A 57,671-nucleotide genomic window follows, 5' to 3' on the forward strand; every position below is an offset into this window, starting at 1 on the left:
CCTGATGGGCGAAGTCTCCGCCGCGTCGACCGAGCAGCAAACGGGTATCGAGCAGGTCAACCAAGCAGTGGCGCAGATGGACGAAGTGACGCAGCAGAACGCGGCACTGGTCGAGCAGGCATCGGCGGCGGCGCAGTCGATGGCCGCGCAGTCGAGTGCATTGAAGTCGCTCGTCGCCACGTTCAAGGTCGATCGCAACGTCGAGGTTGCCGCGAAGGTGCTGGCATCGATACCTGTGTCGTCATCGCCGGTGGCGATCAGTAGTGCGTCGCGCCCGAAAGCATCTGCTGCCGGGACTACGGCAACGCGCGCACGGAAAACGCCGGTGGGTTCACGGTCGAAAGGCGTGAACAAGGCCCCGGCGCGAACCGCGCCGCGCACATCGATGGCGGCGGCCGCACCGGTGGCGGCAACGGCGTCCGTTGCCGTGGCGGAGGAAGTGTTGCGCACGCCTGCGCCAATGCAGACGGGCACGCGTTCCGTGGCAGTGCCGAAGCCGGCTTCGGCGGATGAGTGGGAAACCTTCTAAGCCGGATTTTGCATCGTTCATTAGTGTCTTAATTTCTGTTTTCAGATATAGCGTGCGTGGCACGCCTCGGAAACCTGCCGCCGCATGATGTGCGATATCAGGTTGCTGGCGGCACCAGGCGCATTTCAAGGCGGTGGGGGAGAAAAGCATGGATACGACGCAACAGGACATCGAACAACGGGTCCGATTGGCCGGTAACAATATGTTCGAGCTGCTGCTGTTCCGGCTTGGCGAATCGCCGGGCACGGATCAGCGCGAGCTGTACGGCATCAATGTGTTCAAGATCCGTGAGATCATGGCCATGCCGAAGCTGACCGCCCTGGTGGGGGCCGGTCCCGAAATGCTCGGTGTTGCCGATATCCGTGGCCAAATCATTCCGGTGATCGATCTGGCGCGTATCACCGGATGCGAACCGCGTAATGGCTTGAAGATCTTGCTGGTGACCGAGTTTGCGCGGACCACGCAGGGCTTTGCGGTGGAAGAGGTAGACGATATCGTGCGCCTGGAATGGAGCAACGTGTTGTCGGCTGAATCACATTCGCGCAGCAAGACGGTGACCAGCTTCGCCCGCTTGCCCGGCGATCAGAATTTGCTGGCGCAGGTGTTGGACGTCGAGCAGATTCTGCGTGACGTGATGCCGGAAGAACGTCCGCCAATCGACCAGCAGGAGACCGGTGCGTTGAAGCTGCGCAAGGGCGCGAAGGTGCTGGCGGCCGATGATTCCGCCGTGGCACGTGGTCTGTTGGAACAGAGCCTGACCGCAATGGGCGTGCCGTTCATCATGACCAAGACCGGGCAGGAAGCCTGGAACGTGCTGGATGCGATGAACCAGAAGGCGCGCTCCGAAGGCCGGAATATCAGCGACGAAATCGCCCTGGTCTTGACTGATCTCGAAATGCCCGAGATGGATGGTTTCACGTTGACGCGCCGTATCAAGGCGGAGGAAGGGCTACAGCGCATTCCCGTGGTCATCCACTCGTCCTTGTCTGGATCGGCTAATGAAGAGCACGTACGCAAGGTAGGCGCGAACGGCTATGTCGCGAAATTCGTTGCGGCGGAATTGGCCGAGGCGATGCGCAGTGCGATCAAGCAATGCGCCTGATCGATTATTGACTGGTGCGTGACGGGTTCGCGGCGGTTGGGCGAACCGTTGTTTGCACCGCGATTTGCGGGTTCGAGGGGGCCGGTTTGGGCCCCGCCGAACGGTTTTGCCATCCCCTTCGCGTGCTAGAATGGAGCGCTCATTCTGACCGAAGGGTGCCACGTGAACATCGTGATTCTGGCCGCGGGTTCGGGTAAGCGGATGCGTTCTGCCTTGCCGAAGGTCCTGCATCCACTGGCGGGGCGACCGCTGTTGACCCATGTGATCGACACGGCACGCACGTTGCGGCCCACGCGTATCGTGGTGGTGGTGGGGCACGGCGCCCCTGTGGTACGAGACGCCGTGACCGCTTCCGATATCGTCTTTGCCGAGCAGACCCAGCAACTGGGTACCGGGCACGCTGTAAAGCAAGCCCTCGATGCGCTCGATCCTTCCGTTCCGACACTTGTTTTATACGGTGATGTGCCGTTGACGACCGGCGCTACGCTCCAACGTTTGATTGATGCCGCCGGACCGCAAGGCTATGGGCTGTTGACCGTCACGTTGGACAACCCCACGGGGTATGGTCGTATCGTGCGCAACGCATCCGGTGCCGTGACGAAGATCGTTGAAGAGAAGGATGCCGATGCGGCAACCAAGGCCATCCAGGAAGTCAACACGGGCATTGTCGTGCTGCCTACTGCAAAGCTGGGCGGCTGGCTCGAGGCGCTGCGCAACGACAATGCGCAAGGCGAGTATTACCTGACCGATCTTGTCGAATCCGCCATTGCCGATGGCTTGGCTGTGCACGCCGTGTCCTCGTCCGACGAGACCGAGACGCTTGGCGTCAACAGCCGTGCGCAGCTTGCCGTGTTGGAACGGGCGTTTCAAGCGCGGATTGCGGCTACGCTGTTGGACGACGGTGTGACGCTGGCTGATCCGGCACGAGTGGACGTGCGTGGTGTCTTGAAAACCGGCCGCGATGTATCGATCGATGTGAACTGTGTGTTCGAAGGCAGCGTGGTGTTGGGTGATGACGTGCGTATCGGGCCGAACTGCGTGCTGCGTGATGTCGAGATTGCCGCGGGCACCCGCATCGATGCGTTCTGCCACCTGGAAGGTGCAAAGATCGGCGCGGGAGCGGTTATCGGACCGTATGCGCGTCTGCGTCCCGGCGCGGCACTGTCCGACGATGTGCATATCGGCAACTTTGTCGAAGTGAAAAACGCGACCATTGCCAAGGGGTCGAAAGCCAACCATCTGACGTATATCGGCGATGCGGATATCGGCAGTGGCGTGAATGTGGGCGCGGGGACGATCACGTGCAACTACGATGGTGCCAACAAACATCGAACCATCATCGAGGACGACGTCTTTGTGGGATCGAATGCAAGCCTGGTCGCACCGGTACGGATTGGCAAAGGTGCCACGCTGGCCGCTGGAACGACGGTGTGGAAGGATGTGCCCGCCGCGTCGCTGACGCTGAACGAGAAGACGCAGCTTGCGAAGGCCGGTTATCAGCGGCCGGTAAAACAGAAGAAGGCGTAACGCCGCCCCCCTTCCGGCATGCGGGCCATCGGCTTGCCGCGGAAGCGGATTGACGTGTGATATCGAGGACAAACCATGTGTGGGATTGTAGGCGCGGTAGCGCAGCGGAATATCGTCGATGTACTGGTGGAAGGTCTGCGGCGGCTTGAATACCGCGGTTATGATTCCTGCGGCGTCGCCATCATCAAAAATGCCGAACTGGCACGTGCGCGCAGCACGGCCCGGGTTGCGGAACTTGATGCACAAGTGCGCGAGCAACATCTGCAAGCGGAAACGGGTATCTCGCATACGCGATGGGCGACGCATGGTGCGCCTGTCACGCACAACGCGCATCCAATTTTCTCGCATGACACGGTGGGCGTGGTACACAACGGGATCATCGAGAACTTCGAGCCGCTGCGTCAGGATTTGATCGCGAAAGGGTACACCTTCGTATCGCAGACGGACACGGAAGTGATCGCGCATCTGGTGCATCTGCATTATGCGGGCGATCTGTTCGTGGCTGTGCGGAAGGTGGTGAAGCTGCTGCGCGGTGCTTATGCGATTGGTGTGATTCATAAAGACGAGCCGCATCGTGTCGTGGGTGCGCGTGCCGGATCGCCGTTGGTGGTGGGTATTGGCGCGTCAGGGAAGCATGAGAACTTCATCGCGTCCGATGCGCTGGCGCTGGCGGGTAGTACCGATCGCTTCATCTTCCTGGAAGAAGGCGATGTGGTCGACGTGCAATTGAACGGCGTGACGATTGTCGATGCGCACGATCAAACGGTCGAACGGGAAGTGCGTACGGTGGCAGCGTATGGTAGTGCCGTCGAGCTCGGGCCGTATCGCCACTTCATGCAGAAGGAAATCTTCGAGCAACCGCGCGCGATCAATGACACGATTCCGGCCATTGATGGCTTTGATGCCAAGCTGTTTGGCGAGGCCGCTCCGGCGATTCTGTCAAAGATCGATCGGGTGCTGATTCTGGCGTGTGGTACCAGCTATTACGCCGGTTTGACGGCGAAGTATTGGTTGGAGTCGGTTGCGAAGATTCCCGCGGATGTGGAAGTGGCCAGCGAATATCGCTATCGTGAGTCCGTGCCAAATCCGAATGCGCTGGTGATGACGATCTCGCAGTCGGGGGAGACGGCCGATACGCTTGCCGCGCTGAAATACGCGCAGGAGCTGGGGCATCAGAATACGCTGGCTATTTGCAACGTTGCGTCCAGCGCCATGGTGCGGCTGACGAAGATGAAGTTCCTGACGCACGCGGGCACCGAGATCGGCGTGGCGTCGACCAAGGCATTTACGACGCAGTTGGTGGGGTTGTTTATTCTCGCTGCCACGCTTGGCAAGTTGCGGGGTCATGTGGACGCTAAGGCTGAGGCGAAGTATCTGGCGCAATTGCGTCACTTGCCTGCGGCGTTGAACAGCGTGCTCGCGCTGGAACCGCAGATCATTTCCTGGGCGGAAGAGTTTTCACGTAAGGAAAATGCACTGTTCCTGGGGCGTGGTTTGCATTACCCGATTGCGCTGGAAGGGGCTTTGAAGCTGAAGGAGATTTCTTATATTCATGCTGAAGCCTATCCCGCAGGAGAGCTGAAGCATGGACCGCTGGCGCTGGTGACCGAAGCGATGCCAGTGGTGACCGTGGCGCCGAATGACTCGCTTCTGGAAAAGCTGAAGTCGAATATGCAGGAAGTGCGCGCCCGAGGCGGGCAGCTTTATGTGTTCGCCGATGCGGATACGCACATTGAAAGCGATGAGGGCGTGCATGTGATCCGGATGCCGGAACACTACGGGCTGTTGTCGCCGATTCTGCATACCGTGCCGCTGCAATTGCTGGCTTATCATACGGCGTGTGCTAGAGGGACTGATGTGGATAAGCCGCGGAATCTGGCGAAGTCGGTTACGGTGGAGTGAAAGGGAGGGTACCCCAACTTCACGTGTTGTTAGCCGTAAATGAAAGCGTTCCGTGGACGTGATTAATAGCGTTCCGTGGGAGGGGGCAAAATCGCCTGAATCCCTTGCTGCGTAAGGCCCGGAACGCGATGCCTGTGTCGTGGTATTTCCTCAAATATTTCGGTGATTTGACTGCCGCGAAACAGCGCAAAAAAGTGACTTTTGCGGTGCACACATGCAGTAATAGCGTTCCTCGCATTTCGCGTCCTCGCAAAAAGGCTGTACCGTAAGGTGCGGCCTTTTTGCTTGGTAGAGCCAATGCAACGCAGGGCGCCCACCGTCTGGCCGCGTCCTCGGCGCTGTTCGGCAAGAAGCGGCGATTCAACACGATGAGTGCCCGATGGTAGTAAGGGGCGGTAGATTGCTGTTGGCCTGTCACCATCAAGGAGCTGCTTTGCTCGACCCTTCTATTTCTCTCGCATTCTCTATGCAGTCCAATCGGGGCGTGTACCCGTCGACAACAGGCATTTAACAGAGGGGTATAGTCGGGACCTGAAAACGATGCTGTGGATTTTATTGGCGAAAGAATAGACCAACCTGGAACGCTCATTCTCACAGGTCGACTTTGGCTGAAAAATCTGAGGATGGGCTGCCGCATAGCCTACCAATGCATCGACGAACAGTCGGACCTTCGGCTGAACGTGTCAAGTCTTCTGCCAGACCACGTTTATCGGCATGACTATCGTTGGTTCTGATTGAAGGACAGGCACGAGGTTTTTGCCACAAATTGCGCTTTCCGCAAGCCAGAATGGGAGTTGCGCGAGCCCGCACTCCATCAAACATGCACTTAAGAGTGCGTCGCCCTTCGTCAACTCGTGCTTTGGCTTAATGTCGAAGGGTTCAGTGTGACCCGCTGCAAAGCACATCTGCCAAACGGGGCGTGTTCCTCGATACCAACCGACAAGAAAATCGTGGTCCTTCAAGTCGCTGCGGTGTTTGGGCTCATCGCGGCGTCGAAGGTATTCTGGTGAGCCGCAAATAATCAACTGCTGTTCGCCGAGGCTTCTAGCGATGAGGTCTGGATGGTCGCCGAGCGTGCCAATGCGTACCGATAAGTCGATGCCTTCGCTGACAAGGTCGACGGCGCGGTCTCGCATGCTAATTGCGAGACTCAACCTCTCGTATTTCCTGGATAGCTCGAGGAGAACATGCATGAGGTGCCGACGCCCAAATGTCGTCGGCGGGTCGACTCTCAACTGACCGATGGGCTGCTGGTGCCCGGTCGCCAGAGAAGCGGCCTGTTGCTCCCGGTCCTCAATGACCTTCCGGCACGTTTGCAGATACGCTTCACCCTCCGTGGTCAACGCGACCTTCTGAGTTGTCCGGTGCAGCAACTGTACGCCGAGTTTGCTCTCAAGGCGCGCGACACTCTTTCCAACTGCCGAGCCGGTCACGCCTAGACGCATACCGTGGCACCCGTCGAAGACTCCAGCAGACGAGAAAGACATAAAATTCATTGCTAAGTCGAGTCGACGAGGAGCATTTGCCGCGAGCCTCGGACTGTTATTGTGTCTTCAGAGTGGATTGTTGCTAAAATGATGACATGACGGGTATTTTTTACCTTTCATAAGTAAGTTTCTGGCCGCCGACCTTCAATGGTCCAGCGAAATCCATCAAGACGACAATGCATCTGCGGGTTTGCGATGTGGTCGGTAGCTTATCGGCCGTTGGCTGTAGCCTATACAATGCCTATAAAACTGGCGTTTCAAGATGCACAGATTCGAAAGGTATGCGCGCGTCCTATTTCTGCACGTCGGAACTATGGCGAACGGGTCGCTCTCTCAATTCAGAATCGCATCGCAGACTTGAAAGCTGCAGATTCTCCTCTGGACTGTGTTGACTTAGGTGTAGCCAGTTTCAAAGGGGATTCGCCTACTCAAATGATTTTGACACTCGAAGATGGTTTTCATATGCTGATTGAAGTGAACAATCGAGCATTGATTGGCAGCACGGCGACAGTCGATTGGTCGCAGGTGTCGCGAGTAAAAATTGTGTCTATCGAGCGAGTTCATGAGAGCTGAAACCGAATTTTCGCCGATGTGGGCAACGCCGCCTGGGCGAACGATAAGCGATTTAATGCGGCGTCGAGGCTTTTCAACCGAGAGTCTCGCTAGGTCAATCGCGTTGTCAGAAGAGGATATGCTTTCCCTGCTACAGGGAGATTGCCTACTGACCGAAGCTCTGGCAGCCGCCCTCGAAGCAAAGCTTGGTGGCTCTGCTGGTTTCTGGATGCGTCGTGAAGAGCAATTTAGAAGACAATTATCTGAACTGGCTGAAGAGGTTGACCCGGATAATGACGACTATAAGAAATGGTTATCAAGTCTTCCGCTGAAGCAGATGCAAGAGCTTGGTTGGATTGAGCCAACAGCGAACAGGTACGAGACAATTCGCAGTTGCTTATCATTTTTTGATGTGCCCAACCTTTCCGTTTGGAAAGAAGAATACGCCGATACAAAGTCTAGTGTCGCTTTTCGTACAACTGACACCTTCTCCGAGGATTCGGTGGCAACAGCAGCATGGCTTCGTCTCGGTGAGCTGGCAGCTAGAGAGATTCAATGTGCGGCGTGGGACCCCGAACGATTTCGAGCGGTACTTCCAGAAATTCGAAAGCTGACCACCGTCGCGAGCCCAGCTGAGTTTCTGCCCAAACTTCAGGAGCTTTGTGCGGGCACTGGAGTCGCTGTCGTCGTGGTTAAGGGGCCAAAAGGCTGTCGCGCTAGCGGCGCAACTTTTTTCAACGGCCCTGACAAGGCCGTCTTGATGCTATCGGTTCGTTACTTAAGCGATGACCAATTTTGGTTCTCGTTCTTTCACGAAGCTGGGCACCTCATCTTGCATTGGGATGCTGACCTATTAATTCTGGAGACTTCTGACGGGCCAATGTCAGTTCGAGAAAATGAGGCCAACCAATTTGCATCAGAGCAACTTGTGCCTCCTGTTCTTCAGGAACGCATGCCGGATGCCTCGAAGTCGTTGAAAGGCATCATGCGGCTAGCTCAACAGGCGGGCGTATCGTACGGCATAATCGTTGGGCAAATGCAATTTCGTAAATTGTTGAGCCATAAAACTCATAACACTCTGAAGATACGATACAAGTGGAACCAAGGTTAGCCGCGAAATGGCAGATATGCTGATTGAGATTTTTGCCAGTTGCACAGTGAATCTTCCATAACTTGCATGCCCACGCCTAACACGGCCTCTAGTTCGACGCATAACTGTTCGATTGTTTTCTTCGACAAAGTCTCGTCATCAACGGCTCCGCTAAAGAGCAAGCGAGCTCCTCTGACCGGCCCCGTCCCATCCTGCATGTATGCGATTGGAGGTGCAATGTCCAGGAGGCCAATTTTCCCCACCATTGTCAGGTAGTCGAATTTGGCCGTTCTACCAAATTGACTTACCGCATCCATACTCTTATACATTCGATTGAACAATGCTTTCGGGTCGTCTCCTACTTTGGCTTTCTCTGCGTCAATTCGTTCTTGGTGAGAGTGATTTTCTCCGACCCACTCGACATAGCTAGAAAAAACAAGACTCAATTCTTTTAGGGACTCGTACTTACGATGATTGCCGAACGGAAACTCACTTCGTCGTCGCAACATCTCTTCCAGATACTGCCCATGCCACATCGAGAAGTCGTTCGGATTTTGTGTGATTCTAGCCCATGTCCAAACAAAATTATCGTCGAGCGCTCCGTAGACCATTCGCAGCAAGGCGTAGCCTTTTCTAAGATGCTTTCCACAGTGAACGAATAGAAATACTAGCCAAAAAGCTTCATCTAAATTGCCTAGCTGCTTATAGTGAATAGCTGCCCGCAGCGGGTCGAACATAGTTGTATTTTTTGGATTTAGACGCTTGGGAGAAACGGGGCGTCTCGCGATTGCTTTGACGTATTCGATACGGGAGATGCTGTCGAGCATTTGTGCAACGAATGCATCGCGATGCGAATTCGATTGGATTCCAAGCAATCCTAAACCACGAAATCGATACCTTTGCAGCTTCCTTCCTAGTTCAGCCGCGAGTAAAGGTTTTGCGAGCAACGGATTCTTCGACATCTGAAATGTCCTGAGTTTTATATGGAATTATCGCTGATTGGTATCAGCTGCAGCCGGTTGTTGTGCGTCAAGCAGTGCGGTATCGAATAAAGAGGGAGTAGTTGTAGTCCCCTGAAGTGGGCGATTCTGCCGCTTTTGGATATGTATGTCGTACACGTCCGATGACATCAGGTCCTTAATCTCCTCTACCTTGCTACGTTGCTTAGACGTTGCACCAGGGCGTGAATTCCGGAAAATTGCCAAAAGCCTCGTGAGGTCTGCCCAATAGGGGGCCAATCCGCTAAGTGCAGGGCGTCGTCCATTACGTATGGCGTGTTCTGCTTTTAAAAGTGCATCCACAGAGCGCCAGGGGTCTTCAAGCGGCATTGGTGGCATAGAGACCATCTCTTGGAATCCTTCATTGAGATAGTCCTCAACAGATTGCGTGTTGTTTGTGTAAAGGTGAAGGCTACCTACGGCATGTTTGTACTGGCCTACCTCTACGCCTAGCGAGCGTGCGATAAGTTCCTGCAACATAGTGAAAGCAAAGATGTCATGAGGTAGTCCCATGAAAGCATCGTTAGACCTCATCATCACCATGGTGTGTAGCTGATGATTGCGGACTAAGAATTGGAGCGTGCAAGTACAAGGAAGGTCTTTTCGTCGGCTAATGAGGTTAGCCGATAAGTCCTCGCCGTGAAACAGTTGAATGACTGCTCGACGAGAATCGCGGTTGCTGCGTAACGTTCTTATAACGTTGTGGACTTGGTCTGTGCCGCCGCTGGCCCCGAACAAGCGTGGGCCATATGCACCGAATATTGTCTCACTATCATCCGAAAATTCACCGTATCGGCTTATGTAGTATCGGATGAAATCCAGGCTATTACTTCCCGCTAGATACCATAGACATTCACCGAGGCAACTAAACAGCGTGTTTTTGCGTTCACTTTGACTGACGCGAGCGCGCGGATTTTTTAATACGAGTAGCGCGCCGCTAATTTCTTTTGCGGGTCCCTTGGTGGGATTTATTTCATCGACTCCACGTCTTCGAAGTAGACGAAAATAAACTTTTCGAAGTAGGTCGTCGATTGTCTCTGCGGTAAAGTACATGGCAATAGCGGTGCACCAAGCGATTTACTTCAGTGGCGGAACGGCAAGTGTTAAGAAACACAGATTATCATGCCTATTCAAATAATCGTAGTTGAGATTTAGCTCGATTATGAGATTCTTGCAACTCGACCTTTAGCTGACGTCCGCGTGAGACTAGCGTTCGACGGTCAGCGTGCATAGCTCCTCGACTGAGCGCTATGTCACGCACCTCCACTGTCACATCGTAGTGGGGCAGCGAAGCCTTAGCTTGAAACCAACCACGCTTCAGTCCAAGAGCAGTAGCGAAGCCATGTAGTTCATCCAGGGAATCAGCAACTAAATGGCACCAGTGACGTCCGCGCCATGCTAAGCGAGCATTGTCTACATAGACTGCCAATGTTGCCACTCCCGGTTTTATGCTTTTTCATTTGAGCAAACGGATGATACTACAGTCATAATGAGTTTTTCCTTGTTTCCTGTTGTCGATACGTCTCGGTGATGAAATCGATAAATGCAACTGCCGATGCGACTGCTAGTCGTGCGTGCCGGGGCTGCAAACCGCGGTATTGACCATTCCGGCCATGTCCGGTTCCGTATAAACCACGAAGCTGAGCAAGGTTATTGGTCAGTTGAGTCAGGTTCCGGAGAATCAGTCGGACGTTGTCGGCACCTTTCGCTTCGTCACTGATTCCTTCTGGTACCAGGCGTAATTCCTTAGCCACTTTTTTCGTCAAATCTCCAAGGTCTTCAGATTTTGTGTATTCGACGTTGCTTCGGGTCAATATCGTTTTGCAGCAGGTTTCGATTAGCTCTTTCGCGGTACCGATTGCAAGTGCTGGGTCTCGTTCGACCCCATGCTCGAGTCGCTCAATTTCCTTTGCCATCCAACCAGCATCGAGAGCATCGGCGACCGAGCGAGCACGTGTGACGGCACCGGCGCTTGAGCGTGAGGCACGTCTATATGCAAATCGAGGCCTCCCGCCTATCAGCTCAGCCTCATATATTTCCCAGCCACCCTGGCGAAGCTGTTCGTTGTAGTGAGAGACAAGTTTTACTGCAGTGCTTCTTTCCGGGCGAACAAGTGGATGAACCGTTTCGGCGAGAAATCTCAAGAAGGTATCTGCGCTGCCGTCAATAAGTTGAAAACGAGAGTCTGTGAAAACCCAATCAGAGGGCCAATCGTCGTTATTCATACGATGCTGCCAGATGTCACCAGCCGCATCCTTGTAACGGTCGTCGTATGAAGGAATAGAAGTCAAGTCATAGAGTCTGCTGAGAAACTCGACGTCATCGAGTTTCCCGTGCCATGCGATGTCGTCTAAGCGCATCCAATCAAAGATGTTTCCCCGTATCCGTTTGGGAACAGTCGAATCATCTTTTCTCCAATCTGCTACCTTCACCTTTTCCGGAATAAGTTTCGCAGAAAACCAATCTTGAGTTTCAGATTCGAGGACAGTCTTCAAGCGCGCGGTAATTTGTTCCTCTATCTGGGCTCGTCTTTGTCCGAGACGTGCATATTCGGATGCAGGCACTTCAATTTGTATTTCCCAGATATCGGTTCGTAAGCGGCTGGTGATCCCATCTTGACGATGGTGGATGACGGGTTAGGTTGCCGTGGGCTGCCAGTTGTGCGGCAAGAGATCATCGATCTGCCGTGCCGGATGGGTTGGCAATCGATTTAGTACGTCTTTGAGATAGGCGTACGGATCATGGCCATTGAGCTTGGCCGACTGAACGAGACTCATGATTGCCGCCGCGCGTTTGCCTGCCCGCAATGAACCCGCGAACAGCCAATTCTTCCTGCCCAGCGCAATTTCCCGTTCATTCTGCCCATATCGGGCAGGAAGTCGAGATTCATTATCGTTGGCATCCGCTGTATGGGCGTCGCGTCAAGGTTAAAGACATCGAGCGTCGCGGCGGAGGTCAGGTCGTCCATGTGGAGGCGGACCCCGGTGTAATCAGGATGATCGCGGGATGGATGCTCGATGCCGCGATTTGTTCAGCGATGGTTCTCGGCGAACCGAGAGTTACCGTAGCGACACTGCATAATCTGCATCAATTGCTGGTCGATCTGCATTTGCGGGGAAACTCTCCGGACGGTTCCACCAACGTCCGGGAGAAACGCAATGGGCAATCTGCCAAACGTCGTTCCAGCAGGTCAACAGTTATCGCGGTCGATGCCGCCCCAGATGAACCTGATGTTCGACGCGGTCGAGCTTCAGGGGATGAACGCGGTGCAACGGGCAAACACGCTCAGGCATCTCGCATGCCTGTTGATGCAGGCGGCGGGCATCCCGACTGCGAAGGGGCGTAACGATGACGAATGATGATCGTTTGCCCGCAGATCTTCTTAAACGCAAGGCGGTAGTTTATGTCCGACAGTCCAGCCGAACGCAGGTCCAACTGAACCTCGAGAGCCGGCGCCGGCAGTATGACCTCGTGCAGGAAGCAAAGCGACATGGATTTCGCGACGTCGAAGTCATCGACGACGACCAGGGACGCTCGGCGAGCGGCACAGTTGCGAGACCGGGCTTTGATCGTCTGGTCGCGTTATTGTGTGCAGGCGATGTCGGCGCAGTGCTTTGCCTGGACGCCTCACGCCTTGCCCGCAATGGACGCGACTGGCATCATCTGCTCGAGCTCTGTGGTCTCGTTCAAGCGCGGGTAATCGACCTTGACGGTGTGTACGATCCTTGCCGGGCAAATGACCGGCTATTACTTGGCATGAAGGGCAGCATCAGCGAATTCGAACTCAACGTGCTTCGAACGCGCATGCACGACGCCAAACGAGAGAAGGCACACCGTGGTGAATTACGTATCAGCGTGCCGGTCGGCTATATCTGGCATCGTGATGTTGGTCTGGGTTTCGATCCAGACGCACGGTTGCAGGAAGTCATACGCCTGATTTTTACTCGTTTCCGGCAACTGGGCAGCGCGCGGCAGGTTCTGCTGTCGATGAACGCTGAACAGGTCCACTTCCCGCGCCCCTCTGACGGCCGGACGCTGACGCGGGTCGACTGGACTCCAATACGCTACCGTAACGTGATTTCGGTGCTCAAGAATCCGTTCTATGCTGGTGTCTACGCGTATGGCAAGAGCGGCAAGCAGATGACGATCGTCGAAGGCCGGGCACGCAAGAGCTACAAGCACCGCAAGCCGTTTGAGAACTGGGACGTCATGCTCCGGGAACACCACGAAGGCTACATCGACTGGGCGGAGTTTGAACGCAACCAGAAGAAGCTCGCGACAAATGCTTACGGCAAGGCGGGCGACGTAAAATCCGGTCGTGGTGGCCGCGCGCTGCTCGCTGGCCTGCTTGCCTGCGCACGCTGTGGACGTCGCCTGTCGGTGGCCTACGCTGGACGTATCCCGCAGGCCGTGTACCGGTGTGACCGCTTCGACACGTCAGCGCGATGTATGAGGTTCGGTGGTTCCCGTATCGATGCGACTGTCAGCAAGGAGCTTCTGCGCGTCGTGGAGCCATTGGCGATCGAAGCGGCACAACAGGCTGAGCAAATGCACATGGATACCCTGAACGAGCAGCAACAGATCGTGGAACTCGAACTGCAGCAGGCCCAGTACGAGGCCACGCTGGCTGAGCGGCGCTACGCCGCCTGTGATCCCGAGAACCGCCTGATTGCCGCGCAGCTGGAGAAGAACTGGGAAGCGGCATTACGTCGTGTACAGGCCTGCCAGACGCGCGTGGAGACGGTGACTGCACCAAAGGCGCAGGCTCCCCTGCCTGACTTTACGAAGCTCGCCGAAGATCTTCATGCTGCGTGGAATGCACCGAGCGTCGCCATGCGCACACGTCAACAGCTTGTTCGCGCGCTCATCGTCGATATCGTTGCCGACGTCGACGAGGCTACACGCGAAATCATTCTGACGATCCACTGGCAAGGCGGTCAACATTCCCGGCTACGGATTCGCAGGCCGCGAACTGGCGAGCATGGCTGCAGTACGTCAGACGAAGCGCTCGCGGTTATTCGCAGCATGGTAACCCGATGGTCCGACGAGGACATTGCTGCATCACTGAACCGCATGGGAATACGCACAGGACAGGGCAAGACCTGGACCGCACATCGTGTCAGCTCTGTACGGCATGTCCGCGATATCCACGCCTACAAGTCGGCAGATAAGGATGGCGACTGGCTGACGATGTCTGAGGCAGCGAAGGAGCTTGGTGTCACTCACTACATGATCCGGCGTTTGATCAACGATCGGATTCTGCCTGCCGAGCAGGTCGTGCCTGATGCCCCATGGCAGATTCGGACGATCGATCTGCACAGCGAAGCGGTTACCGCAGCACTGGCGCGCAAGTATCGCCCGTGTCGCAACGATGTCGAAGGCCAGATCCCAATGTTTATCCAGGTTTCAGAAGGAGGTGCACAATGAACGCCCCGTTGCCACCACGCTTACCAAGAGGGTCGCTGACGTAACCGACTGGCCTGGATCGTAGAGCGCCGCCGTCACCCGCCCGCGGATCTGGGAATACACAATGATTTCCCTCCGGCCCTCGTTGTCGGCAAGTTGTGCATTGAGATCAGCGAGCTTTTGGTCGTACCCGGATAGCTCGTTTTGTGCCTGCAGCGGGAAACTACGCTGAGCGCTTTGGGATTGTTGTAAGCCGGACAGCGTCGCCGCCATATCGCGTTCGACGCCGGCGAGTTTGGCTTTCACATCAAGGTTATCTTGGATTTTCTGCTGCAGTTGCGCAAGCGGAAAATACCCTTCTGCTGCGAGCTTCCGATAGCGGATGAGGTTTTGCTCATTTGCTTCAACGAGTTCGTGCAGTGCGCCCGCCTGTGCTTGTATCTGACGAAGTTCAGCCTTAAGATCGCTGACTTTATCGTCGAGCGCTTGCCGCTCTTCGACGAGAATCCGGCTGCGCCGGGTTTTCTCGCTGGACATCTCGTCACGTCGCTCGTTCAAGCTGGTAGAGATTGCCTCTTGAGTCTGGCCAATGGATGCGCTGCGCCTGTCGCTATCAATCACATACAGCGGCGTACCTTTTTCAACCAACTGCCCTTCGGTGACCAGACGTTTCACAACGGTGCCGTCTACGGCCGCATACACATGTGCGACCTTCTGCGTCAATTGCACTTGGCCACTTACGCGCACCCGGCGCGTATAGTCACCGAAAGCAAGAAACGCGCATATTGCCAATGCAAATCCCAAAAACGCTATTGTCAGTGCCCAGCGCGGCAGATCTTGTGAAAGCAGGACCGTCCCGGGCAAAGTACGTTGACGGAATTCAAGCGCCGTTTCCCGGAACAATGGTTTTGGCGACACATCCGAAAGCGGACTCGAAACTTCCGAATCGACATTTATAGCCAAAGCGCAAAGCTCCCGCCGGTAGCGTCGAGGCCGAGCCGTTCAAAATAGGCGCGCGAACGCACTACATTATCGCCAAACGTATCAAGCATGCGAAGCTCAACTGCACCGACTCTGCGTGACCACCGTTTAAATTCATGCAAGAGGCGCAATCCAATCAACCCTCTTCGTCGGGGCGTCACATACAGGTGCTCGCATAGCGCAACTTTCGCATTGCTCCAAGATAGCTCGTGGAGCACTCCGTGCAGAAAACCTTGAGGTTCTCCGCAGATTCGGGCAACAAAAACACAATGAGTGGGATCGACGGCCGCGGACGCGATAAATCGCTTCGTGGACGCTTCATCAAAACGAATCGAAGCATAGCGGCTGTCAACATGCAGCTGACGTGCAAGCGTGTTGATTGCGGAATAATCTCCTGGACCTGCTGCGTCTATCGTCAAGTGATTCAATTTCTCGAAATTATCGCGGATCACTGCTTGCATGACAATCTCATCGAGCATCGATGCATTGAGCACGATACCGGCTCTTTTAGCCAACGCTGCAATGTTTTGTAGAAATTTTTTTCCGCTGCCCTGTTCGATCAAGTTTGCACACTCTATCTCGATTAGACGGCCGAGCAACGCTTTCGACACGGCTTTCGACTTCGCTGTATGGCGGTCCATGAGTTTTCCGGTCGCGCAAGCGTCGAGCCACGCCTGTGGTCGTTGCGAGGAACAGAACAAAAACGCTAGCTCCTCGGCTTCGCGTCCGATCAACTGTGCGACAAGCGGGCGGGCGTGGACGCCAACCAGAGTCGTCTTGAACCGGTTCGTTCCATACACGCTGTGAAAAAGTCCGGCAGATTGGACATCCACATCGCACTCCCAACGCTTCAGCATATTCTCGACCCCTATTAGATGATCGAGGAATGTCCGTCCTGAGTGCGAAACCTGGCCTGCGCCAGTCTCAACAAGAAACGCCACTTGCTCTTCATGAGATCGTCTGCTCATACGCTGGCCTTTTGACTCTTGAAAACGATCGAAACGCGCAGTTCGGCGCACTCACGACTGGGCGCATGCGCTGCATGCGGAATGGAACCCGGAAAAGAAACGATACGCCCAGGTCGAGGATAAACGGCTTTCAGGATATCCTGTCCGTCAGGCGTATAAAACAGCGTCTCCCCCGACCAGTTCTTGTGCCAAGTCTGATGTGCGTAGTAAATCGTCGAAAAGTAGTTCTGGGTGTCGTCGTTATCCGTATGCACATAGCCCTCGACACCATATGTATGACTGTTCGCGTACACACGAAGCGGTTCGTGTCCCTTCAACGGGCCACTAGACAGCAGCTTCCACAATTCGTACACAGGGCCCGCCGCGACGTTGTTCGACAGCTCCACTTCGCAGTTCGTACGACTCTCGATACCGCCGCCTGCGAAACTCGCATGCCAGAAACAGAAACGGTCGCGACGGTGGTTCGAGCGCCATCCGTATTGCCAAATTGGGCGACGTACCAACTCGCCAAGGCTCTGGCGTAAAGCAGCCGGTACCAAGTCTTCAAAAACAACGATCTTTTTAGCAATGTGCTCCAACTGGCTTCCCCGTTATTTACTGATATATGGCTCAGAAGGTACCGTCGACTTGCAAACGTGCCCGTTACCGGACCGACACGTCGATAATCCGATCCGCGCTGGCGATTGTTTCAGGTCGATGTGCAACAACGATTCTGGTCAGCGAAAGTTTCTTGATTGCGTCGTTTACGCGTTTCTCGTTTTCCACGTCGAGATGACTAGTGGCTTCGTCGAGCAGCAATACTGATGGTTGTCGATAAAGCGCCCGCGCAAGCAGCACGCGCTGCTTCTGACCACCGGACAGGACCGACCCCATATCTCCAACCATCGAATTGAACCCCATCGGCATTCGGTTAATATCGTCTTCGATGGCCGCGATCCGGGCAGACTCACGAATGCGTGTGTGATCTGGCATTTCGTCGAAGAAACATATGTTTTCGGCCAGGGTACCTGCAAACAACAGGTCTTCCTGCATCACCGTTCCGATAAGTCGCCGGTGCGTCATTGTTCCGAGCGCTTCAATAGGCGAATTGTTTATGTGAACAGCGCCCGACCTCGGACGAAGTAAGCCGGCTATGATTTTCAGAATAGTTGTTTTTCCGCTTCCGCTTGCACCCACGATTGCGACATGCTCACCGGGATTGACGGTCATGCTGAATTTTTTGACGACATCCGCTTCCTCATCGGCATAACGGAACGAGACATCCGTTAGCACTATTCTTGCCGCCGAGAAATGCGCTGTCTCGACACCTGTTGTACGGACCTCTTCCTTCTCGTACATGATGTCGGCGAGACGGTTCAGTTGGACGTCCAGCATACGAAATTCGTACACTTTGTCGACGAGGCTCGTCACACGCTTGGAAAACTGTTCTCGATACGAAAGGTAGGCGAGCAACATTCCGATCGAGAAACTTTTTTCGATCACAGCATTGGCACCCATCACCACGACGATCAAATTCTCGGCACGGAAGATAAAGCTATTCGCGCCGTGGAAAAATACTAGCAGCCGCTGCGTACGCAACCATGCATTTTTTTGTCTAACGATCTGGTTCAACCAGCCAGCGATCCGTGAATGTTCCTTACCAAACAATTTGATGCTTTGAATGCCGCGAACGCTTTCGAGCAGATACGTCTGTTGCTTGGCATCGAAGACAAACTGACTTTCGTTGGCCGATCTCAGTGCGCCGTACAGCGAAATTCGTAACGCAATGTAGATTGCCAACGCGCCGACGCTGATCAGCGCAAGCTTGGAATCGTAGATTATCATCATCACGAGCGTGCCGATTGACATAGCGCCATCAAGCACAGCTTCTATCACGCTCGTGCTTAGCGTGTTTTGGATAACGTTGATCGTGTTGACTCGGGTAACAATGTCGCCGAGGTGCCGTTTTCCGAAGAAACTGCCCGGTAGATGAAACAATCGACTACCGACGTTAGCAAGCCACTGCACGGAGAGCGATGCACCCATGTGCGCGACAATCCAGGCGCGCAAGGCTTCGATTGCACTCTGCGACGTCCAGACAATTCCGAACCCGATGGCAAGCGTCAATACCAACTGTTCGTCACCAGTAACAAGAGCCTCGTCGGTTACCCATTGCACGAAGAACGGTGTCACGATCGTGCAAACCTCGATAGCGATGGCGAGCAGGAATATCTGCGAAAGTGATCGTTTAAGCCCGACAATGCGTCCCGTCAACTCGCGCACCCGAGGCTTTTCTTTCCGTTTCGCCCGTTTGAATTCCGGGTTTGGCGTCAGCTCGAGTGCGACGCCCGTGAAATGCCTGGATAGTTCCTGCCATTCAACCGTGCAGCGTCCGAAAGCCGGGTCAACGATTTCCACGGCCGAGGAACGGACCCTCTCCAGCACGACGAAGTGATTAAAACTCCAATGCAAAATGCAGGGTAGTTGCAGGTGGCGCACTTCATCCAGTTCAAGTGACAATGGGCGCGCCGTCAGTTTCAGATGGCTTGCGATCTCGACCAGGTTAGCGAGCGTCATGCCTTTAAGGGATACCGAAAAGCGTTGACGCAACTGGCGTAAATCGATTCCGTGACCATGGAATGACGCGACCATACAGATGCAAGCTAGTCCACATTCGGCTGCCTCGTTTTGAAGAACAACCGGCACCTTCTTGCGTAACCCCAACTGAAGGTTGCCAAATATCTCAAGGAGATTCATGGGTGCCCGCAGTAGAACGATTAGCCGATCAGCGCTTTGACGCCTAGCGCGGCGATGAATATGAGGGCCAAGGTCAGCGTGTACCTTGTCCACTTTGATCGTCCTAGTCGGCCACTCTCGGATAGATGCCGTACGCCCGACGTGATGAGATACGCTAGCACGCCGATGACAAGCGCGGAAATAATTGCGTGTTTGTTCATGTTCGAAATTTTGTGTCGGTTGAGCTTGTCTGTCTTAGGCGGCGTCGATGGCAAATCCTCTAGCTGCAAGGAGCGTCAGTAGGCTACTTGGTCCATTGAAGTGGTTGAATCCAACCGCAACGGAAAATGGAGCCGCGGCAGGAGATTGCGCTTCGGCCAAGATCCGGTCGACAAAGCGTTGGTTTCGCTGATTCAGCATTTTTTCGTTTACGATCTTATCGAGATGCGTAGAGTAAGAATCAAGCGCTGAAATCTCACTTGCGACTTGCTCGACATCTCCCTCCAGCCATGCTCTCGCAATGCCTGTCAATGCCCTATTTGTTTGCGCTGCAGTCGCGTTCTGCTCGAGATAGCTGCGAAGCATCGCGTCTTGAATTTCCTCTGGAAATGAGTCAAACATCACGAACTGCTGCTCGATGCTTTCAAAACTTTCTATTGGTACATCGTAGCCATGTGCTTCCGCAACTATCTTTGCTTCAACGCTGGTCAGCTTGCCGAGGTTCGCATTTCGCTTCTCGATATCCTGGAGCAAGATCGAGATGGCCCAGGGTTTTAGTCTTTTGATTTTCTCAACTGGGACTTTATCCGCGTTGACGCGTGCTATTAGAAGTGCAGCGGTCAGCACACTGAGATGCATGAATACGTCATCGTCCTTCGGGTAGCTGCAGTGCCGTATAGCGTTAGCCCGGTCAGTCGCGTCGTTAGGATTCGCTTCGATAAATACCTTGGTGGATGTGGCGATTTTCTCGATGATACGAGGCGGCAGCCGCTCGTGACGAGGAAGCACATGAATCGTCGGAATGAGATTGATCACAAGGCCTGTTTCGGAAACCGCTTCCCAGACAATCCCGTTATTGGAGAACAATTTCGCCGGCATTGCGCTGCCTTCCTGCGGTGCAGCGCCGGCACTTCTGGCAAGAGAGTTGATCATGAAGGAAATCACGATTCTCACGAAATCACGGCGGGAAGTTGACATGCGTAATTCACTAGTAGCCAAACGACAATTTATGCCCAACGCTAACGGTGCGCCGTTCGTTCAATACCGCGGGCCTTGACCAAAGCCACGACCCGCGGCGCGGTTGCTAACGCTTAGCCGCCACCGTCTCCTCCACCGTCTCCTCCGCCGTCGCCGTCTCCATCATCGCCGTCATCGCCGTCGTCCGAGTTGTCGCTGGAATTGCCGCTAACAGCATTGCCAACGGCTTCACCGACGGCCTCACCCGCAATGGCTCCTGCGGCGCTACCCACTGCTGCACCGACCGGACCACCTACTTCACCGCCGACAAGTCCGCCAACAGCAGCGCCAACCGCATTGCCTACATCGCCGGCAGACACGCCACCACTAGGAATTGCAAGTTCGTTGTCGTTCAGGAGTCTCACGATTGAAAATCCCCATTTCGTTGATTTCTATTAATCGAATGCCCACTATGAAAATTTTGTGACATACAGCCCCGAGAAATAACACGCACGTCTGCGTTTATTCACTGCATTCACATTACCGTAAATTTCAATTCTTACACTGTGGGCGGAGAGACAATATCAAAACTGATCGAATAAAACAATTCGATATTCCTTTCATGATTTCAATATAAAAATTACTATTGAAAGGATGTGTATATAAAGTGTAAAACCTGCTGCTGTGACAGCATGGTCACTTTAATACATTACGTACAAGGTTTTGTGATATTCTTATAAAATATGTATATATTTCAATAACATGGTGTGTTTTATTTGTGTAAAAGTATTTTTGATCCTTCGTTTAAAGTGCCTAGGCATATAAAATATATTTTTAATTTTGATGCCTCATGGCAGACTATCTATAATTATAAACACTGAAATATTAATAATATCCAACATAGATCTTACGTAGGCAAGGCGCCAGCACCGTTTGTTAAAGAAATGTAGAAACGGATATTTAGTGTGCACCATAAAACAGTGAGCACCATCGTGGACAAATTTCTGAGTGTGCGTGAGTCAACGGGCCGTTACCGGCGCCCGAATTTCCCCAAGGATCTCAAACGGCGCCTAGCCGAGCAGACATTCAAGCCCGGCGCATTGGTGGCGCTGATTGCCAGACAGAACGACATCAACGCCAAATTGCTGTTTAAATGGCGGCAGCATTACCTGGACGGCGACTACGGCGTTCCAAGCGCCGGCGTCGTGCACACACTGGCTCAGCCTCCATCCGCATTTTTCTTGCCTGCATCTATTGCCGACTCGCCCGCTTTTATCGAAGAGGCTGTGCCGGTTGCACCAGTGAGCGCGCCGTCACTAGAAAGCCGGACTGGGTATTGTGAAATTGACTTCTGACATACCCGCCTCAAGGTGCTCGGCGACGTCTCTGCCACGTTGCTGAGCACCGTGATCGGCGAGTTATTGCGCGCAGACGCTGCTCGCGCATGATCGGCTTACCTGCACGCACGCGCATCTAGATTGCTGCCGGCACCACCGATATGCGCAATGGCCTCCAAGGCTTGGCTGCAAAGGTGGAGGCGGTGTTGGAGGAAAATCCGTTATCCGGTAACGTCCTCGTCTTCCGTGGCAAGCGCGGCAATGTCGTCAAACTGCTGTGGTCCAGCGGAGTTGGTTTGTGCCTGCTCTGCAAACGGCTCGAACAGGGGCGTTTCGTGTGGCCGCAGGCGCAGGGCGGCAAGGTTCATCTGAGCCAAGCGCGGCTCTCGATGCCGCTTGAAAAAATCGACTGGAAATAGCCCAAGCGAACTTGGCAGCCCACGTCGGTGTTGTAAACGTCGGTGGATATGCGTGAACTGCAACGCATGCCGCTCGCCGACTCGCTCCCCGACGATATCGATGCTCTCAAAGCGTTGCTAGCCGCGCGTGAAGCCGAGCTCGCGGCGCGCGACGGCGTGGAAGCGCAGCTGCGTCAGACAATTGACACTCTCACGCAAAGCCTGCATTTGCGCGGGCTAGAGATCCAGCAACTCACCCTGCAGATCGCCAAACTCAAACGCATGCAGTTCGGGCGCAAGAACTTCTTGTTCATGGGCGCGCACAGCGGCGGCGAGCGCGCCGCGGCAATGTACAGTCTGATTGGCTCCTGCAAGCTAAACGGGATCGAGCCCGAAGGGTATCTGCGCCATGTTCTCACGCACATTGCTGATCACCCGAACAACCGGGTGGACGAATTGCTGCCGTGGAACATCGAGAGGCAAGCTCATTAAGGCTTGGGCGATAATAGCGAGCAGTTCCGTTACCACTACGTTGACCATGGCCAAGTCCCATTTGCTGTTCACGCTGCGCGTGACGATCCGCGACATCAACCCGCCGATCTGGCGTCGAATCCAAGTTGAAGGATCGACTTCGCTACGCAAGCTTCATCACATCTTGCAAGCAGCCTTCGGTTGGAGTAGCTCCCATCTGCATGAATACGAGATCGACTACAACCGCTATGCGCGTTTCGATGATGATGACGTTCTGGACTCAATGGATCCCGACGCGACGTTCGACGACCGAAAGACCAAACTCATCAAGGTAGCGATCCCGGGAGTAAAGTTCGTTTATGAGTACGACTTCGGCGACGGATGGAAGCACGATGTTGCGATTGAGGATTTGCAACATATTGAAGGAGACCCAGGAGGCTACGCGGTTGTGCTCGACGGCGCGCGAGCGTGTCCCCCCGAGGACGTCGGAGGTCCATGGGGGTACGCCAACATGCTAAAGACATTGCGCGACGCGCCCGACAGTGAGGAAGGCCAGAGCTACCGAACTTGGATCGGAGCTGGCTACGACCCCGAGTGCTTCGATCGCCATGCGGCGAATGCCGCGTTGCTGCGCATGGCCTGGAATCGCTGGGGCGGGAAATGACAAAACCGTAAATACGGTTCTTGCGCCACGCTTACGAAATATCGTTGCGTAACCCGTTCCGTTTTGCATATTTACACAGATGACTTAAAACAACTGAGGTCTGACTCCAAGATTTACCATCCACTGCTGCGAGTGTTCCCGTTCCGTTAGTCTTTATGTTATAAAAATCGACAAGATGTTTTTCTGACCCTCCCTCAGCAAACAGTCCTTATCTAAATTGGGAAAATCCGGCATGATAAGCGCTAAGTCAGCCCGGGGAGCCGTGCCTCTTTGACAAGAAACACAACGACCGATCCGGGCATTCGACATAGACGGTTAAATTCGCGACAATCGTGCTGTGTACGATATCCAATTACAAAAACTTTCTTGCATGTCCAATTCCGAGAGCCAGCAAGGTCCATCTCGAATGGGAGATTGGCTTTCTACCATTCACTTCTCCGTTTGGTTTGCGTTTGCAGCGATTTTTTATCTTAGCAATGAGTTTGACAGAATGTTCGGATTGTCGATCTTGGTGATCCCATTGGTGGCAACCCCTGGATTGATCGCCATAACGACATCTCTAATCGGACTTATCGCGAACGTCGGAGCGCGCTCGTGGAAGAAGCTGGTTTCTGTAGTCGGTGCGCCGGTACTTGCCCTATCCCTCCTTACAGCATTAATCCATTACCGGATAGATTTCGACTGGCTCCGATTTCAGGCCACGCAAGCACATTACAGTAGGCTGGCTCGCCAGTTGCCAGGGCCTTCGCCTCGGTACCACGAATGGTCCTGGGGGAGCGTCGGCGGTGCGGCTGTTGCAAACATTTTTTATACTCTTGTCTACGATGAAACCGATAGACCGCTTGACCGTCCTACCAGTTCGGGGCAAGAGCGTGCGACATTCTCATCCCGTTCGTACGGTAATCATTTTTTTCTGGTCACGGAACTGTACCAATGACATCTGCGGAAATGTCGCCCGCGATGGCATACCTCTTCGGAGGAGTTAGCAAATGCGAATCGCCGCAATTTCCGACATCCATGGAAACCTACCTGCCTTACAGGCCACGCTTGATCACATCCGGACACAAAATGTCGACCTAATTGTCAATCTTGGCGATATAGCCTCAGGCTCGCTTTACCCATCGAAAACGGTGGATTACTTATCTCCGCTTGGTTTCCCGACAATCAAAGGAAATCACGAACGGCAGTTGTTAGCCGGTGTCGTCGCGAATATGGGAGAGTCAGATGCGTACACGTACGGGCAATTGCGGAAAGACCAATTAGAGTGGATAGAAAGCCTTCCCACGTCATTACGGATAGCCGAAGACGTACTGCTGGTGCATGGAACCCCTTCCAGTGACCTAGAATATTTCCTTGAAACAGTGACAGCCGAGGGGGGCCGTCAGGCAACCCTGCAAGAAGTCGAAACAAGAGCCGGCACTGCTAATGGAGAGGGGTTGGTATTATGCGGGCACACGCATATTCAACGCTCAGTGCGACTGTCCGACGGACGCCTGATCGTCAATCCGGGGAGCGTTAGGTTACAGGCGTACAGCGACGTTCATCCTTTTCTGCACAAGATCGAAACAGGCTCTCCACATGCTCGTTATGCAATAGCAACGCGGTCGGAAACGCAATGGAACGTTAAGTTTTACTTGGTCGAATATGATTGGGCATCAGCCGCCGATGTATGCAAGGTGAACGGTCGCGCTAGCTGGGTGGTTCCAATAAGCGCTGGACTCATTGGCCAACGCTAACGTGTTAATAAAACCCGCGGCTCACCCTTCCAAAGCATCCGGCGAATACCGCCCTGGTGTCGTACCCGTGGCGCGCTTGAACATATCGATAAAAGCGCTAACGTTGTCGTAGCCTAATTCCAGCGCAATCGTTGTAATGCTGACGCCGTCGGCGATCAACTCCAATGCGCGAAGCAGGCGCGCTTGCTGTCGCCACTGCGCAAAAGAAAGCCCGGTTTCGGCGACAAAGTATCTGCTCAAGCTACGGGGCGACAGACCTGCCCAATGTGCCCATTCGGCATGGCTGCGTCCATCCGACAAATCGGCTGCCAATGCCGTGGTAATCCGGACAAGCCGAGCATCGTACGGGCTGGGCAAGGAGAGCGGTTCCGCTTCGGATGCAGCGATTTCGTCCAGGATGACGTCGGCAATACGAGCCTGCGCGGGTGCCAATGCCGTTCCCTGCCATTGTGCCGCCCGTCTTACCGCCTCACGCAGTAGTGGCGTCGTACGCAGCGCACGCGGCTCGCTTGGCAAACCCTGACAGCGTGGTTCGGCAATGAAGACGCTCCATCCAGAAAAAGGGCCGTATGACCGTACCGAGTGTTCAACGTGCGGTGGCAACCAGATCGCGTGGGTCGCTGGCACGACCCATTGTTGTCGATTGATCCCTACCGACGCGAGGCCCTCTAGCGCGCCCATCAATTGGCCACGCGCATGGCTGTGTGACGTCACTGTGCGCGATTCCGATTGGGTCAATTCCGCGGCTGCGAGGAAAGGACCCTCGGCCGAGAGGACCAGTTCTGGTCGAATCAAGGGTGTATTCATGGCCGAAATACCGTAGCGATTGGCTTTTATACCGGAGCCGGGCCAACCGAGCAAGCCTAGACTAGCCTTACCCCCTGTCTTCACGGCGAGCAGAACATAGCAAACAGCAAGGAGCGAATATGAAAGCAGCGGTAGTGGTAGAGGCGGGCGGGCGCCCGCAATATCTGGACTTCGAGGAGCCCATCCCGGCCCACAATCAGGTATTAATCAATGTCCAGGCATCCGCGCTAAGTCAGCTTGCGCGTGGCAAAGCTTTCGGCAGCCATTATTCATCGACGGGGCGTTTCCCCTTTATTGCTGGTGTCGATGGTGTCGGCGTCCGTGAGGACGGCACGTCCGTCTATTTCTTAGGCATACCGGCACCTTTCGGCGCAATGGCGCAGCGTACGGTTGTGCCGGAAACGATGTGTGTGCCGCTGCCCGTTGGTCTCGATGCAGCGTTCGCCGCGGCTTTGGCAATACCAGGCATGTCGTCGTGGGCCGCTTTGCTGGAGCGTGCGCGTTTCGTCAAGGGGGAGACGGTTTTGATCAATGGTGGGACAGGCGCATCGGGACGTTTGGCGGTGCAGATTGCGAAGCATTTGGGCGCACGGAAGGTGATCGCGACAGGCCGGGATGTCCGGACGCTCGACGCGCTCGGAAGACTCGGCGCGGACGCGGTGGTGTCTTTGGATCAGGCCCCCGAAAGCGTTGCCGATGCATTGACGCCGCATTTGGCCGAAGGTGTTGATGTCGTACTCGACTACCTCTGGGGACCAAGCGCACGGACCCTGTTGACGACAGCAGCAAAAGTGCTGCCGGAGGGTTATCCGCTGCGCTTCGTGCAGATTGGTACGATTGGCGGAGCAGAGCTGACCTTACCGGGCGCGGTGCTACGGGCATCCGCTATCACGTTGCTCGGTAGCGGCATTGGCAGCATACCTATGCCACGTCTGCTAGAGGCGGTGAAAGGGGTTTTGCAGGCCGCGATATCGGTACAGCTCGAGGTCGATATCGCACCGGTACCTTTGTCGGCAATGGCCGATTATTGGGACACCGACAGCCGTGCCCGCACGGTGTTTTTGACTGAACAATGACGTAATGACTGATGAAGTCGGAAATACCTCGGTCACACGAGCCATTTTCACCAGAGCCTTCACGCGCGGCCCCTAAAACGTGACGCCCGCCACCAATATCACATTCGCATACGGCGTACATTCACCTGTGCGGATAAACGCGCGTGCTTGTCCGCTGAGCGTTTTCAGTTCCGCATGGGACATCGTACGATGGTCGATTGGCAGGGCGGTCTGGAGATCGGCGAGCCAGGGGGCCGCGCGAGTCACCGTCTCCGAGGCGATCACATACGACTCCACCTGCATTTCCGTCAACACTGTGGAGAGCACGACCTCGATGCCGGGCACGCCGGGTGTCAGCGCTAGGTCGATGATCTCGACGCCCGTGTTGCGCGGTGCCGGCATGCCGGCATCGGCGATCAATACCATGTCGCCATGCCCCAGGCTGGCAATCAGGCGCGATAGCGCAGTGTGCAGTAAAGGGGTTTTCTTCATACGTGAGATCCCATGAAAGCCTTGACCTCCGCGTAGGAGGGAATCGATGTCTGCGCACCGGCGCGCGTAACGGAGAGGGCGGCGGCGGCCAGACCGAAACGTATCGCCGTCGTGGTCGCCGTGCCGGCGGCAAGCGCCGCCGCGAGCGCGCCGACAAACGTGTCGCCCGCCGCTGTCGTGTCCTTCGCCTCGACGCGATGTCCTGCGTAATGGTGCGCTTCGTCGCTACCCTCGGGTAACCACAGCACGCCCTGTGCGCCCAAGGTGATCACCACATGACGCGCGCCATCGCGACGCAAGTGCCGGGCAGCGGCGGCGGCATGCTCGATCGAATCCACCCGGATGCCCGTCAACGACTCGGCTTCGGTCTCGTTTGGTATGAGGAAGTCGATCAGTGGCAGCCATCCCGCCGGCAAGGCCTGCTGCACCGGTGCGGGATTCAGGATGACCACTTTCCCCGCTGCACGCGCATGCGTCAACGCGGCATGCACCGTCTCGGTGGGCACTTCCATTTGACACACCACGACATTGGCCGCATCGAGCGTTGCACGATGGTCTGCAATGGCGCTGGGTGAAAGCGCCCCATTGCTGCCGGCCACGATGGTGATGGCGTTCTGCCCCGCATCGTCGACGACGATCACCGCGATACCGGTGGGGAGCGCTGCCGCTACGCTCACACCGTCGCACTGGATGTGTTCGTCCTCCAATGCTTGCTTCAATAGCGTGCCGAAATGATCCTGGCCGATGCACCCCACCATGTCTACGCGTGCGCCCAGCCGCGCGGCGGCCACTGCTTGATTCGCACCTTTGCCGCCCGGTATCTGCGCGAAGCCGTGGCCGGCGAGCGTTTCGCCAGGACGCGCCATGCGAGAGGTCCGCACCACCAGATCCATATTGATGCTGCCGACAACCACGACCCGGCCGTGACGGCCTGAGTCGAGCGTGTCGTGTGAGGAGGGCGCGACAACGGTGTCGGCGGAAAGCGACGTAGTCTGAATGGTGCTCATGTCATGATTTTTGAGATGGGGCAGGTTTGGCGGCGACGCGTGCGCGTGTGGCACGGCGTGGTGCGGTCGTCGATTCCCGCACCAGCAGGCGCGGCACCAGCATATGGTGCTGCACCTCGCCGGTGACACGTCCTGTAATTCTGTCGAGCAGGCCGATTGCCGCCACCTCGCCAAGCCGTCCGATGGTCTGACCAACGGTGGACAATGCGGGATACACATAGCGGCTCATCTCGATATCGTCGAAGCCGACGATCGAGCAGTCCTCGGGAATGCGAATGCCGCGCTCGGCGGCGGCGCGCAGCACACCGATGGCCATCGCGTCGTTGCTGGCGAAGATCGCCGTCGGCGCATAGTCGCGAAACAAGGCGACGGCTGCGTTATACCCGCCCGGACTCGTGAAGTCGGCGATCACGATCGACTCGTCAGGAAGCGGCAGACCATGTTCGGTCATCGCCAAGCGAAAGCCGTCCACGCGATGTGCGCTCACGGTGGTGCTGTCGGGACCCGCAATGCAGGCAATGCGCCGATGCCCTATATCGATCAAATGCCGGGTGGCTATCGCCGCGCCGGCGCGGTGATCCACCTGTACGCGGTCCGCGCGAATACCGGCAATGGGACGGTCGATCACGACGACAGGCACCGTCACGTGCCGCAGCGCCTCGGCGGCGGCGGCCTCGTCCCCCACCGACGCGATGATCAAGCCGTCGACGCGCTTTTCATGGAGGACGCGCAGCCACTCGCGCTGCACCTCCACGTCGTTGTCCGAGTTGCACAGGAAGACGCAATAGCCATGACGGCGCGCGAGATTCTCGACGCCTTGCGCGATCTCCGCGAAGTAGGGGTTGGTATTGCTGGGCACCAGCATGCCGATCGTCCGCGTGGCCTGCGCTTTCAACGAGCGGGCCACCGCGGAGGGAACGAAGTGAAGTTCGGCCACCGCCGCTAGTACGCGCTCCCGCTTGTCGGCACGAACGGGCCGGGTGTCGTTCACGACGTGCGACACCGTGGTGTACGAGACCCCGGCGAGCGCTGCGACATCTCGAATGGTCGGCATTGGCTGTCTTGTCGGCGTGCGTCAGCTACGACGTTTCGCGCGCCGGCTCCGGTAGGTGTCGAGTACCACCGCTACCACGATCACCGCGCCTGTGATGACACGCTTGGTCGGCTCATTCGCTCCGATCTGCGCAAGACCCGCCGCCAGCACGGAGATGATCAATACCCCGATGAACGTGCTGATGACCGAGCCTCGGCCGCCCATCAAACTGGTACCGCCGATCACCACAGCGGCAATCACTTGCAATTCGATGCCGGAGCCGGCGTTCGGATCGGCCGCCTCAAGCCGTGCGATCTGGAACAACGAGGCGAGTCCGGCGAGCGCTCCCATCAGCGCAAAAACGATGACTTTATAGGGACGCGGGTCGATGCCGGCGAGGCGCACCGCCTCTTCGTTGGTGCCGATGCCTATCAAATAGCGACCGAACACGGTTCGCGTCAACGTCAACTGAGCAACAATCATCACGAGCACCGCGATGATGAAGGCGGGCGATACGCCGAACGCGATCGGGTTTGCCAGCCAGTCGAATGCCTCGCCGATGTACGCGGTTCGCGAATCGGTAAATTGATACGCCATCCCGCGCGCCATTTCCAGGACACCGAGAGAGACGATAAACGACGGAATGCGCCAGGTCACGGTGACAATGCCCGTGATCGACCCCGCCAGCGCGGCGATGGCCAGCCCCGCCAGGGCCGCCGATATCGGATTCCAGTGCCAGCGCAATGCGGCGACGCTGACGACCGATGCGGCCAGGGCGAGCACCGAGCCCACCGACAAGTCGATGCCCGCGATGATCAGCACGAAGGTCATGCCGACGGCCATGACCACGAGATCGGGGATCTGGTTTGCAATCGTGATGAACGTGTCGTAGCTGAGGAAATGCGAACTCAGCACCGAGAACAGCGCGATCATGGCGAGCAGCGCGCCGGTCAGCCCGAGATAGCTGTTGAGGCCCATTCTCGTGCCGGCATTGACGGCCGGTGTCGGCAGGACCGCTGCCGCGTCGGCGTTTTTATCGACGGGAGCCGTCATGGTGTGTCTCCATTGGATGCAAGATGCGAGGCATCAGCCGCCTCGGCATGGGTCGGCGCATGGACCAGCGTGTCGCGCGCCGCATATCCTGAAAAAGCGGCGGCCAGAAGATTGGCTTGCGTCCACTCGCCGCGAGCAAAGGTCTGGACCAGGCGGCCAGCGGACATGACCGCGATACGATCGCAGATCAGCATCAATTCGCGCATATCGCTCGACACCACGACGATCGCCTTTTGCTCACGCGCCTGCGCCCCCAGCAAGGCATAAATATCGAATTTGGCGCCTACGTCGATGCCGCGCGTGGGCTCGTCGAACAGCAGCACGTCGCAGTCCCGTGCGAGCCAGCGCCCGATGACAACCTTTTGTTGATTCCCGCCCGACAGCTCTCCTACCGGCTGACGCGGACTGGAGCAACGGATGCGCATGGCATCCACGTGTTTTTGCGACAGCGCCTGTTCCTTGCCGCCATCCATCAAGCCGAAGCGCGACACCGCCTGGAAATTGCCCAATGCCAAATTGGCGGCCACCGGTTGCGGGAGCAGCAGCCCCTCGCCCTTGCGGTCCTCGGTGATCAGCGCCACGCCGTTGCGCACGGCCTGCGACGGCGAGGCAATCTCTCGGGGGCGGGGCGGGTCGCCGATCTCGACGGTGCCGGCGTCCTTGCGGTCCGCGCCAAAGATCAGGCGAAGCAACTCGGTGCGACCCGAGCCGATCAAGCCACTTATCCCGAAAATCTCGCCTTGTTTGACCTCGAATGAGACGTCGCGCACGACATCTGCACGACTCAGTCCGCTTACCCGAAGCAGCGGATTGCCGATACGTCGCTCACCTAGATCAATGCGTTCGCCTATATTGCGGCCTACCATCAACTGCACGAGACGATCCGTGGGATAGTCTGCAATCGGGCCGACGCTGACGAGTTTGCCGTCGCGTAACACCGCAATGCGATTCGCGATGCGCGCGGTTTCCTCCAGACGGTGCGAGATATAGACGATTGCCACGCCGTCGCGCTTGAGCCGCTCGACCTGCTCGAACAGCAGATCCACTTCGCGGCCGCTCAACATGGCGGTGGGTTCGTCCAGGATCAGCACGCGGCAATCGCCGATCAGATTGCGCGCGATTTCCACCATCTGCTGATGGCCAATGCCTAATGCCGCAACCGGGGTGTCTGGATCCAGGGTATCGAGCCCGACACGGGCCATTGCCTCCACCGCGTTGGCACGCAGCGTTTTACGCGAAATCCATCCGGTGCCGCGGGTGCGGGGCAGTTGATTGAAAAACAGGTTTTCGGCAATCGTCAGCGTTGGCAGCAGATTGAGCTCCTGCATGACCATCCGCACGCCCAGCGCTTCGGCGTGGCGCCGGCTGGAGGGCGCATAGTTCCCGCCGCGATACGTCATGGTGCCTTGCGTCGCGGTTTCGAGTCCACCGATGATTTTCGAGAGCGTGCTCTTGCCCGCTCCGTTTTCACCGGTCAGTGCCAACACCTCGCCGCCTATCAGCGAAAGGTCGATGTCGCTAAGCACCGGCGCCGCATACACCTTGACGATGCCGCTGACGCGCAGGACTTCATTTCCCTGCGCGGGCGATATCGTCATGGCACCCGTGTCGATCGTCATTTTTTCGTGACCAGTACGACCGGCGTTTCGACAACGGACGACAGATCGTTTTGCTTGGTGTGCTCGCGGATCGCCTTCAACGCGGTATCGATGCCGAAGACCGCCTGTTTCGAGCCGAACTGGTCGACCGTCGCCAACACCCGGCCGTCGTTTAGCATCGGCTTGATCGCCGCGATGTTGTCGTAGCCGATCACGGCAACTTTGCCTGCCCGTCCAGCGGCACGAATCGCCGATACCGCGCCGATAGCCATGTTGTCGTTGCCGGCGAGCAGGGCTTTCAGATTCGGATACTCGTTGAGCATGGCGGATGACACGGCGTTACCCTTATCGATCTCCCAGTCGCCCGATTGAATGGAGACGACCTTGATGTTCGCCTGTTCCATGGCCGCCTTGAAGCCTGCCGTGCGTTGCTGCGCGTTCGTCGTCGTCGATACGCCCTCGATGATGCCCACTTGATCACCCGCTTTTAGCGTCTTCGCTAAATAATCGCCGGCCAGCTTGGCGCCTTTCGTATTGTCCGGGCCGACGAAGGGGATCTTGATCCCCTTCGAGCTCACCACCTCCGGATCGAGCCGATTATCGATATTCACGACGATGATGCCCGCATCCACTGCCTTCTTCAGCACTGGCACCATTGCCTTGGAATCGGCGGGGGCGATGACGATCGCGTCCACCTTCGCGACGATCATCTGTTCCACGATACGGATCTGCGCACTCGTGTCCGTCTCGTTCTTGATGCCGTTGGATATCAACTCGAAGTCTTTGGGATGGGCTTTCTGATACGCCTTCGCGCCGTCTTCCATGGTCAGGAAAAACTCATTTGCAAGCGATTTCATGACCAGGGCCACGCGCGGCACGTGCGGTGCGGTGGCGCTCTGCGCATGGGCGAAGCTCGGTAGCAAGGCGCCAGCCGCGAGCGTGGCGACACCAGCAGCGAGGATACGACGGCGGAAAGTCTGGTTCATCATGCGTCTCCATTATTTTCGTTTGACGCGCGCACCGGTTCGCCTCGCCCTTGTCTATGGACCAGAAGGCAAGGCACAACGACCGATGCGCGGCAGGCCTTTGGGCGGCCTGGTGCGTCACGAGAGGGTAGGAACCGGTGGATTCCGTTCCGCAAACGTTTGCGGATTCGATAATGTGGCGGAAGACGGTGCGCGTCAATCTAGGGAAAACCGCAGCATCGCCCGGCGGCCTGCATTCCAAGGGATGGGATCGTCGCCAAGACCTGTGGGAACGTCATGCGCTCGTCAAGATGGGCGAAGACTCCGGCTGGTGAGAGCCGGTACCGACCTCAACGAATAGGGTTCCTGTGCGATGTAGTCGGACCGTCACAGCCCATCAGAGGCATGCTTATTTCGTGCCGTGCGTCAGCTTTTCGTCCGTACGACGTAGTACGCTTTTTAGTATCCGGCATGCTTTCCGCAAATTACTCATTCCGGTCTTGCAAATGAAACTCTGCTTTCCGTGTTTCTCGCCGTCGGAGGTTTCAGGAGATGATGCCCCGGTCAGGCGTGGAACGCCGCCTGCAGTACCGGCTGCGCGGTCATCCCGGCGCGAAGGCGGCGCTGCCTTGCAAGAGTTGCCGCCGCGAACGTTGACCACTTCCGCATCATCCATGCGCCAGAGGCAGCGATTGCCCATGCAGGCAGGAGGTTCGTCGCGAGCGTCCGGACACGACGCTGCGGTACCTTCGCCTTCGCTCGACACGGTGCGGAAAGCCTGTGATCCGAATCGGATGGGCCTGATCGCCAATAATGCGTTCTCGATCGAAATCGACCATCCGTACGATTCTGGAAGGACGGTACCCGACAAGGAAGTGCTTGAGGACATCATTCATGTAATGAGCTTCCGCCGTAACGCCGATCAGGCAACGGGGAGAGGACTCAACGCTGTCGGCGTCGCATTGGCGGTCAGGATGTTCGCGGAGGCGTTGACGCATGTCGCGCCCGTTTCCCCTGATGCCTCAGCCATTCGATCGGTTGCGGCCGCGCTGAGAAACACTACGCAGATCACCGTCTCTCGCCAGCCCAGAAGAATTTCAGAAGATATTGTCGAACAAAACTTTCAATGTCGATCGCGCGTCGCTGCCAGCGAGATTGCTGACTGGATGAGCCAAATGCGTCCGGGCCAACATACATTCTTCCTTATCAATAATCGATCTTTCGTCGCGCACATGGTGGGCCTCTCACTGTCTAAGATTGACAAGGATGTCGTGCGCGTCAGCTTAGTCAATCCCGTGAACTCGAGGGTAGGCAGTTTCATTGATGCTCCGCTCGAAAACATTGAGCCAGGAATGGCAAGCTTCTTTTCCGGGGACATCTTCAAGCACATCTGCGCGACGTTCGTGTCGGAATCGATCAACGAGATACCGACGCAACCGGAGTCCAGCACGATCTTTACCGAATGGATGAAGACCTTGAATCCCGGCAAGGCGCTGTCGTCCGATTACTTCGACGGCAAGCCGTTGCTCCAGCGTTCCCAGAAAGGCGGATCGTGCACCATCGAGTCAGCTTTCGCGCTCATGGCCACGACCTTGCCAAGGAATGCGTACAAGCTTGCAAAGGCAGCGTGCCTGAGTACCGTGCTTGAAACGGGCAAGGCGCTTGACGCGTTGAACCCCGCCGAGCGCGAAAGGATCAAAGAACGTCTAGACTCCGCTGTTCGAGGCATCGGCAGCGAAGCAATGCCTGAAAAATTCAAGCAGTATCATTGGAGGTGATCTCACTTGCTCCCCGGGATTCGTATGCGAATGATTTGGAGCCGGTTCCAAAGTTACCCGTACCGCTGAAACTAGGTTGCTTTCTCCATTTCCAGAGTTCTTCCAGGGAATAGGCTTTGATGCGTGGTATCGGATTGCGTAGCGCGGCACTTTTGTAAGCCTCGCCTACAGCCAGAAAGCACCAGCAGTCGTTAACAAACGCACTAACGCTGCAATACGGGATGAGTAACCCGTCTGGCGATGACACGCCAGACGACTTGGCATTAACCTTTAATATATCGTTGTCAGGAAGATCCGTCGGCAGGTTGCCATCCATGCAAGATGCAAGGTTTGTTTCTGTCCGCTAACCTGGAAATAGGTAAATAAGCAGGAATTCGCAGGGAACATGTTTGTTGCTTGGGGTTATGGCGTTGACATCACCTTGTCGTGCATCTGATCGGGCAAGCCAATCGAGAGCCCGTATATCCAAAGCATCAATGGAAAATTTTGCGATGAGTGGTGTTTCTTAGAAAACTGCTTATGTCGAATTTCATAGCTTATTGATTCTTGGCGCTGATGAAGTCGAGCGCTCAGGTGGGGGCAGCCAGCAGTGATGTTGCGCGCGTCGCGCTATCGCAGCTTTGTCGGGGCCTAAAGCACTCCTACTTCTGTGCTGTGGACATCAATACGGCTTTGCTCTAACATTATGGCGTAGTACCCCTGCAAATTTTCTCCTCCACTACAGACCCATGTAACTTTTCGCGAACCCCACTTTGTCACATAGCTTGACCAACAGGGTTCGCGGAACTTGGGAATCACATCGCCTGCATTTTGTGGGCTGCGGCTTATTAGACTACGCCTTACGTAAAATCGTTTTGCGTGAGTCTTGCGCTAGCGTGTCTGCTTTTTATCCCAAATTTGCTTCCCGGTCGGCTCCCGTCCGTAAAAATGCTCTAAATTTATTCCCCTATGAATAAAGCTAGTTTCCGTGGGCAATGGTTTGCAAACCCGCGAGCCGATATTCTTGCCGGTGTCGTTGTCGCTTTGGCGTTGATTCCTGAGGCTTTAGCGTTCTCGATTATTGCGGGAGTCGATCCCCGCGTTGGAATATATGCAGCATTTATCATCGCCGTAGTCTGCTCGATCGCTGGCGGTCGGCCGGCCATGATCTCGGCCGCAACGGGTGCCATAGCACTGCTGATCGTTGATCTCGTGAAGTCGAATGGCGTGCAGTATCTTTTTGCCGCAGGCATTCTTGCCGGATTCTTGCAAATTGTCGCGGGCCTTTCAGGACTGGGAGCGCTCATGCGGTTTGTGTCACGGTCAGTCATTACGGGATTCGTCAATGCTTTAGCTATTTTAATCTTCCTTGCCCAGTTACCGCAGCTGCGAGACGTACCCTCCTACGTTTATTTGATGGTTATAGCAGGTCTGGCCATCATATATTTATTGCCTCGCCTCACTAAAGTCGTGCCTTCACCACTGGTCTGCATTATTGTATTAACGGCTATTTCCATGTGGATGCATCTCAAGCTACGCACTGTCGGCGATATGGGAGCTTTCCCGAGCGAACTGCCTATGCCTGCCATACCGCACATTCCGCTCTCATTCGATACGCTGCGCATCATATTCCCTTACTCGCTCGGCATCGCCGTTGTCGGACTCCTTGAATCGCTGATGACCGCAGCTATCGTAGACGATTTCACGGATACGCCAAGCGACAAGAATCGTGAATGTTGTGGCCAAGGTATAGCGAATATCGTGTCTTCTTTTTTCGGTGGAATGCCAGGGTGCGCGATGATTGGACAAACCGTCATTAACATCAAATCCGGTGGGCGAGGTCGACTCTCAAGCTTTGTCGCAGGCGTCTTTCTCCTGTTTCTCGTCGTATTTCTAGGTCCTTGGGTAAAGCAAATCCCCATGGCGGCGCTGGTCGCGATCATGATTATGGTGTCGATCAGTACCTTCAACTGGCAGTCGCTTAAAAACCTTCGTACACACCCAAAAAGCTCATCTACGGTGATGATTGCAACCGTGATAACGGTGGTGGCAACTGAAAATTTGGCTACCGGCGTGTTAGTGGGCGTGTTGTTAAGCGCGCTTTTTTTCGCGTTTAAGGCGCAGCGCGTCCTGGCGATCGATTCGGTGTTGAATGAGGAAAAAGAAGAACGTTTATATCTGGTTCGGGGCCAAATTTTTTTCGCATCATCTGGTGCCCTAGTGGATGAATTTGATTTTAAGGAAAAAATAAAGGTGGCTCGACTCGACCTGACACACGCGCATTTTTGGGACATTACCGCAATCGAGGCGCTCGATCGTGTGGTGTACAAATTTCGCCGCAACGGGATTGCGGTGGCGGTCACGGGTACAAACAGAGCTAGCAAAACGATGATCGACAAATATGCGAAACACGACAAGGAAATTGGCACTGCTGATGCAAGTCTGTCGCATTAACGGTAAAACACGGATTCCGCACGGCATGCTGCTTGCCGAAGGGCTAATGTCTGATCTTGTATCGGCTCCTAGCGAAGTCATTTCTCATCTACTAAGCCTCGCGCCGAAGTAGTTATCGGCGCAAGCATATCGATGCAAAAAGGAGAAATTTCATTGATTCGCAAGTACGTGAAGTTCGGTGTATCAAACTGGCGCAATCTGCTGTTTGGTTTGGTGCTCATGACACTGTCTAGCTTCGGCCAGACCTTTTATATATCCCTTTTTGGTCCGCACCTTAGAGAAGAATTTTATCTTTCGTATGGAAGTCTCGGGGCTGTGTACGCTGCGGCCACTATCACGAGCGCAATGTCTCTTACATTTGTCGGACAGTGGATCGACCGAATAACGGTGCGCCAGTATGCAATGGGTGTCGCAGTTTTTTTGTCTTGCGCTTGTTTAATGATGGCGGCAAGTCATAACCTGCTGTTTTTGTTCGTCTCCCTATATCTTCTGCGTTTGGGAGGTCAGGGATTAATGGTTCATACATCGCTGACCACCACCGCCCGGACATTCCCGATGGACCGCGGGAAGGCGCTTGGTATTACGACGCTTGGATTGCCGTTGGGGGAAGCCGTCCTGCCCATCATCGCCGTTGCGGGGATGGCAGCTATTGGCTGGAGATCAACATGGATAGTCGGTGGCGTAATCGTCATGTTAGCTGCATCTAGCGCCATTCGCGTTTTGCCTGATGCTGTTAAAAACTTTCGTGCCCGTGATAGCTTCTCGCCTCAGCGGCGCGCAACGACGTTACGTCTCTGGCGAGACCGACGACTTCTTCTGACATTACCTTGCGTCTTGGCGTCGCCTTTCATTTCAACAGGATTCTTCTTTATTCAGGCACGGCTTGCCGCGGAAAAGCATTGGTCGCTGGAGTTTCTCGCTGCTTGCTTTGTAGGGTACGCGGTCGCTCGGGCTTTCGCGCTCCTCGCCATAGGGCCTGTGATAGACAAGTTTGGCGCCACGCGCCTGCTTCCGTTTTTTCTGGTCCCGCAAGGTATCGCGATGGCGACGATTGCTCTCGTGTCCGGAAAGATAGGGGCCCCCATTTATTTAATCTCAACAGGTATATCGGCGGGAATAGCAGCAACCATGCCGACCGCCTTATGGGTGGAAATGTATGGTGTAGAGGAACTCGCGCGAGTGCGATCGTCGGTCGAAGCCGCTACGGTTGTGGCGACTGGACTGGCACCCATCGTCGCAGGTTCGCTTATCGACGCGGGCGTACCGTTGACAATTCAGGCTGGCGGCTGTCTTTTTGCAGTGGTCGCAGTTAGCTGGGTTTCCAGATTCGCCTCACGCCACGCGAACCCGGCGCAGTTTCCAACGGGTTAGATCGCGCTGTCGTAGTTGGCTTAGCGAGAGTAGGTTCTTGTTATAGCGGGGCGTTTTAAAAGTTGCACTTTCGACGGCATCATACTGCACCGTGGGTCCTTTCGACAGGCGCGGCGATGAACAAACGCTAAGTAGAAACAGGCGCGATCTGCGATACGTGTCCAGGTTAGGCATTTCTGGTAGCGCCATGACAATCAGCGTATGCGTCAAGCTTGACATTGCTTCACTAACGTGACACGGTCCTTCGCTTCAAACAACAGCAGTGTTGAACACTTTGATGCAATTCCGGCCGGCGCGTTTAGCATCGTACAAAGCGAGGTCAGCCCGTGAGAGCATTTCCGTTAAATTGTACTCGCCTCCTTCAGATATTCCGATGCTGGCTGCGACCCGAATAGGTGTGCCATCTTTGGCAGTGAACTCAAGCTTACGTAGCGCCGCTTGTATGCTTTCGGCAGTGCTTATGGCTGCGGGCAAATCTTGCGCCTGAATCAGTATCGCGAATTCCTCACCGCCGATTCGCGCTATTAACTCCCTCGGTCGCACCTTATTGCGCAGAACTTCAGCAACAGCCACGAGAACCCTATCGCCTGTAGGATGTCCATGGCAATCGTTAATCAACTTGAAATGATCCAAGTCGAGTAACATGAGAAACGCACACGCGCCCCTAAGTACTTTTAGCGATGCCTTACCTTCCGCTTCAAAGGCACGTCGGTTCATCAGGTGGGTAAGCGGATCAGTTTCCGCCTGTTGTTTGAACCGCTCCGTCAATTCTGCCCGTTCGCGTAAGCCAATTTCGACAGCATCCAGCGCTTTGAACAGCTCGTCCATTTCTTTTGGACCGGTTCGGTCCAAGCGACTCGATAACGGTTGTTCATTTACCAGTGCCACCAGCGACGCACTGACATCAAGCAATGGTTTCAGCACGCGCGTTCTGACGACCACGATGATCCAGTAAATCAACCCGACGATACATACGGTGCAAGCGAGTACACCGACAAATTGACGCGCCGCCTTGCGTTCACATATTTCGTATTTTTCCACCGTGTTTCGCAAATAATTGCTCCTCGATTTTTCTAATGGAGCGAGTGCGGCGGTGTAACGAAGGGTGAAGTCTCTCTCATCGAGAGAATAGGTTTTCCCTAACTGTCCTTCCGAGATAAGGTTGGCGACCAGGGGCAGACCATATCCTTCAAAGCTCTGACGAGCCAGGTCTTCTTCTGGGTTCCTTTCTAATTGCAACCGTTGCCACTGTAAGGCAATACGTTTTTGTATATCGTTTATGCGTTGAAGGTCTGATAATGGAATTTGCTTTCCCGATATAAGATACGGTACAACATAAGACCCTAGACGACCCGCCGAGTCCCGCAGGTCAGACAACGTTAGCGCATGCTGCACGGGGCCTAGCAAGGCTGGTTCCGAATGAACCAGATTTTTTGCGTGCCATTCGACAACTTCCTGAAAAGCGTCATACACGGAAAACATGGCTTCGATTCCTGCCTTTATATTTCTTGGGTCCACGACGGGACGTGTGGCAGCGTTATCCACTTGTCTTCTTGCTGTGCCGAGATACTGTTTAGCTTTGTCTAGAATTACAGGGGGGACAATTTCCCTATTCAGCTTTCCTAGCGCAGCATCAGTTTGAGAGCGAAATACTTGCAGCCTGCTTAAGGCCGAAGGTGAGGCAGGGCTACCCATGACGATATTGGATGGACCGCGCTCCGCCGAAATGTGATTGGAAGTTTCCAGTACCAAATAAAATTCGTGCAATAGGCGTGCATCATGCCGAGTCTGTCCAAGCGTTTTATAGAGATCAAGAAGACTCACGACGGCGACAGCGCTCGAAAGTGATATCGCAAGCAACGCCCCCAGCCATAACCGCCGACTGAGTCGACTTTTTGTAAATGAAAAAGGCGGCGGAGCGCTAGCCATGTTTACTCTAATAGGGGGAGGATTGCGATGTTCTAGCGTTATCGCATACGGATCACTGTCCCATTATTTGAGCCATCGCGGAAAGAGATCAAGGACATCGCAAAGAATGCTTCCAGCTACTGTTGCATTGTCGCGACGCAGCATAACGGTAAGCCGCGGGTTATCCCTTCTCGACGATGGTCGATGGGAGGTTAGAGCGTCATCGACGGCATTGTCACATGAGTGATGCGATGGGTAGGCTTGGCATATGAAATTCTGGTCCAGCTATTATGGCCATCGCTTTTGCAAGGCGGCGCTTAGCAAGTTCGCAAAAGTACGCTTCGCCAGCTCACGAATTCGTCATGGAGAGAGTCAAATCGAGCGTGGCCGATCATGCCGCTTTTCTAAACACCATGCCTTGGCGACTTGTATGACGGTAGTTATGCGAACTGGAATCTTCTGCTATCGAAGACTGGTGCCCGATGGTTGACGCGCTGGCATCAGCACCGACACGGAAGATTGCCACCGAATCACGCAGCGCTTGTGCCTGATCTGCCATGGCGCGGGCTGCAGCGGTTGCCTGTTCGACCAGCGCCGCGTTTTGCTGTGTGACTTCGTCCATTTGGCTTACTGCCACATTCACCTGTTCGATGCCGATAGTCTGCTCGCTGGACGCTGACGCTATCTCCCCCATGATGTCGGTTACGCGCTTCACGGAGCGTACTACCTCGCTCATGGTCTGTCCTGCGTTATGCACCAGTGCCTCGCCAGCAGTGACATGTTCAACGGACGTCCCTATCAGTTCAGTGATCTCCTTTGCCGCGGCCGCACTACGCTGTGCTAGCGTACGCACCTCTCCAGCCACTACAGCGAAGCCTCGTCCTTGTTCTCCGGCACGTGCCGCTTCGACAGCCGCATTGAGCGCGAGAATATTGGTTTGGAATGCAATTCCTTCAATAACGCTAATGATTTCGGCAACTTTCGACGAACTTGTGGCAATGTCCTGCATGGTCGTGACGACTCGGCCTACCACTTCGCCCCCTGTGGCGGCTGTCTCCGACGCGGTGTTGGCGAGTGTGCTGCCTTGGCGGGCGTTTTCGGTGTTCTGCCGAACGGTTGCAGTGATCTCTTCCATGCTGGCTGCCGTTTCTTCGAGGGAGGCTGCCTGCTCTTCGGTGCGTTGCGACAGGTCGACGTTGCCTTGCGAGATTTCTCCGGCCGCAACAGAGATGGATTCCGCAGACGTCTTGATACCCGACACAATATTGCTCAAATTTTTTCGCATCGCTTCGAGCGCAGCCATCAGGCTCGTGTTGTCATCTGCTGCCACGTGCACCTTCTGGGTGAGATTGCCTTGGGCGATTTGCTGTGCCATTTGTTGGGCTTGTGCTGGCTCTCCCCCCAGTTGCTTCAGAATGCTGCGGGTAATAAGAATGGCCAGGAACCCACCCAAAATGAGCGAAAACCCGACGATTGCCCATGTGGTAATTTGGATCATATGATAAGTGACATTTGCTTCTTCGGTTGCTTGTGCATTGAGTTGATCCTCAAAGTCTGCTAGCTCATTCAGGTGCGAAAGCCAAGCAGCTTGCTTTGGTCGCGCTTCTTGCAGCAAGACTTTAATCGCTTCTGCGGGATTGTTCGCCAAGCCTAAGCCAATAGCCTTGTCCATCAAAGGCACGGCAGCGGCATTGTCTTCCTTGATTTGGGCGTAAAGCGACCTTTCACGGTCTGTCGTACCGGCTTCCGTTGCAAACATTTTGCCCAGCGCTTCTTCCGCGTTCGCATAAACTTTCTTTTGCCGCTCCACGCGTTTGGACTCCTGTGCGAGACCAGCCGGGTCCGTCAGTAGTGCGATGTTGCGAATGGCGATGGCTCGGTCCGCAACGGATGATTTCATGTCTTTGGCATATTTTGATTCGTCGTTGTTCACGCGGGCTATGCTGTCGAGCCTGCTATGAATCGAAGATAGGCCGTAGAACCCTGCAAGCGCGACCGTGACTAGTAGGAACAGAACGCTTCCGAAGCCTATTGCTAAGCGGGTTGATACTTTTGAATTGTTCATCGTATTTTTTAAATGACGTTAGCGATGCAACGACGCACAGACAAAACGGCGCCCCTTTTACTGCTATGGCAGTAATCAAGTTCGTGCGCGAAGATTGAACTGGATACTGTCCGAGACCGAGTCAGTCCCTTCCGCTTGGCTAACGGCCGCAGCCGAGCAGACTTGAGGGAAATTTACCATTTTTATCGTTTTAAAAAGGAATTATTAGATATATATGATTTAGTTCGTAATTTAGGATAATATAGATGCATTTTACGCGGAGATAATTAATTCAAATTCTTGATCACAAATATGGAGTGCCATTTTTATCATTTATTTCATGTCGAACGATGTGTGGGAGCATCTCATGAGGACAACCCTACGGTAACTTACACGGCGTTTTGCGTAGACCCGTAATTGCACTCGTGTGATATTCAATCGACGACGGAGTACGTCGACAGTCATCGTGAGGATGGTGCTGCAGGGCGGCATATAGTGCTGATATGAGTGCGCCGCAGTATCGAATCGCAACGTACATGAATGGCCCCACGAGGCTTGCCATGGTCGTTTCAGTTGGTTTCCCGCTGAACCCGATACTTCTCGAAGCCTAACGCTGCCAAGCGTTGCTTTTATGACCTGTCGGTAATAGCGGTCGATGTATGTCTTCAATCCTGCGTGAAAAGCCTTTGCCAAGCCTGTTCAAGGCAAGGATTTCTTGCCCGCTTTGCTGGCAAGATAATCTGCAAAGCCTTCGCATTTCAAACATGACGTCGGACTTGTTCGCTATGCCTCTAAAGTGGCATCTGACTCTTGTGAGTCGGTACACATTACGACTTCTCACAACTGCCACAAACAACCTGCGAATAAAGACGGGAATTGGCGAAATTACGGAACGACCGCACGTTTCGATCATATGTAAGGTAACTATTTCGGAAAAACCTTGGTGTATCGAATCGTACTATTTCGTAGGAGATGTTGCGTACGACGTAAAGTGTTGCCAGCTGCCGCAACGAACTTCAGTTTTGGTACGATATCGAAACGATAACTTGAAATTGTTTGTTATACTAAAGAAATAGAAGTCCGCGTGATGTTCCTTGGTTTGCAAAAAAAACACGGTGGGTTCACTGGGTCACCGCAACAGCCTCGCGTAGTTTATCGGCCGGAGACATGAAGCCCAAGGTCTTTCTCGGCCGTTCATTAAGGCGCGCTGCGATTTTGTTCAGTTGCGCCTGCGAATAGAGAAGCGCGAATGACGCATCTTGCGCTGGGTCCGCAAATGATACTGCAGCTCTTTCTTTAAAACACCGCGCGCCTGCACAAACAGGCTGCGATAGATTGTTTCGTGTGACACGCGCATCGACTCGTCATCGGTATATCGGCGCTTAAGCCAGCTGCTTACTTGTTCCGGAGACCATTCGCAAGAGAGCTTACGTTCGATAGCGTAGCGCAAGCGCAGGCTGCGCTCCAGCAGGCAATCTTTGGGACGCAGGCTAACTTTTCGTTTGACGCGCGCACCGGTTCGCCTCGCCCTTGTCTCTGGACCAGAAGGCAAGGCACAACGACCGTGCGCGGCAGGCCTTTGGGCGGCCTGGTGCGTCATGAGAGCGTAGGAACCGGTGGATTCTGTTCCGCAAACGTTTGCGGATTCGATAATGTGGCGGAAGACGGTGCGCGTCAATCTAGGGACAACCGCAGCATCGCCCGGCGGCCTGCATTCCAAGGGATAGGATCGTCGCCGAGACCTGTGGGAACGTCATGCGCCCGTCAAGGTGGACGGTAGTACGCGCGAACGCCGCGTGGCGACCGCTTCCTCGCCCGCATTTACCGCATTAAAGGTGTTGCGACCGGCTGAATCCGCCCAGTACGCAAACTGACGCTATCGTGCGTTAGTGGGTCAATACCGCATTGCGATTACGAGGCTATGCAAAAAGCAACGTGAGTTTCGGTATGTGTAACGAGGCAAGGCAACCTATCCATTCGCTCCGCATCAAGCGATACCGATAAAGAGGAGACAGTTCACGTCGTGCTTTAACTTTGAACGAACGCAAGCAGGTCAGCGTTCAAAACGTCCGCATGCACAGTCAGCATACCGTGCGGGTAGCCTGGGTAGACCTTGAGCGTACCATCTTTCAGCAGTTTGATTGACTTCAACGCAGCGTCGCCGATAGGAACGATCTGATCATCGTCCCCGTGCATGACCAGAGTCGGAACGGTAATCGCTTCGAGGTCCGCAGTTTGATCCGTTTCTGAAAATGCCTTGATCCCTTCGTAATGAGCCTTTGCGCTTCCATTCATGCCTTGGCGCCACCAGTTCAAAATCACACCTTGGCTGACCTTTGCGTCAGGGCGGTTGAATCCGTAGAACGGGCCGCTCGGAACATCCATAAAGAACTGCGCGCGATTATCGGCTAACGCCTTGCGGAAACCATCGAATACCTCGATGGGTAACCCGTCCGGGTTGCCTGGTGTCTTGAGCATAAGGGGAGGTACCGCGCTTACAAGTACAGCTTTTGCGACACGTCCGGACGGCTGAACGTGCTTTGCAACGTAGCGGGCGACTTCACCACCGCCTGTGGAGTGTCCGATGTGAACAGCGTTGTGCAAATTTAATGCCTCCGCCACGGCTGCGGCATCGGACGCATAGTGATCCATATCGTGTCCTTCGGATACTTGTGCTGAACGTCCATGTCCGCGCCGATCGTGCGCAACGACCCGATAACCTTTGTTCACAAAGAAAAGCATTTGCGCGTCCCAGTCATCGGAGGACAGCGGCCAGCCGTGATGGAATACAATTGGTTGCGCTAATTTCGGGCCCCAGTCCTTGTAGAAAATCAACGTTCCATCTTTCGTCACCACGAAATTTTCATCGCGCCGATGGCCACCTGCTGACGCCGCTGCTCCTCCACTCATATTTGGCGCGGCTACAGCGCTAGATGAGGGGCCAACGGCGGCTGCAAATCCGACCAGACCGACGCCGGTCGATAATAGTTTGCGACGCGATGTGTTTGTGTTCAGCGAAATGGTAGCTGGTGTCATTTTCTACTCCGTTTTTTGGGCGACACACAGGGCGTCGAGCAAAAAAACTTGCGTGGTGGTTAGGTTGGTGCGCGATCTGCACTGCATAGGTCGGCGCACCAAGCATAGCGAGTTGGCGTGAGAAAAGTCCTTATCGAGAGATTAAAAGTTCTGAAATCTGCAGCCACGTTTCATTGCCGCTCAGACGTTGCGCTTGAGTCAAGGAACATGGTGGATGACCGCTGCAACCGTTCAACGACAATACGCTCCGTGTTCAATTCAGCAAGCAGCATCGCTGTTAAGCGCGTAGTATGATCAACGCCATTACTGCGTCGCTACGGTAGACACACTCGCATAGACAGCGGTGTTGCGTCGTCGTCGATGGTCGATCTTCTGTACGGCGTTCATCGCATGCTTGGCGCGGTCATAGAAGTAAGTCGCACCCTGCTGTCGGGCGACCTCCTGCGCACGGATCAGACAAGCATGCTGGTCGACGGTTGGGGTAGGCGGCATGCCAGTGTCATTCAGCTCGCTCGAGATTTGCGCAAGCAGACACCACAAAGCGCTGCTATACCAAAGATCGCCAGTTTGTTCGGCATCTGACAATAGAGCATGGACGATATTCAACGCTTTCTGATGAAAGCCGGCGCGGCTTACAGACTGGGCATAGATAGCCTGGAGCATGGTGCGGTGGGCAAGAAACCCGGTCGCTTCCAGTCTGGCGAATGCTGTTTCGTATGCCGCAAGCATCGTCGAAGAGGGGAAACGTGTCTGCATAAGATCAATCAACGCTTCAAAGCAGCGGCTCGACGCGTCCCATATTTCAAAGCCGGAGTGCGTGGCTAATTCGCTTAATTGCCGGTTGAAGCGTGTTGCTTTTTCGGTGTTGCCTGACATCAGCGAAATAGGAATATGAGCCTCAACGAGCACATAGGCAAGCGACATCTCGTGATGTAAATCATGTCCTCGTTGTAACGCGGTTTGCGCGACTCGCCACGCCTCGTCATCGTTCCCGCGCAACCATAGCACCCGCGAGAGCGTCGCACGGGCCACCACGCTATGATCGATCGAGAATCCGAGCAACGATAACTGATGGCGCGTATGTGCATACCGCGTGAGCATTGCTGTCAGATATTTTTGAGACTGGATCTGATTGCCTGCAAAGTGGTGGGCAATTCCTATCAAGCGTTGACTTAATACCTGGTTCGTTTCGACGTTCTCGCGCTTTGCAAGCAATTCGAAATCAAGAGCATGACGTAATGCAGACCGCGCGTTGCCGCCATATTGCGCGGCATTCCACATGCCCCAGATAGCGCGCGCGGCAAAGTCGCCCAGTTTCAAACGCTGCGCGTCCGCACTTGCTTCGGACCAAAGCGATTTGGTCTGCGATGTTGGTCCGCTGGTATAAACCAAGCCAGCGGCGTAAGCCGTCGTCAACGAGAGATGTAGCGGCGACAATACAGAGGCGTCGTTTTCACATGACCGCAACAGCTGGCGACCGCGTGCAGCCCAATCGCAGCACTCGCGGACCATTGACTTTTCGAAGAACCAATAGCTTGCGGCAGCTGCTAAGGGCACGGCGATCGACACATCACCATCGTCCGAGAATGCCCACGTCAATGCGAGCTTGATGCCGTGTGCGTCGATCATCTCAGCGTTCGCTGTAGCGACGCTGTCGTTGCTTTGTAACGCTAGGGAGTCATCGAAACGCGGGATCTTGCCCGTGTGGTCTAGGGGAAACAGTGTGCCAAGGACATCATGTAAGAATGTCGCGTATCGGAAAGATAATTGACGTGATTCACCGTGGTCATTCAATTTTTGCGAGGCATAAGCTCGTGTGCTTTCAAGTAGTCGATAGCGCACGTCGTGCGCGAAGCGCGTGACATTGACCAACGATTTGCTAACCAGCCCGGCCAGTGATGTATCACATCGGGTTGGTGATAAGCCTTGATCGCTGCATACCGCGCGCATCGCGTTGATCGAGAATCCGTTGGGAAATAGGCTCAGGCGGCGAAGTAGCAACTGCTCGGAATCCGTCAGCAACTCGTAACTCCAGTCTAGCGTTGCACGTAAAGTCTGATGACGTGGCAAAGCCGTTCTGTACCCGCCGGTCAATATACGAAATCGATCGTCGAGGTGCGCACTTACCGTCTGAATGCCTAATACAGTTGCGCGGATCGCAGCCAATTCGATTGCCAGCGGCATCCCATCCAGGCGCCGGCAGATGTTTGCAATGAGTTGCATGCTGGTCGAGTCGTATTCGAAGTCAAGATTCGACGGTCGTGCACGTTTTATGAATAACGCCACCGCACTACATGCCAGTGCATCCTCCCACGAATCATCGCCGCTGGGCACCGCAAGCGGCGGCAAAGTGTACAGCGTCTCGCCGTCGATGTTTAAAGGTTCTCGGCTGGTTGCAAGGATGCGGACGCTTGCGCAATGGCGTGATATCGCCTGAGCCAGCGTCGCCGCTCCGACAAGTACGTGTTCGCAGTTATCAAAAACGAACAGCGATTGACGTCGTCGAAACGGCGCGATCATTTTTTCGATTTGGCGTGAACCGACGAACGCTGGCGCTCGCGTTGCTTTTGCGAATTCGTCGAAGACGCCTTGATCGTTCGCCACACTGGCGAAATCAAGAAAAAAAACATCGTCTCTAAATTGTTGCAAACTTCCATTGGCTACCGAGATAGCAACGCGCGTTTTCCCCATCCCGCCGGCTCCGCTGATGGTAACGAGGCGTTGCGACGCGAGCATCTGGGCCACGTCCATACATACCTGATCGCGCCCGATCAAAGGCGAAGACCATACGGGAAGATTGTGTCGACCCTGGGGTGTCTCATCGACGGCGTGTTGCTCTGCATCGAATGGCAGGCGAAGCGTTGCTTCATCGGCGGCTCGACCTTCGGAATTTGTCAGCTTGCAAGGCCGTGCGACATTGGTGGATGCCTTTACGGCCGGGGTAGATTCCGGCGCAACTTGGGCACCGACGATCCTGTATCCGCGACCCGGCGTTGTTTGAATCAGATGTTTGTCGTCACCCAATAGTTTCCTGAGTGACGAAATGTGGACTTGCAGATTATTTTCTTCGACGATCGTGTTGGGCCATACGGTGCTGAGGATGACTTCCTTCGCCACCATTTCGCCTTTAGCACGCAGAAGTACTGCTAATACGTCAAAAGCACGACTTCCGATACAAACGATTTCGCCATTGAGCAGAATCTCCCTGGATGAAAGTGAGATATGCAGTTTACCGAGTTGTATCATGGCAATGGTCGAATGTCGACGCTGCAATAAAAGCACACTTTCACCATCGAAAGCGTGCATCTCGTGCTATCGCCCCGATTGTCGTTTAATGACTGCCTTGCTGAGCGCATATTTTCCCGGTCCCGCAATCGCGACGGTTGCAAAAATGATCAACAGCATCCAGGCGAATTGACCCTCGGCGAGCGACCAATCCGGATGGACGATCGCGACTGCCATTACAATAATGATGAGGATGGGAAGGGCCGCTAGCCGTGTTGCGATTCCGACGATCATCAGGATAGGGCATATTACTTCGGCAAAAATTGCGAAGTCTAGCGAAAACCACCTGCCAATTTTCAGTGGGTCTTCGATCAGTTGTAGTTGTGACGTGTAGTTGATGATTTTTGGCCAGCCATGCACTGCGAGCAACAATATACTCGCACTCGTTCTCAAGAACAGCAGCCCGAGATCGACGTTAAACCAAGTAAGCAGTTTCTGTAAATTAGGCACGGCATTCGTCGATTACCTAGGGTAAGACCACGGCGATCCCAGGATGCGTCCGCAGAGATTGGGGCGGCGATACTTCGCATCGGCTCGTTCGAGTAAGTCAACATATGGCGTTCGAAAGACACTATCTCTTCGGCGGATCAACGCGGTGCCGTAGATCTCGACAAGAAGCTTGGAGAAATTGTCTTCGCGTGGAAAGTCGTGAATAATCTGTTGACGGGAAGCCTCCGGAATTTCCTCGAAATGCCAGCCGTATAAGTCCGCTTCCACACCTATCTGCAGAGCCAGAGCAAGGTGAGATTTATATTCGGGAATTTCGGGAGACGTATGCAATGCGACCGCGTCCCATGCCTGTGCCGCAAGTGCCGGCTCAAGCTTGAATTGTTCCAATAGTGCTTTCGTAACGTTGGCACTATCGATTTCAAATCTCGCATTGGACGTGACCTGATCATCGACAAGTCCGATATGATGCAGCATTGCACAGACAAAAAGCATGTCGCTATCGAATCGCAGACTTCTTTTTTTTCCGACGACAGAGCCAAAAGCGAAAACGCGTAGCGCGTGGTTAAACAGCAGGGCAGACGCAACGTTCTCCAGCTTGGCATACGCAGCGATCGCCAGCTCACTCTTGGGTAACGTCACGTTTGGCATGTGACTCATCGGAACTGTCTCCTATATAACGGCGCGCTACGGCACGACGTACCGAATGCTTCGCGGCTGTCCGGGAAGCAGTCTGAAGTTGACAATAACGCAACCTGTGTGACCAAGTCCTTGGTGCGACTATTAATTTTCCTTAAAAAGATGAATTCTGCCGATAGTGCGCGGATTTCACGACAGAGGCGGTTCCTCGGCATGGACAGCTCTTGGCGCTTCCGTATACTGCCTTTAGCTTCCAATATTCTCAAAGCGGATTCACTTCAATGAGGTCCAATGAATTCACCGTCGAAACGTGATATCAATCTCGACGCCATCGTTACGACGATCATTTCGCACGAAGTACTTGCCGGTGCGGAGTCGCAATATGAGGCCTGGCTGGTGGACGCCAGGAATGCGTGTCGCCAATTCAAAGGATATCTCTCCACCGATGTGATAAAGCCCATTCCAGGGATGCGTAATTACACGGTGATCATTCGCTTTGCCAGCTTTGACGAGTTGTCTGCTTGGATCGATTCTGATGAACGCAGTCATCTCATGACAAGAATGTCACCGTTTCTGCCGAAAGGCGACAAGCATGAAACACGTACAGGCCTGGAGTTCTGGTTTCAAGCAGCGGCCTCGCAGGTCAAGCACCCAAAACCATGGAAGCAATTTTTAGTGACGTGGTCTGCGATTTTCCCTTTGACGGTGCTTGTGCCGTTGCTGCTTCATCCAATCTTCGCCACGAATGCTTTGCTTGGCACAAATCTGATTAGCAAGGGCCTGGTAGCGGCCGTGATCGTATTTATGATGGTGTACGTTGTCATGCCGCGCTATACCAAACTTCTCGCACGTTGGTTGTACGCGTGAAACCTTGCTCTTTGCACGGGCAGGGCACACGCTTTCATAAGAATTAAGTCTGGCCCAAGGACGCGCGCAAATCAGAGCATTAGAGTGATGAGGCGATGTTGCTGCGTTCATCTAAGTGTCCTGCACGATGATCATGTGGAGCATCGCCAGTTCGTCACTTTTGGAGTTAGTCATGTCCTACCTTTTATCGCTGCTTGCCGGAATCGGCGTCGGGTTACTCTATTGGGCTTTCAGGATTCAGTCGCCCGCTCCGCCGCTCGTCGCTTTAACCGGTCTACTCGGCATGGTCATTGGCGAGCATGCAGTGCCCATTGTAAAAACGCATTTTGCTGCCTCTTCGCTTGCACAAGCGCCCGATAGACATCCGATTCATTTGCTTTCAAAAGAGAAATTTCGGAAAACGCCGACCAGCACTGAAGTCTGATCAGGTCTTAATGCCGAATGAATTGTTGGTGCACGGTAGATCGAGATAGGTTGGATCACGCCACTGATCAAGCGGTAAGCGTTTCGACCGCGTTTAACAAAGAGAATAGGACGCGCACATCGCGCGCGTTGCAATCGGGGCTAATGCGCGTTGCGAGCCCTGCGAGCGCCGATTTCGCTTCCGCGGCACGGTTCTGTTTCATCCAAAATCGGGCCTGTGCAATGGTCGTGCGTACTTCCCACATCGTCGCTCCTTGCTCGCTGGCCATTTTGAGAGATTGGCGATAACAGGCCTCCGCATGCGCTAGCTTGTCGCGACGAGATTCATTGTCGTGTTGGTTTGGCATTTCTCTCGCTTCGGCGTAAGCCGCAAGACCGAGTGCGCGCCACACTTCGGGTAGGAAAAACAAGGCGCCATTTTCCTCGTCAAAATGCAAGATATCTGTCAGAGCTGCTTTCGCTTCGACGATGCGACCGGCCGCTATCTGGGCCTCGGCACATGCCACTATCAACGGGGTTGTCAATCGTCGAAAACCGGCAGCGGCTAATGCAGCGAGAGAAGCTTCCAGCGTGGCCAGACCGCCTGCTTTGTCGCCTTCAATGATGGCAAGATAGCCAGCCAGACACTCGCCATAGTCGTGCCAGATCGTAAATCGGTGTAGCGTCGTTTGAGAGCGCATAATCGAAAGGTAACGCCGACAACGCTGATAGTCTCCTGATAGTAAAGCGAGCGGGGCCGCAACGACTGCTAAAACATGGGTCAACCACGGCTCCATCGTCGCAGGGTCGATGACGTCGACGGCTTTATCCGCGTAAGCCATCGCACCGGTCGAATCTCCTTCAAGCCACAAAATCCGCGCCAGACCGCTGTAAGTGATCGCAAGCGGTGCGACGGCGAAGCCTTGGATGTCGATCACTTGCTTCGGGTATGAGGCAAATATCTCCAGCGTGGCATTCAGTGTATCGCGCGCCTCGGCATGCTTACCTAGGCAGTGCTGTGAAGTAGCCGCTAGCTGCTGGGCGAGCGTGCATTGCCATGATGTACCGCGACACCCGGCGAAGGCGTGAAAGCGCGATGACCAGTTAAGGGCCTCGTACACATGACCACTGGACATCGCTGTATTCCAGAGCCCCCAGTATGCGCGGGCCTCGAATTCGTCGCTGCCACATTCCTTAGAGAGTGCCAACACGCGATGCCAGAGTTCTGAGGCACGACTTATCGGCCCGTCCAAATTTGGCATTACGGATGCGAGCGCTGATCGAATGCGTATTTCGTCGATGCAGTCGACCGTGCCGGGTGGAAGCGGATCGATTGCATTGACAGCAAGACTGGCACGACGGGCGCATTCGTCGAGCCGACACTGTCGTATCAGAATAAAAACGAGATTCGCCGTGAGTTTGATACCGAGACGCGGGTCACCCGTCGCCGAAAATGCCCAATCAACGGCATGACGTGTATCGTCCAGCGCATGCTGCAACTCGGAATGCACATCGGCAAGGTGTTCGGTTAGCGGGCGCAGACGCGAAAGCTGATAGTGTGCATTGCGTGTGGCAATGCGTTGCGTTTCGCCTTCTGCATCAAGCTTTTCAGCGGCATAAGCACGTGTGGATTCAGGAAGACGGTACTGTGCGACTGCACTATCAACTTCCATCACCATCATCGATTTATTGACGAGCTCGGCGATGCCATCGATGACCTGATTGATCGAAAGATCGGCATCGCAAGTGACATGACAGATGGCTTCCAAAGAAAACATGCCGCTGAACACGGCCAGTCGCCGGAATAGTCGCCTGGACGGTGGATCAAGCAGATCGAAGCTCCAATCGAAAGTGGCACGTAGCGTCTGATGACGCGGCAGCGCCGTACGAAAGCCGCCGGTTAGTACGGCCAAGCGGTTGTCGAGCCGCTGGCAAATCCCGTCGATGCCGAGCGTTGCAGCCCGCGCGGCAGCTAACTCGATCGCGAGCGGAATGCCATCCAGCCGCCGACAGATCTCGCCAATGGCGTGGAGGCTGCTACGAGAATGTTCGAAGTTGTTTGCGACCAAATTCGAACGCATCAAGAATAACGCCACGGCGTCTGATGCGAAGACATCGGAGTCAGTGCAGGTCGACGACGGCACGCTTAGTGCCTCGACACGATACACGCACTCGCTACTGATCCGAAGCGGCTCCCTGCTGGTGACGATGATATGCAATTGGCGGTTCTCGGCGATTACGGCTTCGACGAATTCGGCAACGTGATCGGCAATATGTTCAGCGTTGTCCAGCAGCAATAAGCAGCGCTGCACGCCAAGAGCCGCAGCTACTTCGGAGAGGCTTGGAGCCGGTGAGTCGATGCACAGACCGCAGTCTTCGATCATCGTCGCCAGCATGCTTTCGCGCGTCTGTGCCGACGCGAGTTCGACGAAGTATAGATCGCCATGAAAATCCGCAATCGTTTCGTGCACGACTTCGATCGCCAAACTTGTTTTTCCTATCCCGCCTGCGCCCGTCAATGTGATCACATCGTGTTGCTTTAGCAGCATGCGGAGGTCTTGCGTAGACGCCGTTCGTCCGACCAGTTGGGATCTGGCGGGAAGCAGTCGGCGACGCCGAGCGGATACTTTGAGAGCGGGGGCGGCTTGCTTCTGCGGCAGCACGCGAAGTTGGTATCCTCGTCCGGGAATCGTGACAATCAAATCACGTTCTTGTCCAAGCGCCTTCCTGACCGCCGTCAGATGAACTTGAAGATTGTTTTCCTCGACTACCGTGTTAGGCCAGACAGCCTCCATCAGTTGATTTTTTGTGACCAGCTCACCTACTGATTCGGCCAATATCGCCAAAATTTCGAAGGCGCGCGAACCTAAGGGCACGACCTCGTGATCGCGACGCAAGACACGCATCGCGAGATCCACTTGAAAGCGACCTAAATCAACCATGTCATATTTGGCGCAGGAGTATCACGTGCAGATACGCGATGCCTCGCGAATGCATACAGCTGGCATGACGATCCGACACGATATGAAATTGAAAGATCCGCACCGACGATAGCGCTATAAACGTGTTTTGTCTTGTCGATTACTGCCTCTTTCCTCAAAAACTGAACCTTGCGGAGAGCGACGATCGTTCGTTCCTCGCACCAAGAGGCATGATGAATTTTAAGAATGATTAACGTCCTACCCAAGGACGATGTATTCGCATGTGCCTAAACTAGCGATCAGCTTCGCCGGCAAGTTTCAGCTTGCCATTATCTTCCGACACCTATTCATTGCCAGGAAATCGCTCGCCATGTCCAATCCAAAGCTCGAAGTATTGACTCCGGCCAATTCGCAACTGATCTTCATCGATCAGCAACCGCAAATGGCTTTCGGTGTTCAGTCGCTCGACCGACAGGTTCTGAAGAACAATGTGGTCGGTCTGGCAAAAGCTGCCAAAGCCTTCGATATCCCGACGACGATCACGACGGTCGAGTCGGAGAGTTTTTCGGGTTTTACGTTCCCTGAATTGTTGGACGTTTTCCCGGATCACAAAATTCTTGAGCGTACTTCGATGAACTCCTGGGATGATCAGAAGGTGCGCGATGCCTTGGCAAAGAACGGGCGCAAGAAGGTTGTCGTCTCCGGGTTATGGACGGAGGTTTGTAACACCACGTTTGCGCTTTGCGCAATGCTGGAAGGCGATTACGAGATCTATATGGTTGCCGATGCTTCGGGCGGCACGTCGAAGGACGCGCACGACTACGCGATGCAACGGATGGTGCAAGCCGGTGTTGTGCCAGTGACATGGCAGCAGGTGATGTTGGAATGGCAGCGCGATTGGGCGCACAAGGGTACTTATAACGACGTCATGGCTGTCGCGAAAGATCACTCGGGCGCCTACGGGATGGGCGTCGACTACGCCTATACGATGGTGCATAAATCGGCGCAGCGTACCGCTGTTCAGCACGATGTACTGGCACCAGTGTCGGCAACGAAATAACGGCGTCGCTGCCTTCCCCTGAATAGGCTCCGTGCATTTGCGCGGAGCACCTCTACCAAGGATTGCAATGATTACTCATACCAATGAGGCTGCGCCGGCCGACACCATTTATTTCAACGGAAAGATTGCGACGCAGGATGCGAAGCGGTCTTTCGCGGATGCGATGGCAATTGCCGGTAGTCAGATTGTCGCGGTTGGATCGCGACATAGCGTACAACGTCATGCCCACGCGGCAACCGTTTATATTGATCTGCGTGGTCGGACCGTGATTCCGGGGCTCAACGACTCGCATCTGCATATCATTCGGGGTGGCTTGAACTTCAATATGGAGTTGCGCTGGGATGGCGTGCCGTCATTGGCGGATGCGCTCGCGATGCTTCGGAAGCAGGTCGCACGCACGCCTGCGCCCCAATGGATACGGGTAGTAGGCGGCTGGAACGAATTCCAGTTCGCTGAACGACGTGGGCCTACGCTCGAAGAAATCAACGCGATTGCACCCGATACCCCTGTATTCATTCTGCATTTATACGATAGCGCGCTGCTAAATGCGGCGGCGCTCAGAGCAGTGGGCTATACGAAAGAGACGGCCGATCCGCCCGGAGGCGAGATACAGCGTGATAAGCGTGGTAATCCCACCGGCATGTTGATCGCGCGACCAAATGCCGGAATCTTATATTCGACATTGGCGAAGGGGCCGAAGCTCGATCTTGAGGATCAGCGCAACTCCACGCGACATTTCATGCACGAGCTTAATCGGCTCGGCGTAACAAGTGCGATCGATGCGGGCGGCGGCTATCAGGCCTATCCGGACGACTATGCTGTCATCATGGAGTTGGCCAAACGCAACGAGTTGACAGTTCGCATTGCCTATAACCTATTCACTCAAAACGCGAAGCGAGAGATTGAAGATTTCTCGAAGTGGGTGAAAACCACAAAGCCGGGCGAGGGTGACGATTTCCTTCGCCTTAACGGTGCGGGCGAGATGCTGGTGTTTTCTGCGGCGGACTTCGAAGACTTTCTAGAGCCGCGCCCGGATTTGCCGGACACGCTGGAGCAGGAGTTGGAGGCTGTGGTGCGGCTGCTCGTTGCCAATCGCTGGCCATTCCGTTTGCACGCCACCTATAACGAATCGATAGAACGCTTCCTCAATGTGTTCGAGCGTGTGAACGCAGATATTCCCTTTGCTGGACTACGCTGGTTTTTTGACCATTGCGAGACCATCACGCAAAACAATATCGATCGTGTCAAAGCGCTGGGCGGTGGCATCGCGGTACAGCATCGCATGGCATTCCAGGGAGAGTATTTTATCGATCGCTATGGCGTCGAAGCGGCGCGCAAGACACCGCCTATCCGACACATGCTGGAAGCCGGTCTGGCAGTGGGCGCCGGGACTGATGCGACGCGTGTGGCGAGTTTCAATCCCTTTGTATCGCTTTACTGGATGGTATCTGGAAAAACGGTAGGCGGTACGCAGATGTACTCCGCGGAAAACCGTCTCGACCGAATGGAAGCGTTGAGGCGTTACACCGTCGGGAGCGCATGGTTCTCGAACGAGGACGATAAAAAAGGTGCTTTGACACCCGGACAGTTCGCGGACTTCGCGGTCCTGAGTAAAGATTATTTCAGTATAGACGAGACGGAAATCAAATATCTCGAGTCTGTAATGACGGTGGTTGCGGGCAAGATCGTCTATGCGGCCGACGACTTCGCATCAATGGCGCCGCCTGCGATTCCAGTCAGTCCGACGTGGTCGCCCGTAGCCGAGTTCGGTGGGTACAGCCGCTATAAGCCGTCAGCCGTGGCGTGCGTGGATGGTTGCGTCAACTTGTGCGGCATTCACGCCCACGGACACGGCTTCGCCTGGCGCAAAACCGTTCCAGTCAGTGACTCGAACGGATTCTGGGGCGCACTTGGATGCAGTTGCTTTGCGTTTTAACGGAATGCCTTTATATCGATTTACGGCGTTTTCCCTGTTTTCGAGAAAATGAGATGATGAATTCACGATATTTTTTGCGCTCTTCGGTGTTGACGTGCACTTTACTGGCGATTGGTCTTCCGCCGTTTTCGGCGGCGTTCGCGCAGTCGGCAACGGGTAACGTTGGCGCGCCTAATGCACATGCAGCGTATGCTGATGACGTTTCGGTCGGGCCGCAATACGATACGACCCATGTATATGTTACCCCTGCCGATCTCGATAAGTTCGTCAACAGCTTCATCGCCACGTTCGGCGGAAAAGCGTCCCCGCGCGCTGTATTCACCGTGACACCAACGCCCAGCAAAACAGCATCGCAGTATGTGCAGACGCCGGTGGGGATGCTGTCCGTTTTTGGCTTTGAGACGCCAATTCCCTATCCGTTTGGCAATGAGCGTACCGGCTATCTGGTCAGCGACATCGATCAGGCATTAAAATCTGCACGCGCGGCTGGGGCCG

Annotated in this window: 51 protein-coding genes and 2 pseudogenes (2 of these 53 only partly in view); 23 read left to right on the top strand and 30 right to left on the bottom strand. The window is 54.8% G+C overall.

Annotated elements, in window-relative coordinates; genetic code table 11:
• The 4 genes from SJQ66_RS16115 to glmS all read left to right on the top strand — a co-directional run.
• Positions 1-529, top strand: partial view of a methyl-accepting chemotaxis protein gene (locus SJQ66_RS16115; protein WP_320535016.1) — the end only. The gene continues 1,358 nt to the left of window position 1, outside the view; only the last 529 of its 1,887 coding nucleotides appear in the window; its start codon lies off the left edge, out of view; it ends in the stop codon at positions 527-529.
• 148 nt (positions 530-677) lie between these two features.
• The gene (locus SJQ66_RS16120) at positions 678-1,631 is read left to right on the top strand and encodes a chemotaxis protein (RefSeq protein WP_024903377.1); all 954 of its coding nucleotides are present in this window, start codon (positions 678-680) and stop codon (positions 1,629-1,631) included.
• A 162-nt stretch (positions 1,632-1,793) separates the two neighbouring features.
• Positions 1,794-3,158, top strand: a complete 1,365-nt coding sequence (gene glmU, locus SJQ66_RS16125; RefSeq protein ID WP_024903376.1) for a bifunctional UDP-N-acetylglucosamine diphosphorylase/glucosamine-1-phosphate N-acetyltransferase GlmU — start codon at positions 1,794-1,796, stop codon at positions 3,156-3,158.
• Between the two features lie 75 nt (positions 3,159-3,233).
• Positions 3,234-5,060 carry a glutamine--fructose-6-phosphate transaminase (isomerizing) gene (gene glmS, locus SJQ66_RS16130; RefSeq protein WP_320535017.1) on the top strand — a complete coding sequence of 609 codons (1,827 nt, stop codon included), beginning with the start codon at positions 3,234-3,236 and terminating at the stop codon, positions 5,058-5,060.
• A gap of 683 nt (positions 5,061-5,743) precedes the next feature.
• Here the strand turns inward: glmS and SJQ66_RS16135 are convergent.
• Positions 5,744-6,556 carry a LysR family transcriptional regulator gene (locus SJQ66_RS16135; protein WP_320535018.1) on the bottom strand — a complete coding sequence of 271 codons (813 nt, stop codon included), beginning with the start codon at positions 6,554-6,556 and terminating at the stop codon, positions 5,744-5,746.
• A 186-nt stretch (positions 6,557-6,742) separates the two neighbouring features.
• Between SJQ66_RS16135 and SJQ66_RS16140 the strand changes: the two genes are divergently transcribed.
• The gene (locus tag SJQ66_RS16140; RefSeq protein ID WP_320535019.1) at positions 6,743-7,120 is read left to right on the top strand and encodes a hypothetical protein; all 378 of its coding nucleotides are present in this window, start codon (positions 6,743-6,745) and stop codon (positions 7,118-7,120) included.
• Positions 7,110-8,210, top strand: a complete 1,101-nt coding sequence (locus tag SJQ66_RS16145; protein ID WP_320535020.1) for an ImmA/IrrE family metallo-endopeptidase — start codon at positions 7,110-7,112, stop codon at positions 8,208-8,210. The genes SJQ66_RS16140 and SJQ66_RS16145 overlap by 11 nt, the downstream gene beginning before the upstream one ends.
• Here SJQ66_RS16145 and SJQ66_RS16150 read toward each other — a convergent pair.
• From SJQ66_RS16150 to SJQ66_RS16175, 6 genes and pseudogenes are all read right to left on the bottom strand, one after another.
• Positions 8,207-9,151, bottom strand: a complete 945-nt coding sequence (locus SJQ66_RS16150; RefSeq protein WP_024903373.1) for an alpha-glutamyl/putrescinyl thymine pyrophosphorylase clade 3 protein — start codon at positions 9,149-9,151, stop codon at positions 8,207-8,209. The genes SJQ66_RS16145 and SJQ66_RS16150 overlap by 4 nt on opposite strands.
• Before the next feature lie 27 nt (positions 9,152-9,178).
• Complete coding sequence (locus SJQ66_RS16155) at positions 9,179-10,240, bottom strand: thymidylate synthase (RefSeq protein WP_024903372.1); 1,062 nt, start codon at positions 10,238-10,240, stop codon at positions 9,179-9,181.
• Between the two features lie 73 nt (positions 10,241-10,313).
• Entirely contained in the window at positions 10,314-10,625 is a 312-nt protein-coding gene (locus SJQ66_RS16160) for a DUF4031 domain-containing protein (RefSeq protein ID WP_260843833.1), read from the bottom strand.
• Between the two features lie 46 nt (positions 10,626-10,671).
• A complete protein-coding gene (locus tag SJQ66_RS16165; RefSeq protein WP_320535021.1) occupies positions 10,672-11,751 on the bottom strand; it encodes an abortive infection family protein in 1,080 nt (359 codons plus the stop codon).
• A 72-nt stretch (positions 11,752-11,823) separates the two neighbouring features.
• A pseudogene (locus tag SJQ66_RS16170) lies at positions 11,824-12,039 on the bottom strand (transposase domain-containing protein); the annotation flags it as partial.
• Positions 11,961-12,155, bottom strand: coding sequence for a hypothetical protein (locus SJQ66_RS16175; RefSeq protein ID WP_320533723.1), 195 nt, complete (start codon positions 12,153-12,155; stop codon positions 11,961-11,963). The pseudogene SJQ66_RS16170 and the gene SJQ66_RS16175, both read right to left, overlap by 79 nt.
• 190 nt (positions 12,156-12,345) lie before the next feature.
• Here SJQ66_RS16175 and SJQ66_RS16180 point away from each other — a divergent pair, with 190 nt between their 5' ends.
• Positions 12,346-12,546 carry a hypothetical protein gene (locus SJQ66_RS16180; RefSeq protein WP_320533730.1) on the top strand — a complete coding sequence of 67 codons (201 nt, stop codon included), beginning with the start codon at positions 12,346-12,348 and terminating at the stop codon, positions 12,544-12,546.
• Positions 12,536-14,614 carry a recombinase family protein gene (locus tag SJQ66_RS16185; RefSeq protein ID WP_320533729.1) on the top strand — a complete coding sequence of 693 codons (2,079 nt, stop codon included), beginning with the start codon at positions 12,536-12,538 and terminating at the stop codon, positions 14,612-14,614. The genes SJQ66_RS16180 and SJQ66_RS16185 overlap by 11 nt, the downstream gene beginning before the upstream one ends.
• Here the strand turns inward: SJQ66_RS16185 and SJQ66_RS16190 are convergent.
• The 7 genes from SJQ66_RS16190 to SJQ66_RS16220 all read right to left on the bottom strand — a co-directional run bounded on the left by SJQ66_RS16190 (position 14,594) and on the right by SJQ66_RS16220 (position 20,858).
• Positions 14,594-15,397 carry an HlyD family secretion protein gene (locus tag SJQ66_RS16190; protein WP_320535022.1) on the bottom strand — a complete coding sequence of 268 codons (804 nt, stop codon included), beginning with the start codon at positions 15,395-15,397 and terminating at the stop codon, positions 14,594-14,596. The two genes, SJQ66_RS16185 and SJQ66_RS16190, sit on opposite strands and share 21 nt — an antisense overlap.
• A 149-nt stretch (positions 15,398-15,546) precedes the next feature.
• Entirely contained in the window at positions 15,547-16,542 is a 996-nt protein-coding gene (locus SJQ66_RS16195) for a GNAT family N-acetyltransferase (RefSeq protein ID WP_024906020.1), read from the bottom strand.
• Positions 16,539-17,120, bottom strand: coding sequence for a 2OG-Fe(II) oxygenase (locus SJQ66_RS16200; RefSeq protein ID WP_024906021.1), 582 nt, complete (start codon positions 17,118-17,120; stop codon positions 16,539-16,541). The genes SJQ66_RS16195 and SJQ66_RS16200 overlap by 4 nt, the downstream gene beginning before the upstream one ends.
• Positions 17,121-17,184: 64 nt before the next feature.
• Positions 17,185-19,278, bottom strand: a complete 2,094-nt coding sequence (locus tag SJQ66_RS16205) for a peptidase domain-containing ABC transporter (RefSeq protein WP_320535023.1) — start codon at positions 19,276-19,278, stop codon at positions 17,185-17,187.
• A 20-nt stretch (positions 19,279-19,298) separates the two neighbouring features.
• On the bottom strand, positions 19,299-19,478 hold the full coding sequence (locus SJQ66_RS16210) for a hypothetical protein (RefSeq protein WP_024906023.1): 180 nt from the start codon (positions 19,476-19,478) through the stop codon (positions 19,299-19,301).
• Between the two features lie 34 nt (positions 19,479-19,512).
• Positions 19,513-20,454 carry a TraB/GumN family protein gene (locus SJQ66_RS16215; RefSeq protein ID WP_024906024.1) on the bottom strand — a complete coding sequence of 314 codons (942 nt, stop codon included), beginning with the start codon at positions 20,452-20,454 and terminating at the stop codon, positions 19,513-19,515.
• A 113-nt stretch (positions 20,455-20,567) separates the two neighbouring features.
• Complete coding sequence (locus SJQ66_RS16220) at positions 20,568-20,858, bottom strand: glycine zipper domain-containing protein (protein WP_320535024.1); 291 nt, start codon at positions 20,856-20,858, stop codon at positions 20,568-20,570.
• Positions 20,859-21,425: 567 nt separating this feature from the next.
• Here SJQ66_RS16220 and SJQ66_RS16225 point away from each other — a divergent pair.
• From SJQ66_RS16225 to SJQ66_RS16245, 5 genes and pseudogenes are all read left to right on the top strand, one after another.
• Positions 21,426-21,788, top strand: a complete 363-nt coding sequence (locus SJQ66_RS16225) for a transposase (protein WP_157685249.1) — start codon at positions 21,426-21,428, stop codon at positions 21,786-21,788.
• A gap of 143 nt (positions 21,789-21,931) precedes the next feature.
• Positions 21,932-22,189 (top strand): IS66 family insertion sequence element accessory protein TnpB, encoded by a 258-nt coding sequence (gene tnpB / locus SJQ66_RS16230; protein WP_051504719.1) that lies wholly within the window; start codon positions 21,932-21,934, stop codon positions 22,187-22,189.
• A 267-nt stretch (positions 22,190-22,456) separates the two neighbouring features.
• Positions 22,457-22,660, top strand: a pseudogene (locus tag SJQ66_RS16235) (transposase domain-containing protein); the annotation flags it as partial.
• A 46-nt stretch (positions 22,661-22,706) separates the two neighbouring features.
• Complete coding sequence (locus SJQ66_RS16240) at positions 22,707-23,303, top strand: plasmid pRiA4b ORF-3 family protein (RefSeq protein WP_024906027.1); 597 nt, start codon at positions 22,707-22,709, stop codon at positions 23,301-23,303.
• A 989-nt stretch (positions 23,304-24,292) separates the two neighbouring features.
• Positions 24,293-25,039 (top strand): metallophosphoesterase family protein, encoded by a 747-nt coding sequence (locus tag SJQ66_RS16245; RefSeq protein WP_320535025.1) that lies wholly within the window; start codon positions 24,293-24,295, stop codon positions 25,037-25,039.
• 21 nt (positions 25,040-25,060) lie between these two features.
• Here the strand turns inward: SJQ66_RS16245 and SJQ66_RS16250 are convergent, their stop codons facing one another.
• Positions 25,061-25,846, bottom strand: coding sequence for an AraC family transcriptional regulator (locus tag SJQ66_RS16250; protein ID WP_320535026.1), 786 nt, complete (start codon positions 25,844-25,846; stop codon positions 25,061-25,063).
• A gap of 119 nt (positions 25,847-25,965) precedes the next feature.
• On the opposite strand from SJQ66_RS16250, the gene SJQ66_RS16255 reads away from it, so the two are divergent.
• Positions 25,966-26,922: a quinone oxidoreductase family protein gene (locus SJQ66_RS16255; RefSeq protein WP_320535027.1), complete on the top strand. Its 957-nt coding sequence runs from the start codon at positions 25,966-25,968 to the stop codon at positions 26,920-26,922.
• Between the two features lie 72 nt (positions 26,923-26,994).
• On the opposite strand, the gene rbsD is transcribed toward SJQ66_RS16255, so the two are convergent.
• The 6 genes from rbsD to SJQ66_RS16285 form a co-directional block, all read right to left on the bottom strand.
• Positions 26,995-27,393 (bottom strand): D-ribose pyranase, encoded by a 399-nt coding sequence (rbsD, locus tag SJQ66_RS16260; RefSeq protein ID WP_320535028.1) that lies wholly within the window; start codon positions 27,391-27,393, stop codon positions 26,995-26,997.
• Positions 27,390-28,286, bottom strand: a complete 897-nt coding sequence (rbsK, locus tag SJQ66_RS16265) for a ribokinase (protein ID WP_320535336.1) — start codon at positions 28,284-28,286, stop codon at positions 27,390-27,392. Before rbsK ends, rbsD begins: the two co-directional genes overlap by 4 nt.
• Positions 28,287-28,401: 115 nt before the next feature.
• Entirely contained in the window at positions 28,402-29,454 is a 1,053-nt protein-coding gene (locus SJQ66_RS16270; RefSeq protein ID WP_320535029.1) for a LacI family DNA-binding transcriptional regulator, read from the bottom strand.
• Between the two features lie 21 nt (positions 29,455-29,475).
• A complete protein-coding gene (locus SJQ66_RS16275; RefSeq protein WP_024906035.1) occupies positions 29,476-30,486 on the bottom strand; it encodes an ABC transporter permease in 1,011 nt (336 codons plus the stop codon).
• On the bottom strand, positions 30,483-32,105 hold the full coding sequence (locus tag SJQ66_RS16280; RefSeq protein ID WP_320535030.1) for a sugar ABC transporter ATP-binding protein: 1,623 nt from the start codon (positions 32,103-32,105) through the stop codon (positions 30,483-30,485). The genes SJQ66_RS16275 and SJQ66_RS16280 overlap by 4 nt, the downstream gene beginning before the upstream one ends.
• Complete coding sequence (locus SJQ66_RS16285; RefSeq protein ID WP_024906037.1) at positions 32,102-33,070, bottom strand: sugar ABC transporter substrate-binding protein; 969 nt, start codon at positions 33,068-33,070, stop codon at positions 32,102-32,104. The genes SJQ66_RS16280 and SJQ66_RS16285 overlap by 4 nt, the downstream gene beginning before the upstream one ends.
• A 173-nt stretch (positions 33,071-33,243) precedes the next feature.
• Here SJQ66_RS16285 and SJQ66_RS16290 point away from each other — a divergent pair, with 173 nt between their 5' ends.
• The gene (locus tag SJQ66_RS16290; RefSeq protein WP_320535031.1) at positions 33,244-33,384 is read left to right on the top strand and encodes a hypothetical protein; all 141 of its coding nucleotides are present in this window, start codon (positions 33,244-33,246) and stop codon (positions 33,382-33,384) included.
• A 363-nt stretch (positions 33,385-33,747) separates the two neighbouring features.
• The gene (locus SJQ66_RS16295) at positions 33,748-34,827 is read left to right on the top strand and encodes a hypothetical protein (RefSeq protein ID WP_320535032.1); all 1,080 of its coding nucleotides are present in this window, start codon (positions 33,748-33,750) and stop codon (positions 34,825-34,827) included.
• Here SJQ66_RS16295 and SJQ66_RS16300 read toward each other — a convergent pair.
• A complete protein-coding gene (locus SJQ66_RS16300; protein ID WP_320535033.1) occupies positions 34,805-35,143 on the bottom strand; it encodes a hypothetical protein in 339 nt (112 codons plus the stop codon). The genes SJQ66_RS16295 and SJQ66_RS16300 overlap by 23 nt on opposite strands.
• Before the next feature lie 632 nt (positions 35,144-35,775).
• Here SJQ66_RS16300 and SJQ66_RS16305 point away from each other — a divergent pair.
• Positions 35,776-37,260: a SulP family inorganic anion transporter gene (locus SJQ66_RS16305; RefSeq protein ID WP_046153158.1), complete on the top strand. Its 1,485-nt coding sequence runs from the start codon at positions 35,776-35,778 to the stop codon at positions 37,258-37,260.
• 132 nt (positions 37,261-37,392) lie between these two features.
• Positions 37,393-38,631, top strand: a complete 1,239-nt coding sequence (locus SJQ66_RS16310) for an MFS transporter (RefSeq protein WP_320535034.1) — start codon at positions 37,393-37,395, stop codon at positions 38,629-38,631.
• Between the two features lie 249 nt (positions 38,632-38,880).
• On the opposite strand, the gene SJQ66_RS16315 is transcribed toward SJQ66_RS16310, so the two are convergent.
• The 7 genes from SJQ66_RS16315 to SJQ66_RS16345 form a co-directional block, all read right to left on the bottom strand.
• Entirely contained in the window at positions 38,881-40,560 is a 1,680-nt protein-coding gene (locus SJQ66_RS16315; RefSeq protein WP_320535035.1) for a GGDEF domain-containing protein, read from the bottom strand.
• A 370-nt stretch (positions 40,561-40,930) separates the two neighbouring features.
• On the bottom strand, positions 40,931-42,604 hold the full coding sequence (locus SJQ66_RS16320) for a methyl-accepting chemotaxis protein (protein ID WP_320535036.1): 1,674 nt from the start codon (positions 42,602-42,604) through the stop codon (positions 40,931-40,933).
• A 1,198-nt stretch (positions 42,605-43,802) separates the two neighbouring features.
• Positions 43,803-44,261, bottom strand: coding sequence for a hypothetical protein (locus tag SJQ66_RS16325; RefSeq protein WP_320535037.1), 459 nt, complete (start codon positions 44,259-44,261; stop codon positions 43,803-43,805).
• Between the two features lie 350 nt (positions 44,262-44,611).
• Positions 44,612-45,493, bottom strand: a complete 882-nt coding sequence (locus SJQ66_RS16330; protein WP_320535337.1) for an alpha/beta fold hydrolase — start codon at positions 45,491-45,493, stop codon at positions 44,612-44,614.
• A gap of 429 nt (positions 45,494-45,922) precedes the next feature.
• Positions 45,923-48,925, bottom strand: coding sequence for an ATP-binding protein (locus SJQ66_RS16335; protein WP_320535038.1), 3,003 nt, complete (start codon positions 48,923-48,925; stop codon positions 45,923-45,925).
• A 6-nt stretch (positions 48,926-48,931) separates the two neighbouring features.
• Positions 48,932-49,354, bottom strand: a complete 423-nt coding sequence (locus tag SJQ66_RS16340) for a DoxX family protein (protein WP_253465499.1) — start codon at positions 49,352-49,354, stop codon at positions 48,932-48,934.
• A 12-nt stretch (positions 49,355-49,366) separates the two neighbouring features.
• On the bottom strand, positions 49,367-50,002 hold the full coding sequence (locus SJQ66_RS16345; protein WP_320535039.1) for an HD domain-containing protein: 636 nt from the start codon (positions 50,000-50,002) through the stop codon (positions 49,367-49,369).
• Between the two features lie 279 nt (positions 50,003-50,281).
• Between SJQ66_RS16345 and SJQ66_RS16350 the strand changes: the two genes are divergently transcribed.
• Entirely contained in the window at positions 50,282-50,857 is a 576-nt protein-coding gene (locus SJQ66_RS16350) for a putative antibiotic biosynthesis monooxygenase (RefSeq protein ID WP_253465496.1), read from the top strand.
• A gap of 172 nt (positions 50,858-51,029) precedes the next feature.
• Positions 51,030-51,281, top strand: a complete 252-nt coding sequence (locus SJQ66_RS16355; RefSeq protein ID WP_024904779.1) for a DUF1427 family protein — start codon at positions 51,030-51,032, stop codon at positions 51,279-51,281.
• A 67-nt stretch (positions 51,282-51,348) separates the two neighbouring features.
• Here the strand turns inward: SJQ66_RS16355 and SJQ66_RS16360 are convergent, their stop codons facing one another.
• Positions 51,349-54,201, bottom strand: a complete 2,853-nt coding sequence (locus tag SJQ66_RS16360) for an ATP-binding protein (RefSeq protein WP_024904778.1) — start codon at positions 54,199-54,201, stop codon at positions 51,349-51,351.
• Positions 54,202-54,550: 349 nt separating this feature from the next.
• Here SJQ66_RS16360 and SJQ66_RS16365 point away from each other — a divergent pair, with 349 nt between their 5' ends.
• The 3 genes from SJQ66_RS16365 to SJQ66_RS16375 form a co-directional block, all read left to right on the top strand.
• Positions 54,551-55,240, top strand: a complete 690-nt coding sequence (locus SJQ66_RS16365) for a hydrolase (protein WP_046153216.1) — start codon at positions 54,551-54,553, stop codon at positions 55,238-55,240.
• 67 nt (positions 55,241-55,307) lie between these two features.
• Positions 55,308-57,176, top strand: coding sequence for an amidohydrolase (locus SJQ66_RS16370; protein WP_320535040.1), 1,869 nt, complete (start codon positions 55,308-55,310; stop codon positions 57,174-57,176).
• A 53-nt stretch (positions 57,177-57,229) separates the two neighbouring features.
• Positions 57,230-57,671, top strand: partial view of a VOC family protein gene (locus SJQ66_RS16375; protein ID WP_024904775.1) — the start only. It continues 506 nt past the right edge of the window; 442 of the gene's 948 nt are visible here — the first part of the coding sequence; its start codon is at positions 57,230-57,232; its stop codon lies beyond the right edge, outside the window.

The organism is Robbsia andropogonis, assembly GCF_034047095.1.
Lineage (GTDB): Bacteria > Pseudomonadota > Gammaproteobacteria > Burkholderiales > Burkholderiaceae > Robbsia > Robbsia andropogonis.

Excerpts from the sequence above, each read along its gene's own strand:
- SJQ66_RS16120 (WP_024903377.1), top strand. The coding sequence starts at position 678 with ATGGATACGACGCAACAGGACATCGAACAACGGGTCCGATTGGCCGGT.
- glmS (WP_320535017.1), top strand. The coding sequence starts at position 3,234 with ATGTGTGGGATTGTAGGCGCGGTAGCGCAGCGGAATATCGTCGATGTA.
- SJQ66_RS16135 (WP_320535018.1), bottom strand. The coding sequence starts at position 6,556 with ATGAATTTTATGTCTTTCTCGTCTGCTGGAGTCTTCGACGGGTGCCAC.
- SJQ66_RS16140 (WP_320535019.1), top strand. The coding sequence starts at position 6,743 with ATGTGGTCGGTAGCTTATCGGCCGTTGGCTGTAGCCTATACAATGCCT.
- SJQ66_RS16145 (WP_320535020.1), top strand. The coding sequence starts at position 7,110 with ATGAGAGCTGAAACCGAATTTTCGCCGATGTGGGCAACGCCGCCTGGG.
- SJQ66_RS16150 (WP_024903373.1), bottom strand. The coding sequence starts at position 9,151 with ATGTCGAAGAATCCGTTGCTCGCAAAACCTTTACTCGCGGCTGAACTA.
- SJQ66_RS16155 (WP_024903372.1), bottom strand. The coding sequence starts at position 10,240 with ATGTACTTTACCGCAGAGACAATCGACGACCTACTTCGAAAAGTTTAT.
- SJQ66_RS16175 (WP_320533723.1), bottom strand. The coding sequence starts at position 12,155 with ATGGACGACCTGACCTCCGCCGCGACGCTCGATGTCTTTAACCTTGAC.
- SJQ66_RS16180 (WP_320533730.1), top strand. The coding sequence starts at position 12,346 with ATGGGCAATCTGCCAAACGTCGTTCCAGCAGGTCAACAGTTATCGCGG.
- SJQ66_RS16185 (WP_320533729.1), top strand. The coding sequence starts at position 12,536 with ATGACGAATGATGATCGTTTGCCCGCAGATCTTCTTAAACGCAAGGCG.
- SJQ66_RS16195 (WP_024906020.1), bottom strand. The coding sequence starts at position 16,542 with ATGAGCAGACGATCTCATGAAGAGCAAGTGGCGTTTCTTGTTGAGACT.
- SJQ66_RS16205 (WP_320535023.1), bottom strand. The coding sequence starts at position 19,278 with ATGAATCTCCTTGAGATATTTGGCAACCTTCAGTTGGGGTTACGCAAG.
- SJQ66_RS16210 (WP_024906023.1), bottom strand. The coding sequence starts at position 19,478 with ATGAACAAACACGCAATTATTTCCGCGCTTGTCATCGGCGTGCTAGCG.
- SJQ66_RS16215 (WP_024906024.1), bottom strand. The coding sequence starts at position 20,454 with ATGTCAACTTCCCGCCGTGATTTCGTGAGAATCGTGATTTCCTTCATG.
- tnpB (WP_051504719.1), top strand. The coding sequence starts at position 21,932 with ATGCGCAATGGCCTCCAAGGCTTGGCTGCAAAGGTGGAGGCGGTGTTG.
- SJQ66_RS16240 (WP_024906027.1), top strand. The coding sequence starts at position 22,707 with ATGGCCAAGTCCCATTTGCTGTTCACGCTGCGCGTGACGATCCGCGAC.
- SJQ66_RS16245 (WP_320535025.1), top strand. The coding sequence starts at position 24,293 with ATGCGAATCGCCGCAATTTCCGACATCCATGGAAACCTACCTGCCTTA.
- SJQ66_RS16250 (WP_320535026.1), bottom strand. The coding sequence starts at position 25,846 with ATGAATACACCCTTGATTCGACCAGAACTGGTCCTCTCGGCCGAGGGT.
- SJQ66_RS16255 (WP_320535027.1), top strand. The coding sequence starts at position 25,966 with ATGAAAGCAGCGGTAGTGGTAGAGGCGGGCGGGCGCCCGCAATATCTG.
- rbsD (WP_320535028.1), bottom strand. The coding sequence starts at position 27,393 with ATGAAGAAAACCCCTTTACTGCACACTGCGCTATCGCGCCTGATTGCC.
- rbsK (WP_320535336.1), bottom strand. The coding sequence starts at position 28,286 with ATGGATCTGGTGGTGCGGACCTCTCGCATGGCGCGTCCTGGCGAAACG.
- SJQ66_RS16270 (WP_320535029.1), bottom strand. The coding sequence starts at position 29,454 with ATGCCGACCATTCGAGATGTCGCAGCGCTCGCCGGGGTCTCGTACACC.
- SJQ66_RS16275 (WP_024906035.1), bottom strand. The coding sequence starts at position 30,486 with ATGACGGCTCCCGTCGATAAAAACGCCGACGCGGCAGCGGTCCTGCCG.
- SJQ66_RS16280 (WP_320535030.1), bottom strand. The coding sequence starts at position 32,105 with ATGACGATCGACACGGGTGCCATGACGATATCGCCCGCGCAGGGAAAT.
- SJQ66_RS16285 (WP_024906037.1), bottom strand. The coding sequence starts at position 33,070 with ATGAACCAGACTTTCCGCCGTCGTATCCTCGCTGCTGGTGTCGCCACG.
- SJQ66_RS16290 (WP_320535031.1), top strand. The coding sequence starts at position 33,244 with ATGTGGCGGAAGACGGTGCGCGTCAATCTAGGGAAAACCGCAGCATCG.
- SJQ66_RS16295 (WP_320535032.1), top strand. The coding sequence starts at position 33,748 with ATGCAGGCAGGAGGTTCGTCGCGAGCGTCCGGACACGACGCTGCGGTA.
- SJQ66_RS16300 (WP_320535033.1), bottom strand. The coding sequence starts at position 35,143 with ATGGATGGCAACCTGCCGACGGATCTTCCTGACAACGATATATTAAAG.
- SJQ66_RS16305 (WP_046153158.1), top strand. The coding sequence starts at position 35,776 with ATGAATAAAGCTAGTTTCCGTGGGCAATGGTTTGCAAACCCGCGAGCC.
- SJQ66_RS16310 (WP_320535034.1), top strand. The coding sequence starts at position 37,393 with ATGCAAAAAGGAGAAATTTCATTGATTCGCAAGTACGTGAAGTTCGGT.
- SJQ66_RS16315 (WP_320535035.1), bottom strand. The coding sequence starts at position 40,560 with ATGGCTAGCGCTCCGCCGCCTTTTTCATTTACAAAAAGTCGACTCAGT.
- SJQ66_RS16320 (WP_320535036.1), bottom strand. The coding sequence starts at position 42,604 with ATGAACAATTCAAAAGTATCAACCCGCTTAGCAATAGGCTTCGGAAGC.
- SJQ66_RS16330 (WP_320535337.1), bottom strand. The coding sequence starts at position 45,493 with ATGAGTGGAGGAGCAGCGGCGTCAGCAGGTGGCCATCGGCGCGATGAA.
- SJQ66_RS16335 (WP_320535038.1), bottom strand. The coding sequence starts at position 48,925 with ATGCACGCTTTCGATGGTGAAAGTGTGCTTTTATTGCAGCGTCGACAT.
- SJQ66_RS16345 (WP_320535039.1), bottom strand. The coding sequence starts at position 50,002 with ATGCCAAACGTGACGTTACCCAAGAGTGAGCTGGCGATCGCTGCGTAT.
- SJQ66_RS16350 (WP_253465496.1), top strand. The coding sequence starts at position 50,282 with ATGAATTCACCGTCGAAACGTGATATCAATCTCGACGCCATCGTTACG.
- SJQ66_RS16355 (WP_024904779.1), top strand. The coding sequence starts at position 51,030 with ATGTCCTACCTTTTATCGCTGCTTGCCGGAATCGGCGTCGGGTTACTC.
- SJQ66_RS16360 (WP_024904778.1), bottom strand. The coding sequence starts at position 54,201 with ATGGTTGATTTAGGTCGCTTTCAAGTGGATCTCGCGATGCGTGTCTTG.
- SJQ66_RS16365 (WP_046153216.1), top strand. The coding sequence starts at position 54,551 with ATGTCCAATCCAAAGCTCGAAGTATTGACTCCGGCCAATTCGCAACTG.
- SJQ66_RS16370 (WP_320535040.1), top strand. The coding sequence starts at position 55,308 with ATGATTACTCATACCAATGAGGCTGCGCCGGCCGACACCATTTATTTC.